Source organism: Streptomyces sp. NPDC012825 (genome assembly GCF_042900925.1).
Taxonomy (GTDB): domain Bacteria; phylum Actinomycetota; class Actinomycetes; order Streptomycetales; family Streptomycetaceae; genus Streptomyces.
This window is the reverse complement of sequence record NZ_JBIBBZ010000002.1, coordinates 1-53937: the sequence shown is the minus strand read 5'-3', so window position 1 is coordinate 53937 and position 53937 is coordinate 1. Positions and strand designations below refer to the sequence as shown.

55 protein-coding genes, 1 other RNA gene and 2 pseudogenes are annotated in these 53937 nt (G+C 74.3%); 31 read left to right on the top strand and 27 right to left on the bottom strand.

Going from position 1 to position 53937, the window contains the following annotated elements; genetic code table 11:
• The first annotated feature begins 87 nt into the window (after positions 1–87).
• The 4 genes from ACFY7E_RS05790 (at position 88) to ACFY7E_RS05775 (ending at position 3980) form a co-directional block, all read left to right on the top strand.
• Positions 88–1413 (top strand): glycosyltransferase family 4 protein, encoded by a 1326-nt coding sequence (locus ACFY7E_RS05790; protein WP_389481204.1) that lies wholly within the window; start codon positions 88–90, stop codon positions 1411–1413.
• Positions 1414–1498: 85 nt separating this feature from the next.
• Positions 1499–2233: a class I SAM-dependent methyltransferase gene (locus ACFY7E_RS05785; RefSeq protein WP_389481202.1), complete on the top strand. Its 735-nt coding sequence runs from the start codon at positions 1499–1501 to the stop codon at positions 2231–2233.
• On the top strand, positions 2230–3330 hold the full coding sequence (locus ACFY7E_RS05780; protein WP_389481200.1) for a prenyltransferase: 1101 nt from the start codon (positions 2230–2232) through the stop codon (positions 3328–3330). Before ACFY7E_RS05785 ends, ACFY7E_RS05780 begins: the two co-directional genes overlap by 4 nt.
• Before the next feature lie 89 nt (positions 3331–3419).
• On the top strand, positions 3420–3980 hold the full coding sequence (locus ACFY7E_RS05775; RefSeq protein WP_389481198.1) for a hypothetical protein: 561 nt from the start codon (positions 3420–3422) through the stop codon (positions 3978–3980).
• Positions 3981–4036: 56 nt separating this feature from the next.
• Here the strand turns inward: ACFY7E_RS05775 and ACFY7E_RS05770 are convergent, their stop codons facing one another.
• Together ACFY7E_RS05770 and ACFY7E_RS05765 are read right to left on the bottom strand one after the other, a co-directional pair.
• Entirely contained in the window at positions 4037–4891 is an 855-nt protein-coding gene (locus ACFY7E_RS05770) for a hypothetical protein (RefSeq protein WP_389481196.1), read from the bottom strand.
• A 115-nt stretch (positions 4892–5006) separates the two neighbouring features.
• Positions 5007–5885, bottom strand: a complete 879-nt coding sequence (locus ACFY7E_RS05765) for an N-acetylmuramoyl-L-alanine amidase (RefSeq protein WP_389481193.1) — start codon at positions 5883–5885, stop codon at positions 5007–5009.
• 617 nt (positions 5886–6502) lie between these two features.
• Here ACFY7E_RS05765 and ACFY7E_RS05760 point away from each other — a divergent pair.
• On the top strand, positions 6503–8182 hold the full coding sequence (locus ACFY7E_RS05760; protein WP_389481191.1) for a hypothetical protein: 1680 nt from the start codon (positions 6503–6505) through the stop codon (positions 8180–8182).
• A gap of 66 nt (positions 8183–8248) precedes the next feature.
• Here ACFY7E_RS05760 and ACFY7E_RS05755 read toward each other — a convergent pair whose 3' ends face one another.
• Positions 8249–8878, bottom strand: a complete 630-nt coding sequence (locus tag ACFY7E_RS05755; RefSeq protein WP_389481189.1) for a class I SAM-dependent methyltransferase — start codon at positions 8876–8878, stop codon at positions 8249–8251.
• Positions 8879–8924: 46 nt separating this feature from the next.
• The gene (locus ACFY7E_RS05750; protein WP_389481187.1) at positions 8925–9332 is read right to left on the bottom strand and encodes an ATP-binding protein; all 408 of its coding nucleotides are present in this window, start codon (positions 9330–9332) and stop codon (positions 8925–8927) included.
• A gap of 85 nt (positions 9333–9417) precedes the next feature.
• On the opposite strand from ACFY7E_RS05750, the gene ACFY7E_RS05745 reads away from it, so the two are divergent.
• Genes ACFY7E_RS05745 through ACFY7E_RS05735 form a run of 3 tightly spaced genes read left to right on the top strand, consistent with a single transcriptional unit; the run spans position 9418 to position 10875 of the window.
• On the top strand, positions 9418–10269 hold the full coding sequence (locus tag ACFY7E_RS05745; protein WP_389481185.1) for a Scr1 family TA system antitoxin-like transcriptional regulator: 852 nt from the start codon (positions 9418–9420) through the stop codon (positions 10267–10269).
• Positions 10229–10438: a DUF397 domain-containing protein gene (locus tag ACFY7E_RS05740; protein WP_389481184.1), complete on the top strand. Its 210-nt coding sequence runs from the start codon at positions 10229–10231 to the stop codon at positions 10436–10438. Before ACFY7E_RS05745 ends, ACFY7E_RS05740 begins: the two co-directional genes overlap by 41 nt.
• A gap of 14 nt (positions 10439–10452) precedes the next feature.
• Positions 10453–10875, top strand: a complete 423-nt coding sequence (locus tag ACFY7E_RS05735) for a hypothetical protein (protein WP_389481182.1) — start codon at positions 10453–10455, stop codon at positions 10873–10875.
• A 13-nt stretch (positions 10876–10888) separates the two neighbouring features.
• Here ACFY7E_RS05735 and ACFY7E_RS05730 read toward each other — a convergent pair whose 3' ends face one another.
• Positions 10889–11284, bottom strand: coding sequence for a cupin domain-containing protein (locus tag ACFY7E_RS05730; protein WP_389481180.1), 396 nt, complete (start codon positions 11282–11284; stop codon positions 10889–10891).
• A 52-nt stretch (positions 11285–11336) separates the two neighbouring features.
• Here ACFY7E_RS05730 and ACFY7E_RS05725 point away from each other — a divergent pair, with 52 nt between their 5' ends.
• The gene (locus ACFY7E_RS05725; protein WP_389481177.1) at positions 11337–12377 is read left to right on the top strand and encodes a GlxA family transcriptional regulator; all 1041 of its coding nucleotides are present in this window, start codon (positions 11337–11339) and stop codon (positions 12375–12377) included.
• Here ACFY7E_RS05725 and ACFY7E_RS05720 read toward each other — a convergent pair.
• Together ACFY7E_RS05720 and ACFY7E_RS05715 are read right to left on the bottom strand one after the other, a co-directional pair.
• Positions 12292–12687, bottom strand: a complete 396-nt coding sequence (locus ACFY7E_RS05720) for a DUF4259 domain-containing protein (RefSeq protein ID WP_389481175.1) — start codon at positions 12685–12687, stop codon at positions 12292–12294. The genes ACFY7E_RS05725 and ACFY7E_RS05720 overlap by 86 nt on opposite strands.
• Before the next feature lie 80 nt (positions 12688–12767).
• A complete protein-coding gene (locus tag ACFY7E_RS05715; protein ID WP_389481173.1) occupies positions 12768–13349 on the bottom strand; it encodes a hypothetical protein in 582 nt (193 codons plus the stop codon).
• Between the two features lie 141 nt (positions 13350–13490).
• Between ACFY7E_RS05715 and ACFY7E_RS05710 the strand changes: the two genes are divergently transcribed.
• Together ACFY7E_RS05710 and ACFY7E_RS05705 are read left to right on the top strand one after the other, a co-directional pair.
• The gene (locus ACFY7E_RS05710; RefSeq protein ID WP_389481171.1) at positions 13491–14948 is read left to right on the top strand and encodes an MFS transporter; all 1458 of its coding nucleotides are present in this window, start codon (positions 13491–13493) and stop codon (positions 14946–14948) included.
• A gap of 37 nt (positions 14949–14985) precedes the next feature.
• The gene (locus ACFY7E_RS05705) at positions 14986–15903 is read left to right on the top strand and encodes a DUF6891 domain-containing protein (RefSeq protein ID WP_389481168.1); all 918 of its coding nucleotides are present in this window, start codon (positions 14986–14988) and stop codon (positions 15901–15903) included.
• Positions 15904–15942: 39 nt separating this feature from the next.
• Here ACFY7E_RS05705 and ACFY7E_RS05700 read toward each other — a convergent pair.
• Positions 15943–16525: pseudogene (locus tag ACFY7E_RS05700) on the bottom strand (response regulator); the annotation flags it as partial.
• A gap of 105 nt (positions 16526–16630) precedes the next feature.
• Here ACFY7E_RS05700 and ACFY7E_RS05695 point away from each other — a divergent pair.
• Together ACFY7E_RS05695 and ACFY7E_RS05690 are read left to right on the top strand one after the other, a co-directional pair.
• A complete protein-coding gene (locus ACFY7E_RS05695; protein ID WP_389481166.1) occupies positions 16631–17461 on the top strand; it encodes a glycoside hydrolase domain-containing protein in 831 nt (276 codons plus the stop codon).
• Positions 17462–17650: 189 nt separating this feature from the next.
• Positions 17651–18505 carry a MaoC/PaaZ C-terminal domain-containing protein gene (locus ACFY7E_RS05690; RefSeq protein ID WP_389481164.1) on the top strand — a complete coding sequence of 285 codons (855 nt, stop codon included), beginning with the start codon at positions 17651–17653 and terminating at the stop codon, positions 18503–18505.
• 310 nt (positions 18506–18815) lie between these two features.
• On the opposite strand, the gene ACFY7E_RS05685 is transcribed toward ACFY7E_RS05690, so the two are convergent.
• Entirely contained in the window at positions 18816–19976 is a 1161-nt protein-coding gene (locus tag ACFY7E_RS05685; RefSeq protein WP_389481162.1) for a hypothetical protein, read from the bottom strand.
• A 354-nt stretch (positions 19977–20330) separates the two neighbouring features.
• On the opposite strand from ACFY7E_RS05685, the gene ACFY7E_RS05680 reads away from it, so the two are divergent.
• From ACFY7E_RS05680 to ACFY7E_RS05665, 4 genes are read left to right on the top strand one after another with little or no spacing between them, the layout of a single operon-like run.
• Positions 20331–21149 carry a Nif3-like dinuclear metal center hexameric protein gene (locus ACFY7E_RS05680; RefSeq protein WP_389481159.1) on the top strand — a complete coding sequence of 273 codons (819 nt, stop codon included), beginning with the start codon at positions 20331–20333 and terminating at the stop codon, positions 21147–21149.
• Positions 21146–21889 carry a zinc ribbon domain-containing protein gene (locus tag ACFY7E_RS05675; RefSeq protein WP_389482182.1) on the top strand — a complete coding sequence of 248 codons (744 nt, stop codon included), beginning with the start codon at positions 21146–21148 and terminating at the stop codon, positions 21887–21889. The genes ACFY7E_RS05680 and ACFY7E_RS05675 overlap by 4 nt, the downstream gene beginning before the upstream one ends.
• On the top strand, positions 21889–23490 hold the full coding sequence (locus ACFY7E_RS05670) for a bifunctional RNase H/acid phosphatase (RefSeq protein WP_389481157.1): 1602 nt from the start codon (positions 21889–21891) through the stop codon (positions 23488–23490). Before ACFY7E_RS05675 ends, ACFY7E_RS05670 begins: the two co-directional genes overlap by 1 nt.
• Positions 23491–23544: 54 nt before the next feature.
• Complete coding sequence (locus ACFY7E_RS05665; protein ID WP_389481155.1) at positions 23545–24357, top strand: GNAT family N-acetyltransferase; 813 nt, start codon at positions 23545–23547, stop codon at positions 24355–24357.
• On the opposite strand, the gene eda is transcribed toward ACFY7E_RS05665, so the two are convergent.
• Positions 24344–24985, bottom strand: coding sequence for a bifunctional 4-hydroxy-2-oxoglutarate aldolase/2-dehydro-3-deoxy-phosphogluconate aldolase (gene eda, locus ACFY7E_RS05660; RefSeq protein WP_389481152.1), 642 nt, complete (start codon positions 24983–24985; stop codon positions 24344–24346). The genes ACFY7E_RS05665 and eda overlap by 14 nt on opposite strands.
• A 63-nt stretch (positions 24986–25048) precedes the next feature.
• On the bottom strand, positions 25049–25816 hold the full coding sequence (yaaA, locus tag ACFY7E_RS05655) for a peroxide stress protein YaaA (protein ID WP_389481149.1): 768 nt from the start codon (positions 25814–25816) through the stop codon (positions 25049–25051).
• 153 nt (positions 25817–25969) lie between these two features.
• Between yaaA and ACFY7E_RS05650 the strand changes: the two genes are divergently transcribed.
• On the top strand, positions 25970–27412 hold the full coding sequence (locus tag ACFY7E_RS05650) for an RNB domain-containing ribonuclease (protein ID WP_389481147.1): 1443 nt from the start codon (positions 25970–25972) through the stop codon (positions 27410–27412).
• Here ACFY7E_RS05650 and ACFY7E_RS05645 read toward each other — a convergent pair.
• Together ACFY7E_RS05645 and ACFY7E_RS05640 are read right to left on the bottom strand one after the other, a co-directional pair.
• Positions 27357–28178 carry a hypothetical protein gene (locus ACFY7E_RS05645; protein ID WP_389481145.1) on the bottom strand — a complete coding sequence of 274 codons (822 nt, stop codon included), beginning with the start codon at positions 28176–28178 and terminating at the stop codon, positions 27357–27359. The genes ACFY7E_RS05650 and ACFY7E_RS05645 overlap by 56 nt on opposite strands.
• Positions 28175–28943: pseudogene (locus ACFY7E_RS05640) on the bottom strand (MerR family transcriptional regulator). Before ACFY7E_RS05640 ends, ACFY7E_RS05645 begins: the two are co-directional and overlap by 4 nt.
• A gap of 79 nt (positions 28944–29022) precedes the next feature.
• On the opposite strand from ACFY7E_RS05640, the gene rnpB reads away from it, so the two are divergent.
• Positions 29023–29421: RNase P RNA component class A (gene rnpB, locus ACFY7E_RS05635), an RNA gene on the top strand.
• A 61-nt stretch (positions 29422–29482) separates the two neighbouring features.
• Here rnpB and ACFY7E_RS05630 read toward each other — a convergent pair.
• A complete protein-coding gene (locus ACFY7E_RS05630) occupies positions 29483–29779 on the bottom strand; it encodes a DUF6087 family protein (RefSeq protein WP_389481143.1) in 297 nt (98 codons plus the stop codon).
• Between the two features lie 209 nt (positions 29780–29988).
• Between ACFY7E_RS05630 and ACFY7E_RS05625 the strand changes: the two genes are divergently transcribed.
• On the top strand, positions 29989–30312 hold the full coding sequence (locus ACFY7E_RS05625; RefSeq protein WP_389481140.1) for a nuclear transport factor 2 family protein: 324 nt from the start codon (positions 29989–29991) through the stop codon (positions 30310–30312).
• A 70-nt stretch (positions 30313–30382) separates the two neighbouring features.
• Here ACFY7E_RS05625 and ACFY7E_RS05620 read toward each other — a convergent pair whose 3' ends face one another.
• Complete coding sequence (locus ACFY7E_RS05620; protein WP_389481137.1) at positions 30383–31126, bottom strand: SDR family oxidoreductase; 744 nt, start codon at positions 31124–31126, stop codon at positions 30383–30385.
• A gap of 99 nt (positions 31127–31225) precedes the next feature.
• Between ACFY7E_RS05620 and ACFY7E_RS05615 the strand changes: the two genes are divergently transcribed.
• The gene (locus ACFY7E_RS05615) at positions 31226–32893 is read left to right on the top strand and encodes an alkaline phosphatase D family protein (RefSeq protein ID WP_389481134.1); all 1668 of its coding nucleotides are present in this window, start codon (positions 31226–31228) and stop codon (positions 32891–32893) included.
• Positions 32894–32908: 15 nt separating this feature from the next.
• Here the strand turns inward: ACFY7E_RS05615 and ACFY7E_RS05610 are convergent, their stop codons facing one another.
• Positions 32909–33895, bottom strand: coding sequence for a Gfo/Idh/MocA family protein (locus ACFY7E_RS05610; RefSeq protein ID WP_389481131.1), 987 nt, complete (start codon positions 33893–33895; stop codon positions 32909–32911).
• A 70-nt stretch (positions 33896–33965) separates the two neighbouring features.
• Here ACFY7E_RS05610 and ACFY7E_RS05605 point away from each other — a divergent pair, with 70 nt between their 5' ends.
• Positions 33966–35342: a Bcr/CflA family multidrug efflux MFS transporter gene (locus ACFY7E_RS05605; RefSeq protein ID WP_389481128.1), complete on the top strand. Its 1377-nt coding sequence runs from the start codon at positions 33966–33968 to the stop codon at positions 35340–35342.
• Entirely contained in the window at positions 35339–36325 is a 987-nt protein-coding gene (locus ACFY7E_RS05600) for a small ribosomal subunit Rsm22 family protein (RefSeq protein ID WP_389481125.1), read from the top strand. The genes ACFY7E_RS05605 and ACFY7E_RS05600 overlap by 4 nt, the downstream gene beginning before the upstream one ends.
• 16 nt (positions 36326–36341) lie before the next feature.
• On the opposite strand, the gene ACFY7E_RS05595 is transcribed toward ACFY7E_RS05600, so the two are convergent.
• Positions 36342–37763 (bottom strand): MFS transporter, encoded by a 1422-nt coding sequence (locus tag ACFY7E_RS05595; protein ID WP_389481123.1) that lies wholly within the window; start codon positions 37761–37763, stop codon positions 36342–36344.
• Positions 37764–37832: 69 nt separating this feature from the next.
• Here ACFY7E_RS05595 and ACFY7E_RS05590 point away from each other — a divergent pair, with 69 nt between their 5' ends.
• Positions 37833–38555 (top strand): TetR/AcrR family transcriptional regulator, encoded by a 723-nt coding sequence (locus tag ACFY7E_RS05590; RefSeq protein ID WP_389481120.1) that lies wholly within the window; start codon positions 37833–37835, stop codon positions 38553–38555.
• 71 nt (positions 38556–38626) lie between these two features.
• Here the strand turns inward: ACFY7E_RS05590 and ddaH are convergent, their stop codons facing one another.
• Positions 38627–39457, bottom strand: a complete 831-nt coding sequence (gene ddaH, locus ACFY7E_RS05585) for a dimethylargininase (protein ID WP_383437509.1) — start codon at positions 39455–39457, stop codon at positions 38627–38629.
• A gap of 151 nt (positions 39458–39608) precedes the next feature.
• Here ddaH and ACFY7E_RS05580 point away from each other — a divergent pair, with 151 nt between their 5' ends.
• Entirely contained in the window at positions 39609–40250 is a 642-nt protein-coding gene (locus tag ACFY7E_RS05580; protein WP_389481116.1) for a TetR/AcrR family transcriptional regulator, read from the top strand.
• Between the two features lie 104 nt (positions 40251–40354).
• The gene (locus tag ACFY7E_RS05575) at positions 40355–41134 is read left to right on the top strand and encodes a bifunctional DNA primase/polymerase (RefSeq protein ID WP_389481114.1); all 780 of its coding nucleotides are present in this window, start codon (positions 40355–40357) and stop codon (positions 41132–41134) included.
• 44 nt (positions 41135–41178) lie between these two features.
• Here ACFY7E_RS05575 and ACFY7E_RS05570 read toward each other — a convergent pair whose 3' ends face one another.
• Genes ACFY7E_RS05570 through efeO form a run of 4 tightly spaced genes read right to left on the bottom strand, consistent with a single transcriptional unit; the run spans position 41179 to position 45530 of the window.
• Positions 41179–42204, bottom strand: coding sequence for a hypothetical protein (locus ACFY7E_RS05570; protein ID WP_389481111.1), 1026 nt, complete (start codon positions 42202–42204; stop codon positions 41179–41181).
• Positions 42161–43057, bottom strand: coding sequence for an iron uptake transporter permease EfeU (efeU, locus tag ACFY7E_RS05565; protein ID WP_389481108.1), 897 nt, complete (start codon positions 43055–43057; stop codon positions 42161–42163). Before efeU ends, ACFY7E_RS05570 begins: the two co-directional genes overlap by 44 nt.
• 18 nt (positions 43058–43075) lie before the next feature.
• On the bottom strand, positions 43076–44356 hold the full coding sequence (gene efeB / locus ACFY7E_RS05560; protein ID WP_389481105.1) for an iron uptake transporter deferrochelatase/peroxidase subunit: 1281 nt from the start codon (positions 44354–44356) through the stop codon (positions 43076–43078).
• 16 nt (positions 44357–44372) lie between these two features.
• A complete protein-coding gene (efeO, locus tag ACFY7E_RS05555) occupies positions 44373–45530 on the bottom strand; it encodes an iron uptake system protein EfeO (RefSeq protein ID WP_389481102.1) in 1158 nt (385 codons plus the stop codon).
• 318 nt (positions 45531–45848) lie between these two features.
• Here efeO and ACFY7E_RS05550 point away from each other — a divergent pair, with 318 nt between their 5' ends.
• Positions 45849–46517, top strand: coding sequence for a PhzF family phenazine biosynthesis protein (locus tag ACFY7E_RS05550; protein ID WP_389481099.1), 669 nt, complete (start codon positions 45849–45851; stop codon positions 46515–46517).
• 21 nt (positions 46518–46538) lie between these two features.
• Here ACFY7E_RS05550 and ACFY7E_RS05545 read toward each other — a convergent pair whose 3' ends face one another.
• The gene (locus tag ACFY7E_RS05545; protein ID WP_389481097.1) at positions 46539–47189 is read right to left on the bottom strand and encodes a heme oxygenase (biliverdin-producing); all 651 of its coding nucleotides are present in this window, start codon (positions 47187–47189) and stop codon (positions 46539–46541) included.
• Between the two features lie 126 nt (positions 47190–47315).
• Positions 47316–48173, bottom strand: a complete 858-nt coding sequence (gene map / locus ACFY7E_RS05540; RefSeq protein WP_389481094.1) for a type I methionyl aminopeptidase — start codon at positions 48171–48173, stop codon at positions 47316–47318.
• 59 nt (positions 48174–48232) lie between these two features.
• Here map and ACFY7E_RS05535 point away from each other — a divergent pair, with 59 nt between their 5' ends.
• Positions 48233–48466, top strand: coding sequence for a hypothetical protein (locus tag ACFY7E_RS05535; protein ID WP_389481091.1), 234 nt, complete (start codon positions 48233–48235; stop codon positions 48464–48466).
• 99 nt (positions 48467–48565) lie between these two features.
• Here the strand turns inward: ACFY7E_RS05535 and ACFY7E_RS05530 are convergent, their stop codons facing one another.
• Both ACFY7E_RS05530 and ACFY7E_RS05525 read right to left on the bottom strand, forming a co-directional pair.
• On the bottom strand, positions 48566–49885 hold the full coding sequence (locus tag ACFY7E_RS05530) for an MFS transporter (protein WP_389481089.1): 1320 nt from the start codon (positions 49883–49885) through the stop codon (positions 48566–48568).
• A gap of 181 nt (positions 49886–50066) precedes the next feature.
• A complete protein-coding gene (locus tag ACFY7E_RS05525) occupies positions 50067–50669 on the bottom strand; it encodes a hypothetical protein (protein ID WP_389481086.1) in 603 nt (200 codons plus the stop codon).
• A gap of 105 nt (positions 50670–50774) precedes the next feature.
• On the opposite strand from ACFY7E_RS05525, the gene npdG reads away from it, so the two are divergent.
• A complete protein-coding gene (gene npdG / locus ACFY7E_RS05520; RefSeq protein ID WP_389481084.1) occupies positions 50775–51497 on the top strand; it encodes an NADPH-dependent F420 reductase in 723 nt (240 codons plus the stop codon).
• 41 nt (positions 51498–51538) lie between these two features.
• Positions 51539–51784: a hypothetical protein gene (locus ACFY7E_RS05515; RefSeq protein WP_389481082.1), complete on the top strand. Its 246-nt coding sequence runs from the start codon at positions 51539–51541 to the stop codon at positions 51782–51784.
• A gap of 7 nt (positions 51785–51791) precedes the next feature.
• Here ACFY7E_RS05515 and ACFY7E_RS05510 read toward each other — a convergent pair whose 3' ends face one another.
• Positions 51792–52586, bottom strand: coding sequence for a site-2 protease family protein (locus ACFY7E_RS05510; protein WP_389481080.1), 795 nt, complete (start codon positions 52584–52586; stop codon positions 51792–51794).
• Between the two features lie 182 nt (positions 52587–52768).
• On the opposite strand from ACFY7E_RS05510, the gene ACFY7E_RS05505 reads away from it, so the two are divergent.
• A partial coding sequence (locus tag ACFY7E_RS05505) for a BTAD domain-containing putative transcriptional regulator (RefSeq protein ID WP_389481078.1) occupies positions 52769–53937 on the top strand: 1169 nt, incomplete at its 3' end.

Below are 53937 nucleotides of genomic sequence, written 5' to 3'. Positions count from 1 at the left end.
ACCGGGCGACGGCCGAGTCTGTAACTTGTTCTAGATTAACGCCAGCGGTTACGCTCCGGCGAAACGCACGCTCGAAGGGGGCCGCGCATGACCGCCGAGGCCGTAGAGGCAGGCCCCCGGGGTGTCACCGACCCCGGCAACGGTCCGTTGCGGATCGCTCTCCTCACGTACAAGGGGAACCCCTTCTGCGGAGGCCAGGGCGTCTACGTCCGGCACCTCTCCCGCGAGCTCGCCCGCCTCGGCCACACCGTCGAGGTCATCGGCTCCCAGCCGTACCCGACGCTCGACGAGGGCGTGCCGCTCACCGAGATCGCCAGCCTCGACCTCTACCGCTCCCCGGACCCCTTCCGGACCCCGAAGCGCGACGAGTACCGCGACTGGATCGACGCCCTCGAAGTCGCCACCATGTGGACCGGCGGCTTCCCCGAGCCGCTCACCTTCTCCCTGCGGGCCCGCCGCATGCTCGCCGCCCGCCGCGGCGACTTCGACGTCGTCCACGACAACCAGACCCTCGGGTACGGACTCCTCGGCGGCCCGCGCGCGCTCGGCGCGCCCCTGGTCACCACGATCCACCACCCCATCACCGTCGACCGGCAGCTCGAACTCGACGCCGCCGACGGCTGGAAGCGCCGCTTCTCGGTCCGCCGCTGGTACGGCTTCACCGGCATGCAGAAGCGGGTCGCCCGCCGCCTGCCGTCCGTGCTCACCGTCTCCGGCACCTCCCGCCGGGAGATCGTCGAGCACCTCGGCGTACGGGAGGACCGCATCCGGGTCGTCCACATCGGCGCCGACACCGACCTCTGGTCCCCGGACCCCTCGGTCGCCGAGGTCCCCGGCCGGATCGTCACCACCTCCAGCGCCGACGTCCCCCTCAAGGGCCTGGTCCACCTGGTCGAGGCGCTCGCCAAGCTCCGCACCGAGAACCCCGACGCGCACCTCGTCGTCGTCGGCAGGCGCGCCGAGGACGGCCCGGTCGCCCGGGCCATCGAGCGGTACGGCCTCGAAGGCGCCGTCGAGTTCGTCAAGGGCATCAGCGACGCCGAGCTCGTCGACCTCGTCCGCTCCGCCCAGGTCTCCTGCGTGCCCTCGCTGTACGAGGGGTTCTCGCTGCCCGCCGCCGAGGCCATGGCCACCGGCACCCCGCTCGTCGCCACCACCGGCGGCGCGATCCCCGAGGTCGCGGGCCCCGACGGCGAGACCTGCCTCGCCGTGCCGCCCGGCGACGCGGGCGCGCTCGCCACCGCCCTCGGCCGGGTCCTCGGCGATCCGGAGCTGCGCGCCCGGCTCGGCGCCGCCGGACGGGAACGGGTCCTCGACCGCTTCACCTGGGCCCGCGCGGCCCAGGGCACCGCCGAGCTCTACCGGGAGGCGATCGCCCGCCGGGGCGCCGCCGCCCCGGACGTCCGCCGGTGACCACCCCGTACGCACACGCGCCCGTGCGCGACCCGCACCGCCCCCACCCGCACCGCCCCCGTCCCGACCGCGAAGGCAGGCCCTCGTGCTGACCGTCGACTTCACCCGCTTCCCGCTCGCCCCCGGCGACCGCGTGCTCGATCTGGGCTGCGGTGCGGGCCGGCACGCCTTCGAGTGCTACCGGCGCGGGGCCCGGGTCGTGGCCCTCGACCGGAACGCCGAGGAGATCCGCGAGGTCGCCAAGTGGTTCGCGGCCATGGAGGAGGCCGGGGAGGCCCCCGCCGGCGCCACCGCGACCGCGATGGAGGGCGACGCCCTCAACCTGCCCTTCCCCGACGAGTCCTTCGACGTCGTCATCATCTCCGAGGTCATGGAGCACATCCCGGACGACAAGGGCGTCCTCGCCGAGATGGTCCGCGTCCTCAAGCCCGGCGGCCGGATCGCGATCACCGTCCCGCGCTACGGCCCCGAGAAGGTCTGCTGGGCGCTCTCCGACGAGTACCACGAGGTCGAGGGCGGCCACATCCGCATCTACAAGGCCGACGAGCTCCTCGGCAGGATCCGGCAGGCCGGCCTCAGGCCGTACGGCACCCACCACGCGCACGCGCTGCACTCGCCGTACTGGTGGCTCAAGTGCGCTTTCGGCGTCGACAACGACAAGGCGCTCCCGGTCCGGGCGTACCACAAGCTCCTGGTCTGGGACATCATGAAGAAGCCCGCCCTGACCCGGGTCGCCGAGCAGCTCCTCAACCCGGTCGTCGGCAAGAGCTTCGTGGCGTACGCGACCAAGCCGCACCTTCCGAAGGCCGATGCCGAGTGACGAGCCCCGAGCGGATCGCCGAGCACCTCGTCCTGCCCGGCGTGCTCACCGCCGAGCAGGCCGCCGAGACCGTCGCCGGGATACTCGCCGTCCAGCGCGAGGACGGCGCGATCCCCTGGTTCCGGGGCCACCACCTCGACCCCTGGGACCACGTCGAGGCCGCGATGGCCCTGGACGCGGCCGGAGAGCACGCCGCCGCCGCCCGCGCCTACGAGTGGCTCGCCCGCCACCAGAACGCCGACGGCTCCTGGTACGCGGCCTACCACGACGGCGACCCGGAGCGGGTCACCGACCGCAGCCGGGAGTCCAACTTCACCGCGTACGTGGCGGTCGGCGTCTGGCACCACCACCTGTCCACCGGTGACGACGCCTTCCTCGACCGGATGTGGCCCGTCGTCTACGCCGCCGTGGAGTTCGTCCTCGGGCTCCAGCAGCCCGGCGGCCAGATCGGCTGGAAGCGCGAGCCGTCCGGCGAGCCCGTCGCCGACGCCCTCCTCACCGGCAGCTCCTCGATCCACCAGGCCCTGCGCTGCGCCCTCGCCGTTGCCGAGGCCCGCGAGGAGCCGCAGCCGGACTGGGAGCTGGCGGCCGGGGCCCTCGGCCACGCGATCCGCCGCCACCCCGAGCGCTTCCTCGACAAGTCCCGCTACTCGATGGACTGGTACTACCCGGTCCTCGGCGGCGCGGTCACCGGCGAGGAGGCGAGGGCCCGGATCGCCGCGTCCTGGGACGTGTTCGTCGTGCCCGGACTCGGCGTGCGCTGCGTGGTCCCCAACCCGTGGGTCACCGGCGGCGAGAGCTGCGAACTCGCCCTCGCCCTCTGGGCGGTGGGGGAGTCCGACCGGGCCCTCACGATCCTCCAGGACATCCAGCACCTGCGGGCCGCGAACGGCATGTACTGGACGGGGTACGTCTTCGAGGGCGCCACGGAGGCCGACAAGGCCATGTGGCCCGAGGAGCAGACGAGCTGGACCGCCGGGTCCCTGCTGCTCGCGGTGGCCGCGCTCGGCGGCGAGGAGGCCACGGTCGCCGTCTTCGGCGGCGAACGCCTCCCGGCCGGCCTCGAACCGGACTGCTGCGGGGACCTCACGCACTGAGGGACCGGGTACCCGTACGGGTCGCCCCGGTGGCGCCCGTACGGCCCCGGGGCGAGGCTGGCGCCACAGTCCCCAGGGAGGTCCCCGCCGTGCCCGGAACCCTTTCGCGCGGAGCCGTGGCGCTGCCGCTGTGCTGCGCCCTGCTCCTGACCACCGCCGCCTGCGGCGACGACGACGGCGCGCGGAGCGCGAGCGCCTCCGCGAACCCGTCGGCGGCACCGTCCCCGTCGGGCAGCGCCGAGCGGCAGAAACTGGCCAAGACCCGGTTCGTCGCCAACGCCGGTCTCGCCGCGGGCGCCACGTACCAGTGGATCGTGAAGCCGTACCGCGCGGGCAAGTTCAAGAAGGGCGCGGACGGACGCACCTTCGCCCTGGTGAAGGCCGGTCTCGCGGGCGCGTTCACGTACAACCGGCTCAAGGCGGCGGCGAACAACGCCAAGGGCGACCCGCTGCTCTCGAAGGCGGTCGCGCCGCTCACCGCCGGCATCGACTCGCTCAAGGACCTCGGCACCAAGTTCCGCAAGGGCGAGGTCGGCGAGGGGGACGTCGGCGCCTTCGAGAACATGATCAACAGCGTCAAGGAGGCGGGGAAGAGCGCCGGCGCGGAGGTCAGGGACCAGGTTCCCAGCACGTCCCAGCTCGGCGGCTGAACCCCGGGAACACCGAAGGCCCCCGTTCGGACGGGGGCCTTCGTCGTGTGCGGGACTCAGCCGCGCTGAATGCCGGTGGTGTCCTGGAGGACGCCGCGGCGCCCGTCCTGCGTCTGCGCCACCAGGGCCTGACCGCGCTGGTCGACCGCCAGGTACCAGGTGCCGGGCGCCAGCTCGGCGATGGGGGCCTGACCGCCGTCCTCCGCGTACAGCGGACGGGCGATCGGGACCGCGAACCAGAACGGGGCGAAGTCCGAGGCGGGCTGCGCCGGGGCCTGCTGCTGCGGCTCGGGCCGCTCGGCGGCCTGCGGCTGCGGCTGCGGGGTGGCGCCGCCCTGCGGGCCGAACGGGTGGCCGGCGCCCTGCGAGGCGTCGTGCGCGCCCCCGTACGGCTGCTGCTGCGCGCCCGGGTAGCCGTAGCCGCCGGGGACGCCCTGCGGGCCGGGCCGGCCCGGCTGCATGCCGTACGGCTGCGGGGTCTGCGGCTTGGGGGCGCCGACGAGCGGGGCCTTGAGGGCGGGGACCAGCGGACCGGCGACCGCGGCGGCGGCGAGGACGAGCGCGGCGATCAGGCCGAGGATCAGGCCGGCGCCGGCGTCGACCTCACCGAGGTCGAGGACGGTCCAGAAGAGGGACCACGCGGTGAAGAGCGTCGCCGCGACCCCGACCTGGCCGAGGTCGAGCCCGAGGACCTTGCGGGGCTGGGGCAGCGCGCGGTTCAGGACGACCAGGGCCGCGCCGATCACTCCCACCAGGTAGACGCCGATGGCGTTCCCCAGCGAGTCCCAGGCGTTCGGGGCGTCGATCGCGAGGCCCTTGTAGGAGATGTAGTCCAGGAACGAGGCGATGAACAGCACCACCGCTGCGCCGATCAGCACGCCATCGCCTCGGGTGAGGGAGCGGATATTCACGTGAGAAGTCCTTCGTCGGGTCGTCGTCGCGTCGGTGGCCGTCGCGTCGGAGTGGCGCTCGAGTTCGTGGCAGGGGGGTGGCCCCATCGTACGGAGAATCTATCGCCCGCCGGTTCTACCCCTCGAGGTAGGTGGCGATGCCCTCCGCGATCCCCTGGGCCGCCTTCTGCCGCCACGCCGCCGAGGTGAGCAGCTTCGCGTCCTTCGGATCACGCATATTGCCGCATTCGACGAAGACCTTGGGGACGGTTGAGAGATTGAGCCCGCCGAGATCGTCCCGTACGTCCAACCCCGTACCCCCGCCGAGGTAGTTGGAGGGTGCGGTGCCGGTGGCGCGGGCGAACCGGTCCGCGATCCGTTCGCCCAGCTCGCGGGAGGGGCCGACGATCTTCGCGGTGTCGGCGGCGCCCTCCCGCACGCGTGCGGGGAGGATCACGTGGAAACCGCGGTTGCCGACGGCCGAACCGTCCGCGTGGACGGAGACGACGGCGTCGGGGCGGGCCGCGTTGCCGATCCGGGCCCGCTCGTCGACGCAGGGGCCCCAGGGGCGGTCGGCATCGTGGGTGAGCACCACCTCCGCCCCCCGCGCGACGAGGAGGTCCCGCAGCCGGTGGGAGACGTCGAGGGTGAAGGAGGCCTCGGCGTAACCGGCTTCGGTCGACGTGCCCGTGGTGTCGCACTCCTTGTGGTTCGTCCCGATGTTCACCTTCTGGTTGATTTCCTTGGAATGCTGGAAATTGCCGGGGTTGTGACCGGGGTCGACGACGACGGTCCGCCCGGCGAGGGAACGGTTCTCCGGTGCGGTGGAGGCGGGAGCGGGGGTGGAGGGGGCGGTACGACTCGCGGACGGCCCCCGGGAGCCCGGGGCCTTGTCCGACGGCGGGGCGCCCGGGTCCGGGGCGGCCCCGCACCCGGCGAGCGCGGCGCAGCAGCCCGCGGCGGCGAGGAGGAGGGCGAGGGGGCGGCGGGCGGTCTTGCGGCGGTCGTTCGGCACCCCGCGACTTTAGGCCTTGCGGAAGGCGAAATCCCGCAGGGGTGCGTCGCAGGTTGGTCACCGCCCGGGAAGAGCGGTGGACGCGTGTGCGGAGACGGTGAAGGGTATCCAGCAAGAGGCGACGGTGGGGTGCCACCGCGCATGGACCCACGAGGGGGACCGTGGTGGGGGAAGAACCGAACGACGCACGTCCCGAGCCGGTGGACAGAATCCCGGGCGAGGACGTTCCGAACCAGAATCAGGGTGGGCGGGGGCCGTCGGCTCCCGACCCGCGCGTGGGTCCGGCACCGGAGGCACCGCCCTGGGCGCCGGTACGTCCGGCGGCGGCCCCGACGGCACCGGCGGCCCCGGCCCGGCCGCCCGCCACACCCACGCTCGCCTTCGGGCCGCCACCGGAAGTGCCCGGACAGGCGGCTGGGCAGGCCCACGGGCAAGGCGCCGGACAGCCGTACGGGCAGGCTTCCGGGCAGCCGTCCGGACAGGTTCCCGGCCAAAGTCACGGGCAGCCGTACGGACAGGCTCACGGCCAAGACCAGGGTCCCGGGCAGGCTCCCGGCCAAGGCCAGGGTCCCGGCCAAGCCTCCGGAGAGCCCTCCGGCCCGGCGCCCTCCGGTCCCGTGCCCCCGGGCGCCGGCGCCGGCGCGCCCGGATACGGCTTCCCGCAGCCCGGCCCCCCGACCGCGCCCGGCTACGGACCCCCGCCGGGGTACGGACCCCCGGGGTACGGACCCCCCGGGTACGGACCTCCCGGCTACGGCCCCCCGCCCGGCCCCGGCACCCCGCCGCCCGCGCGGCCGTCCGGCCCCGCGAACCCGGTGCAGGCCGCCGCGATCGGCCTGCTCAACCTCTCCGGCCTCGGCCTGGGGTACGTGCTCCTGCGTCACTGGGTCGGCGCCGCGCTCTGCTGGCTCGCCACGATCGCCCTGCTCGTGGTCGCGCTCCCCGCCGACGTCGACGGCGTCCCCGTGGGCGTCCTCGTCGGGTACGGGGTCGTCCTGCTCGCCGCCGCGGCCGACGGCTTCCGGCGCGGGCTGCGCGCCACCCTCCGGATCGGCGCCGGTCTCCGGCGCCTGGCGCTGCCGCTCGCCCTGGTGCTGCTCGCCGTGCCCGCCGGGGGCTCCCTCGCGTACGGGGCGGCCCGCGACGAGGCGAAGGAGGAGGCCCTGCTCGCACGCCTCGCCGAAGCCGACGAACTCGTCGAGTCCGGCGAGGGCCTCCTCTTCGACCGCGCCGAGCCGACCTACCGCAGGGCGCTCGACACCTACCAGGACCTCGGCACGGAACACGCCGGGTCGCGGGCCGGGAAGCTGGTCCCCGCGCGCCTCGACGCGTACTACGCGCAGCTCTCCACCCCGTACGCGAAGAAGGACTACTGCAAGGCGGTCGCGCCGCTCACGCACCTGCGGGACCTGTCCGGCACGTTCGACAAGGAACTCCTCGGCTCCCGGCCGGCGAAGACGGACGAGCCGCTGGCCGAGTCGCTCTACGCGTGCGGGACGGCCGCGCTCGGTGTGCAGGCGGCCGACCCGCCCGCCGAGACGAGCCTGAACGCGCTCCTCGACACCTTCCCGAAGTCGGCCCAGGCGACCCGCGTCGAACCGGCCGTCCGGGAGGCGATCAAAAAGCGGTCCGCCGCCCTCGACGGAGGTGCCACCCCTTGTGACACCGTCCTGGAGGTGCGGGCGATCCGCACCTCCCTGGACTCCCTGACGGACGCCGTCTTCCTGGGCGCCGCGCGGGAGGCCGTGGCGACCGTCGAGAAGGGCGAATTCGCCTGCGGAACCTCGCAGTTCAGGAACAAGGACTTCGGCGACGCGGTCACGACCATGACGCGGTTCGCCAAGGACCACCCGACCAGCTCGAAGGCCGCGCACGCGCGCTCGATCGCCATCGCCGCCGAGATAGCGGACGAGGAGCCCGAGGCCGGCAAGAGCCTGCCCCCGGCGAAGGCCCCCGGCGGGGCCCGGATGGTCATGGTGGTGAGCAACGACGGCCCCGGCGCGGTCGACCTGCTCTACACGGGCCCGACGACCGGGAAGATCACGCTGAACGCGTGCGCGACCTGCACCAAGTACCCGAGCTCGGTCTTCCTGGACCCGAAGAAGATCAAGGCGTGCACCGGCCCGGCCTCCAAGTACCCGAAGGCGACCCTGCAACTGCCCGCCGGCAACTACCACTTCCTCCAGAAGCGGGCCGGCACCGGCACGTCGGCGGCCGGGGACACCAAGACGAGCAAGGCGAAGATCGAATCGGGCTACAGCTACACGAACTGCCTGTACGTGACGTCGGGGTTCTGAGACGCGGAGCCCCGCCCGGTGGCCGCCCTTCTCTCACGAGGGGGCGGCCGTCGGCCCGTTCCCGCCTCAGCGGCGGCGCAGCACCCGCAGCGAGTCGGTGGCCGAGACCTCCTCGAAGTCGCCCGACTCCAGGGCGCGGAGGTAGATCCGGTACGGGGCCTGGCCGCCGTCCGCCGGGTCCGGGAAGACGTCGTGGATGACCAGCAGACCGCCGGGGGCGACCTTGGGGGCCCAGCCCTCGTAGTCGTTCACGGCGTGCTCGTCGGTGTGCCCGCCGTCGACGAACACGAGGCCGAGCTGCCCGGCCCACACCTTCGCCACCTGCGGCGACCGCCCGACGACCGCGATCACGTACTCCTCCAGACCCGCCTTGCGCAGGGTCCGCCGGAAGGTCGGCAGGGTGTCCATGACCCCCACCTCGGGGTCGACCACGGTCGGGTCGTGGTACTCCCACCCCGGCTGCTGTTCCTCGCTGCCCCGGTGGTGGTCCACGGTGACCGCGACCGTCCCCGCCCGCCGGGCCGCGTCCGCGAGCAGGATCGTGGACCGCCCGCAGTACGTCCCGACCTCCAGGAGCGGCAGCCCCAGCTTCGCGGCCTCGGCGGCCGCCCCGTACAGCGCGAGCCCCTCCCCGGCGGGCATGAAGCCCTTCGCGGCCTCGAAGGCGGCAAGGATCTCGGGGCTGGGCTCGGACATGGTGGCTCCTACTGACGGGTACGGCGGTACGGGCGCCCATCGTGCCCTACGCGTCGCACTCGAACCACACCGTCTTCCCGCCGGCCCGCTCCTCGACCCCCCACCGGTCCGTCACGGCCTCCACCAGGACGAGCCCCCGCCCGCCCTCGTCCAGCTCCCCGCCCGCCTTCGCGACCACGGTCCCGGGCACCCCGTCCGCCACCTCCACCCGCAGCCCGTGCGGCTCCCGCAGGATCAGCACGGAACACCTGCGGCCCGGCACGTGCCGGACGACGTTCGCGACCAGCTCGGTGAGCGCGAGGGCCGCGGAGTCGGACAATCGGACGAGTTCCCACCGCGTGAGGAACATGTGCAGGATGCGGCGCATGTGGCCGGCCGAGTGCTCACCCACGGTGAAGCCCATCCGGTAACTCGTCGCAAGTTCCGCAGGGTAGAGGTCTGTTGCCTGATTCATGCCCCCAGGATGGTCCCGTTTCGTTACGCTCGGCTACGGCCCGAACACAACGCCTTGATGCGTCGATCTGGGGGGTGACCTCGCCGTGGTCAACATCCGCAACCTCGATCCCAGCGCCTCGCCGCTGGACTATTACGGGGCGGAATTACGCCGTCTGAGGGAGGCGGCCGGACTGAACCAGTCGCAGCTCGGTGACGTCGTCTACTGCACGGGCTCGCTGATCGGCCAGATAGAGACGGCGAAGAAGGTCCCGACGCGGCGGTTCTCGGAACAACTCGACGCCGCGTTGATCACGGGCGGGACGTTCACGAGGCTGGTGGGGCTGGTGCTGAGGAGCCAGTTGCCGACGTGGTTCCAGCCGTACGCGGACCTGGAGGCGCGGGCGACGTACATCTACTCCTTCCAGGCGGGCGTGGTGGACGGCCTGCTCCAGACGCCGGAGTACGCGCGGGAGGTACTGAGGGCCTTGTCGGAGGGGGAGGACCTGGACGCCAAGGTCGCCGCTCGCATCGAGCGACAGCGAGTGCTGGAACGTGAAACGCCGCCGTTGTGTTGGGTGGTGATGACCGAGGCGGTCCTCCGGCAGAAGGTTGGCGGAAAGGAGGTCATGCGAGCCCAACTCGCCCACCTCTTGCGTATGCAGGAACGGGAGTGGGTGAAGATTCAGATCCTTCCGTTCAAGGCCGGCGCGCATGCGGGCGCGCATGGCTCCTTCAACCTTCTACGCTTCGACGACGACCCGGACATCGTCTACACCGAGGACTTCGTTCAGGGGCACATGACCGCCAATCCGTCCGCCGTCAGGGAGGGGTTCCTCCGTTACGATCACCTGCGAGCGGCTGCCCTCTCCGTAGAGGAATCGGCTCAACTGATCGCCCGCGTCATGGAGGAGCACTATGGCAACCAACCAGAACCTGACGGGCGCCCACTGGCGTAAGTCCTCGTACAGTGCGGACAACGGCGGGCAGTGCATCGAGGTCGCCGACCTCACCGCCCACGTAGCCGTCCGGGACTCCAAGAACCCCGAAGGCCCCGCCTTCCTCGCCGCCCCGGCCGCCTTCGCGGTTTTCGTGAGCGCCGCCGCCGAGGGGCGTCTCGGCCGCTGACCGTGGCGACCCTCATGGGAATGGTGATCCTCGCCCTGGCGCTACCCACCTGGGCGGGGATCACGTACGCGGGCCTCGTCCGGGCCCGCAGGGGCGACGAACTGCCCCGGCCCGAGTTGCCCCGCCCTCCTCGTACCGCCGCCAGGAAGGCCGCCTGGATCGCCGCGTTCGCGTACCTCGCGGGCGGCGCGCTGCACCTCTACGGCCTCTCGTACCTGCCGTTCCTCTTCCCCGAGGACGCCTGCTACTTCAAGGCGGGGACGAAGGTCTACCCGGACCACAGCAGCGCGCTCCCGGTGAGCCTGGTGTGCCGGGGAATGGAGATCGTCCCGTGGTGGGTGAACCCGGGGCTCCTGGTCCTCGGCGGGACCGCCGTCGCCGCGACCGTCACGAGCGTCGTGCTCGCGGTCGGGCGCCGGCGGCGCGCGTCCCACTGAAAGGCGCCCGGCCTCAGAGGTCCAGCACGTGGCCCGTCGTCGCGTCGACGTGGGACGGGACCTCGTCGTGGCGGTCACCGACCGTGGACGTGCCCGTGGGCTCGAACAGGAGGATCGAGGCGCCGTCGGGGGAGGACGGGCGGTGCTCGGTGCCGCGCGGGACGGTGAAGACGGAGCCGCGGGGGAGGCGGACCGTACGCTCGCCGGCGGGCTCGCGCAGGGCGATGTACAGCTCGCCGTCGAGGACGAGGAAGAACTCGTCGGTGTCGTCGTGGACGTGCCAGACGTGCTCGCCCCGGACCTTCGTGACGCGGACGTCGTAGTCGTTGACGCGGGCCGCGATGCGGGGGCTCCAGAGGTCGTCGAAGGAGGCGAGGGCGGTGGCGAGGGAGAGGGGTTCGTTGCGCATGGACCGATCCTCGGCCGTGGTGCCGATCCGGCGCGAGTGCTAGGAATCGCACATGCCGCAAGGATCCTCGCAACCGCGTCCGGCCACACCGCTCCACCGGGTCGTCGTGATCGTCGACGCGCACTCCAACCCCTTCGAGCTCGGCTGCGCCACGGAGGTCTTCGGGCTGCGCAGGCCGGAGCTGGGGGAGGGCCGGGAGCTGCTGTACGACTTCCGGCTCTGCTCGCCGGATCCGGACACCCTCATGCGGGACGGCTTCTTCACCCTCACCGGCGTCGCCGGTCTGGAGGCGGCGGACGGCGCGGACACGGTGATCGTGCCGAACCGGCCCGACGTGGAGATGCCGCGCCGCCCGGACGTGCTCGACGCGGTACGGCGGGCGCACGCGCGCGGGGCCCGGCTGGTCGGGTTCTGCAGCGGGGCCTTCACGCTCGCGGAGGCGGGGGTGCTGGACGGGCGGCGGGCCACGGCGCACTGGCAGTGGGCGGACTCCTTCCGGCGGCGGTTCCCGGCGGTGCGGTTCGAGGAGGACGTGCTGTTCGTGGACGACGGCGACATCCTGACGGCGGCGGGGAGTTCGGCGGCGCTCGACCTCGGGCTGCACGTCGTGCGGCGCGACCACGGGGCGGAGACCGCGAACGCGGTCAGCCGGCGCCTGGTCTTCGCGGCCCACCGGGACGGCGGGCAGAAGCAGTTCGTGGAGCGCCCCGTACCGGACGTCCCGGACGCGTCGCTCGCGCCGGTCCTCGCGTGGGCGCAGGAGCGGCTCGACCGGCCGCTGACCGTCGCGGACCTGGCGGACCGGGCCGCCGTCAGCCCGGCGACCCTGCACCGCCGCTTCCGCGCGGAACTGGGCACGACCCCGCTGGCGTGGCTGACGGGCGAACGGGTCGCCCTGGCCTGCCGGTTGATCGAACGGGGCGAGGTCCGCCTCGACGCGGTCGCCCGGGGCAGCGGCCTGGGCACGGCGGCCCACCTCCGCACCCTGATGCGCCGCGAGACGGGCCTCACGCCGACGGAGTACCGGCACCGCTACGGGCCCTGCCCGAAGGAGCCGGGGACGGCGGCTCCGCGCGATCGCGCTCGGCTGTGACGGAGCATTCCGCACTCCGTGGACCTGTCCCCTTCCTCTCCTTCAGAGGATGCTTCAGGGCGATCCATGGCCGGTAGTCGTACGAAGCGGTGACCGGCTTCCCGCCGGGGCGCTGCGCCGCGAGCAGGGCCGCCGAGGCGATCGCCTCCACCGTCACGCCCGCGCCCTGGTACCCGCAGCCGGTGTCGGTCACCTCGCGGAAGGCGCCGCGTGGCACCTCCGCCCTCTTCTCCACCGGGGCGCCGTCCACCCGGTAGGAGAAGTCGCCGGCGGTGTCGGTGCCTAAGGGGCCGGTGTCCCAGGTGCCCATGGCGTGCTCGCGCTCTCCGTCGTCCGGATCTCCAGGTTCTGGCGATCGTGGCCAGGCGGCACTGACAACGGGCGGTGTGCTCAGTCCTCGACGCCCAGGTCGGCGCGCATCGCCTTCTTCGTCGCCCCCACGTAGGGCCAGACGTCCTGGTGGAGTTCGTCCTCCATCGTCCGCAGTTCGGCCGCGTGCGCGGTGGGGTCCGCCGCGCACTTCCGGAGCTTTCCGTAGGCCGCGTTCAAACGCCTCTTGGCCGCGCTGGAGGACCGCGACACCACGTCCGGGACGATCATCTGGGATTCCGCGTAGCTCTCCCGGTAGGCCAGTCTGGCCGCCTCCAGGTTCTCCAGGGACGCGGCGACGTCCTCGCCGCGCGCCAGTGCGTGGAGGTGGTTGGTCATCTCCGTCAGATACTGGCGCGCGGCGGTGTTCAGCCTGATGTAGCAGGCGCGTCGGCGCTCCAGGCTCTCGCGCTGTCTCTGGAGGGCCCGCTCCGCGCGGAGCAGCTCCTCGGCGTGGTCACGGTCCTCGCGCCGCTGGTCGGCGGCGGCCTGGAGCTCCATGCGCTTGGTGCGGTCCGCGCGGACCTGTGTCAGGAGCGCGGCTCCCAGCGTTCCCGCCACGCCGACCATCGCGATCAGCAGTGACGTCCAGTTCGCGCCCATGTTCCCTCCCGCGTGCGGCCCGGTCCCCGCGACGATGCTGTCACAAGGGGGACCGGGTGTCCGGGGGCGACGGGGTCCGGAGGCCGGGGCCCGAGGCGTACGACCGTAGCCGTATGTACGGGGCTGAAGGCGTCTGCGACCATGACCGTCATGCCGCAGACCGACTCCGTCACCAGCACGTCCCCCGCCCCTCCCGTGCCCGTGCCCCGTGCCTGGGCGGTCGTCCTGGTCGCCTGCGCGGGGCAGTTCCTCGTCGTGCTCGACGTCTCCGTCGTGAACGTGGCGCTGCCGTCGCTGCGGGCCGACCTCGGGCTCTCGGCGCTCGGTCTGCAGTGGGTGCTCAACGCGTACTCGATCGCCTTCGCGGGGTTCATGCTGCTCGGCGGGCGGGCCGCCGACCTCTACGGGCGCAAGGCGATGTTCCTGCTCGGGCTCGCGGTGTTCACGATCGGGTCCGTCGCGGGCGGGCTCGCGCAGGAGGGCTGGCAGCTCGTCGCCGGGCGGGCCGTGCAGGGGCTCGGCGTCGCCGTCCTGTCGCCCGCCACCCTGACCCTGGTCACCGGCGCGGTCGCCCCCGGGCCCGCCAGGACCCGGGCCATCGGCACCTGGACGGCGGTCGGCGCGGCCGGCGGCGCGGCGGGCGGCTTCGTCGGCGGACTCCTCGTGGACCTGCTGTCCTGGCGCTGGGTGCTCCTGATCAACGTCCCCATCGGCGCCCTCGTCCTCGCCGGCGCGCTCCTCTGGCTCCGCGAGAGCCGCCCCGGCACCGGCCGCCGCCTCGACCTGCCGGGCGCGGTCCTGGTCACCGGCGGTCTCGCCACCCTCGCGTACGGCATCGTCCAGACCGAGGAGGCGGGCTGGGGCGACCCGAAGACCCTGCTCACGCTCCTCGGCGCGCTCGTCCTGCTCGGCTCGTTCGTCCTGGTCGAGGCCCGCGCGGCGGCCCCGCTGATGCCGCTGAAGATCTTCCGCACCCGCACGGTGTCGGCGGCCAACACCGCGATCCTGCTGTTCGGTTCGAGCTCCTTCGGCATGTGGTTCTTCATGACGGTGTACGCGCAGAACGTCCTCGGCTACACCCCGCTCCAGGCCGGCCTCGCGCTCGTCCCCAGCTCCCTCGCGGTCGTCCTGGGCTCCAAGCTCGCGCCCCGCCTGATGCCGGCCCTCGGCGCCCGTACCCTCGCCGTCACCGGCGCCCTCGTCGCCGCCTCCGGCTTCGCCTGGCAGTCCACGATGGACGTCGACGGCACCTTCCTGACGACGATCCTGGGCCCCGGCATCCTCATGATGGGCGGCATCGGCCTGGCCACCACCCCGCTGGCCACCCTCGCCACCTCCAGCGCCGCCCCCGGCGACGCCGGCCTCGTCTCCGGCCTCGTCAACACCTCCCGCACCATGGGCGGCGCCCTCGGCCTCGCGACCCTCTCCACCGTCGCCGCCGCCGTCACCGGCCCGGTCCACGGCACCCCGGACCCGGCCGCCCTGACCTCCGGCTACGCGGCCGCCTTCCGCGTCTCCGCGTCGATCCTCCTCGGCGCGACCGTCCTGATGCTGCTGTGGCTGCCGAGGTCCGGCCGCCGGGCCGCCGAGCACCCCTAGAGGGTCCACTGTCAGAGGTGTGTGTCAGAGTCCGCGCATGCTCGACATCGTGGTGAAGACGGAGAACGGGGAGCGGCACGTCCGCGTGTCCGCCGAGGGGCTGGCCGGGCTGGTCCGGCGCGTCGGCGGCGACGAGGACCGGTTCCTGGTGGTCCAGCGGATACCCGACCTGCCCGACGTCTTCGCCCAGGTCTGGCACGAGACCGGCGGCGACTACACGCTGGAGTACCGCGACGGCGCCGCCGACCGGCACTTCCAGGTCATGCTCGACGGCCCCGGGGGCGTGGCCGCCGCGCTGACCGGCTGGGCCCGCGAGGAGGCCGGCTGGGGCGACGGCCTGTCCTGGTCGCCCCTGGACATGGGCCCCGCCCCCGAGGTGCCGCCGCTCGATCTCGGCGAGGACGAGCGCGAGGAGCTGGAGAGGCGCGTCCGCGAAGTGCTGGCCGGCGGCTACGCCTCCCGCGACCGGTTGGCCGAGCTCGCGGAGGGGTACCTGGTCACCGAGGACCGCAGGCCCGTCTCGCGGGCACAGGCGCAGGCGCTGGTCGACCGGCTGTGGCTGGAGCGGGTCGAGGAGCAGGCCGCCTGGCGGGGCGAGACCGACCCCGAGCGGCTCACCCGCGCGTTCACCGCCCTGGAGGAGTCCGGCATCACCGCCCGCGAGAACTTCACCTGCTGCCGCACCTGCGGCCAGTCCGAGATCGGCGGCGAAGGAGGGCCCGACGCCCGCGGCTTCGTCTACTTCCACACCCAGTGCACGGACTCCGCCGCGGCCGGCCACGGACTGATGCTCCTCTACGGAGGCTTCGACGGCTCCTCCGAGACCACCGCGGCCGTCGGCCGCGAGGTCGTGGCCGCCCTCGCCGCGGCCGGCCTCCCCACCGAGTGGGACGGCGACCCCGGCCGGGCCGTCACCGTCACGCCCCTGGACTGGCGCCGCCGCCTGGTCGGTTAGGGACGGGCGGCGGAGATCGCCCCTCCCGCGCCTTCCGCAGCGGGTGCTCGTGCCGGTCGTGGAGGATGGATGGTCGCGGACCGCGGGCTCCGCGAGGTGCGGGACGGCCGCGACGTCCGCGGTCGTCGCACCGTCCACCGAGGCCGCCGGGGCGACCCGCTCACGGGCCGTCAGGGGGTTCGGGGTCCGTGTCGAGGGCCGCCGCCGCGAGCGCCGGGTCGACGACCGTCTCGCCCCGCAGGGCCTTCCGGACCGCCTCGGCCGGCTCCTCCACGGGCCCGTCCTTCACCAGGAACCCGGCCGCCCCCGCCTCCATCGCCCGCCGCAGGCGGCCCGGCCGGCCGGCCGTCGTCAGGACGAGGACCCGGCAGTCCGGCACCTCGTCCCGCAGGTCCGCCGCCGCGTCGAGCCCCGAGCGCCCCGGCAGTTCGACGTCGAGCAGCGCCACGTCCGGCCGTGCCGCCAGGGCCGCGTCCACGACCTCGTCCCCGCGCCCGACCTGCGCGACCACCTGGATGTCGGGCTCCATCCCGAGCAGCAGCGCCAGCGCCCCGCGCGTGGCCCCCCGGTCCTCGGCGAGCAGGACTCTCACGGACTTTCCCGGGCGGTGGTCCCGCGGCATCTCGGTCACGGAGAACAGGTGAGGGCGGACGGACCGGGATAGGGTGGTCGCGCCTCGGGGGGACGGGGCCGGAATCCGTGGAACTTCGTATGTATGGGTGGGGAAATGCCGAAGCACCGGTTGTCCAGAAAAGGCCGCTACATCGCCCTGGCGGCGACCGGCGTCACCGTCGTCGCCGGTGCCGGGATCGCGGCGCAGACCTCGATGGCCGCCCCCGCGTGGCCCGCGCAGAAGACCTACACCGGCCGGGCGTTCGACGCCTGCACGGCCCCCTCGCTCACCGCGATGAGGGCCTGGAAGAAGGACGCCTACTACGGCGGCGTCGCCGTCTACATCGGCGGCAAGAACCGCGGCTGCGCCCAGCCCAACCTGACCAGGTCCTGGACGAAGTCGGTCGACACGCTCGGCTGGCGGGTCATCCCCCTGTACGTCGGCGCCCAGCCGCCCTGCCAGAAGAGCCGCAACAAGGAGCGGTTCACCGCGGCCACCGCCGCCTCGGTCGGAGCCGCCAACGCCAACGACGCGGTCGCCAAGGCCGCCGCCCTCGGCATGAGGCCCGGCAGCCCGATCTACCTCAACATGGAGTCGTACGACATCGCCGACAAGGCCTGCAACGACGCCACCCTCGCCTACGTGCGCTCCTTCACCAGGACCCTGCGCGCCAAGACCTACCGCGCCGGCCTCTACGGCTTCAGCAGCTCCAGCGCCAAGGCGATCGCCACCGCCAAGGACCGCACGGACCTGCCGGGCAACCTCTGGTACGCCCTGTGGAACGGCCAGGAGACCACCACCAGGGACTGGCCCTGGGACCCGAAGCTGTACACGAACCACAGCCGCGGCCACCAGTACAAGGCCAACAGCAAGGAGACCCGCGGCGGTCACACCATCAACGTCGACCGCAACGCCTGGGACGCCCCGGTCGCCATCATCGGCTGACCGGCCCGCCCGGGACCGGATCCGGGGCCGCTCCCGGATCCGGTCCCGGCCCCGGGGTCCCGTCGGCGAGGGTTCCCAAGTCCCGGTGCCTCGGCTATACATGGGGCCACCGAACTGGAACGCGTTCTAGAGCGATCGTGGTCTGGAGCCGTCGCGTTCCGGGGCGATCCCGTGAGGAGCAGCAGCCCGATGCCCATCGACGCAGCCAAGGCCGTCGCCGCCGAACCCCGCAGTACCGAGATCGCCTGGGACCACAAGGACGTCCAGCTCTACCACCTCGGCCTCGGCGCGGGCACCCCCGCCACCGACCCCGCCGAACTCCGCTACACCCTGGAGTCCCGGCTCCACGTCCTGCCCAGCTTCGCCACCGTCGCGGGCGGCGGCATGGGGATCGTCGACGGGCTCTCCGCCCCCGGCGTCGACGTCGACCTCATGAGCGTCCTGCACGGCGCCCAGTCGATCACCCTCCACCGGCCCCTCCCCGCCGGCGGGCGTGCCGTCTCCACCTCCCGCGTCGCCGCCGTCCACGACAAGGGCAAGGCCGCCGTCCTCGTCCTGCGCTCCGAGACCGCCGACGCCGACGGGCCGCTGTGGACGAGCGACGCCCAGATCTTCGTACGCGGCGAGGGCGGCTGGGGCGGCGACCGCGGCCCCTCCGACCGGCTCCCTCTGCCCGACCGCGCGCCCGACCGGACCGTGGAGCGGCACGTGCGCGAGGAACAGGCCCTGCTCTACCGCCTCTCCGGCGACTGGAACCCCCTGCACGCCGACCCGGAGTTCGCGGCCCTCGCCGGCTTCGACCGGCCCATCCTGCACGGGCTCTGCACCTACGGGATGACCCTCAAGGCCGTCGTGGACACCCTGCTCGGCGGGGACGTCGCCCGCGTCCGGGCCTACCGCACCCGCTTCGCCGGGATCGTCTTCCCCGGCGAGACCCTGCGCGTCCGGATGTGGGCCGTGGAGGGCGGCGTCCAGGCGACGGTCACGGCGGCGGAGCGCGACGACGCCCCCGTACTCGCCGACACCTTCGTGGAACACGCGTAGGGCGGCCTCGTGGAGCACGAGCGGGGCGGCTCCGTGGCGCACGCGTAGGACTCGTGAGGACGCCGGAGGGCCCCGGGGTCTTCCCCGGGGCCCTCCGGCTCACTCCGCGCGCCCGTTCGACCGGACGCGCCGGTCACTGCGCGTCGGGTTCGCGGCGGTGGCGGCCGTGCGGGGAGGACGAGGAGTCCTCCGCCGGCGAGGCCTCACCGCGATGACGACCGGAGCCGTGCGACTCCGTACCCTCCGTGCTTGCTTCCGACATGCTGCAACTCACCCCGTAGAAATCGTTCTTGCCGTGCGGCCCGAGATTCTAGCCAGCGGGCCGCCGGTCCGTGAGGGGAGCCTGCTGGAGCGGGACGGGACGGCACACCCGGGGCTCCTCGGGGACCGCCACCGGCTCCGGCTCCGGCACGGGTTCCGGCTCGGGCGGCGGCTCCAGGGCCGCCAGCCCGCACGGCGTCCCCGGCGTCGCGTACGGCAGCCGCAGCACGCCCCCGGCCGTCCACAGGCCCGCGCCCGCCAGCCAGCCCCGGGGGGCCGCGAGCTGCCGCATCCGGCGGGACGAGGGCCGCCAGGTCCCCACCCAGCTCCCGGCCGCCGCGTCGATCCGCAGCGCCACCGCGCAGCCCTCCGGCACGAGCACCTGCCCCGGCTGCACGGCGAACGGCGTGACCGCCGCGTCGTCGAGCCGCAGGCAGTCGGGGAAGCGCACCGGGAGCAGACTGCCGAGGACGCCCCAGCCGAGCCGGTGGTGGCCCGGCGACGGCGCGTCGGAGCGGATCAGGAGCAGCCCGCTGTCCGGGTCCGCGAGCAGCAGCCGGTCGTCGCTCTCCTCGGTGATCTGGAGCAGCGGCGTCACCTCGCCGCCCCGCTCCAGGTCGACGGCGACCGCCTTCACGGGCCCGTCGCCGAGCCGCCGGTCCAGGGCGAGCATCCGGCCCGTGCGGTCCAGCCACACCCCGCCCGAGCAGCGGCCCCGGACCTCCGCCACCTGCTCGGGGCCGAACGCCCCGCCCGCCACCAGCCACAGCGTCGTGGTGTCGGGGCCGACGCACATCGCGTACGCGCAGATGCCGTCCGGCGAGGGCGGGAGCAGGACGAGCCCCTCGGAGCCGGGCGCGTCCACCGAGCCGAGCCGGAGCTCCCCGGTGGCCGGGCCGGTCGGGTAGAGCAGGGAAAAAGCGTTCCTCCGCCCGTCCACGCGGCGGCAGACGAGGACCCGGCCGTCCGCGAGGGGCAGGAGCTGGGAGCCCGGGTCCTCCGGCTGGTCGAGCGGGAGCGGCACGGCGTACGGCTCCGGACCGTCGAGGGTCCACCTCTCCACGTACAGGGCGTCCCCGTCGCCCGCGAGCCTGGCCGCGTACGCGCCGTTCGCCGTGGTCGTGAACCCCGTCGGCCGGCCGGTGCTCCCGCCGTACTTCCCTTCGCGGTCGTCGTCCTCGGCCGTCGTCTCGATGGCACACGCTGTCATCGACTCGTCACCTCCGGCGACGAAGCTAGTTTTCGCACTTCCAGCCGAACAACACGAGCCCGCTCACTTCACACATAAGGGTGGCCGTCCGGCGGTTCTGCTGAGCGGAGGAGGGCGGGTGTGCTGGAGTGACCGGCGGTGACCCTGGGTAAGGGGAACCTAAGTGGAGTCGGCGGCTCCGGTGTCGGGGTGCGAACACGGGGCGCGATCGGGGGCGGAGGGGCAGGGAGTAGGGGGCAGGGACGGGATCGAGGGCGGGATCAGGGGCGGGATCGTCCACGGGGGGTCGGGGCCCGGACGGGGTTGTCCACAGGCCAGGGCGGTGGAGCGCGCGGGACAGGTAGCCTTTCCCCCGTGCCCCGTCTGTCTGAAGTCATCGCCGAGCTCGACGCCCTCTGGCCGCCCGACCGGGCCGAGCAGTGGGACGCCGTCGGCACGGTCTGCGGCGATCCCGACGCCCGGGTCGGCCGTGTGCTCTTCGCCGTCGACCCCGTGCGGGAGATCGCCGACGAGGCCGTCTCCCTCGGCGCCGACCTGATCGTCACCCACCACCCGCTCTACCTGCGCGGTACGACGACGGTCGCGGCCGGCCACTTCAAGGGCCGCGTCGTGCACGACCTCATCAAGAACGACATCGCCCTCCACGTCGCGCACACCAACGCCGACACCGCGGACCCCGGCGTCTCCGACGCCCTCGCGGGCGCCCTCGACCTGCGCGTCACCGGCCCGCTCGTCCCCGAGAACGGCCTCGGCCGCGTCTGCGAGCTCGACCGTCCCGAGACCCTCGCCGAGTTCGCCGCCCGCGCCGCCGCGCGGCTGCCCGCCACCGCGCAGGGCATCCGCGTCGCAGGCGACCCCGGCATGACCGTGCGCCGCGTCGCCGTCAGCGGCGGCTCCGGCGACAGCCTCTTCGACGCCGTGCGGGCCGCGGGCGTGGACGCCTTCCTCACCTCCGACCTGCGCCACCACCCGGTCTCCGAGGCCACCCAGCGGACTCCGCTGGGTCTGGTGGACGCCGCCCACTGGGCCACCGAGTGGCCCTGGTGCGAGCAGGCCGCCGCGCAGCTCGACGCGATCTCCGACCGTCACGGCTGGGACCTCCGCGTCCACGTCTCGAAGACGGTCACCGACCCCTGGTCCTCCCACCACACCTCTCCTGGAGCCCCCAACTGAACGCCGCGCCCGCCGACCAGATCCGCCTCCTCGACGTCCAGGCCCTGGACGTACGCCTCCAGCAGCTCGCCCACAAGCGCCGCTCGCTGCCCGAGCACGCCGAGATCGAGGCGCTCACCAAGGACCTCACCCAGCTGCGCGACCTGCTCGTCGCCGCGCAGACCGAGGAGAGCGACTGCGGCCGCGAGCAGACCAAGGCCGAGCAGGACGTCGACCAGGTCCGCCAGCGCGCCGCGCGCGACCAGCAGCGCCTCGACTCCGGCGCCGTCTCCTCCCCGAAGGACCTGGAGAACCTCCAGCGCGAGATCGTCTCCCTCGCCAAGCGCCAGGGCGACCTGGAGGAGATCGTCCTGGAGGTCATGGAGCGCCGCGAGTCGGTCCAGGAGCGCCTCGCCGAGCTGACCGAGCGCGTCTCCGCCGTCCAGGCCAAGGCCGACGACGCCACCGCCCGCCGCGACGCCGCCCAGGCCGAGCTGGACGCCGAGGCCGCCTCCGCCGGCAAGGAGCGCGAGCTCGTCGCGGGCTCCGTCCCGGCCGACCTCCTCAAGCTGTACGAGAAGCTGCGCGAGCAGCAGGGCGGCGTGGGCGCGGCCCGGCTGTACCAGCGCAAGTGCGAGGGCTGCCACATCGAGCTCAACATCACCGAGCTCAACGAGGTCCGCGCCGCCGCCAAGGACGCGGTCGTCCGGTGCGAGAACTGCCGCCGGATCCTCGTCCGCACCTCGGAGTCCGGCCTGTAATGACCTCCGCGCGCGAGCTCGTCGTCGAGGCGGACGGGGGCTCCCGGGGCAACCCGGGACCCGCCGGGTACGGGGCGGTGGTCCTGGACGCGGCGACGGGCGAGACGCTCGCCGAGGCCGCCGAGTACATCGGTGTGGCGACGAACAACGTCGCCGAGTACAAGGGCCTGGTCGCGGGCCTCAAGGTGGCCCGGGAACTCTTCCCGGACGCCGTCGTCCACGTCCGCATGGACTCCAAGCTGGTCGTCGAGCAGATGTCCGGCCGCTGGAAGATCAAGCACCCGGACATGAAGCCGCTCGCGGCCGAGGCCGGCCGGGTCTTCCCGGCGGACCGGGTCCGCTACGAGTGGATCCCGCGCGAGCGGAACAAGCACGCGGACCGGCTGGCGAACGAGGCGATGGACGCGGGGCGGCTCGGCCGCCAGTGGGAGCCGTCCGGCTCCACGGCGTCCCTCGACGCCTCCGCCGCCCGCAACGCCGCCGCCCCGCCGCCGTCGGGCCCGCCGGGCGACGCGAGGGCGGGGGCGGCGCGGGCGAGGGCGGCACTGTCGACGACCGCTGCCGGTACGGGTACGGGTGCGGGGACGCGTACGAGTACGCCGACGGGCGCGGGCGCCTGGCCGGTCACGGACGACGGTCTGTTCGCCGTCGAAGAGGCCACGGCGACCTCGCCCGGTAGCGAAGAGGCCACGGCTACCTCGTCCGTCACCGAACAGGTCACGAAGGCCCCGTCCACCACCGTAGAAGCCACGGCGGCCCCGTCCGGCACCGAAGAGGTCACGGTGACCTCTTCCACCCCTGTCGCCTCGGGCGACTTCGAGGCCGAGGCCGGGGCCTTGGCGCCGACGGGCCGCGCGGTCGCCACGACTGCCGTGGCCGGTGCCGCCGGCACCGGAACCGCACGGGCCGGCGCCCCCGCCCCCGCGCAGGCGCAGGCGCAAGGCGCCTCCCCGCAGGGCTGGGCCGCCCCCGACATGGGCGCGCCCGCGACCTTCGTGCTGCTGCGGCACGGGGAGACCGCGCTCACGCCCGAGAAGCGGTTCTCCGGGAGCGGCGGGAGCGACCCCGAGCTGTCGGCGGCCGGGCTGCGGCAGGCCGAGGCCGTGGCCGCCGCGCTGGCCGCCCGGGGCACGATCCAGGAGATCGTCAGCTCGCCCCTGACCCGCTGCCGCCAGACCGCCGCCGCCGTCGCCGCCCGCCTCGGGCTCGACGTGCGGATCGAACAGGGCCTGCGGGAGACCGACTTCGGCGCCTGGGAGGGGTTGACCTTCGGCGAGGTCCGCGAGCGGTACCCCGAGGACCTCGACGCCTGGCTCGCCTCCCCGAAGGCCGCGCCGACCGGCGGGGGCGAGAGCTTCGCGACCGTCGCCCGGCGCGTCGCCAAGGCCCGGGACCGGCTGACCGCCGCCCACGCGGGCCGCACCGTCCTGCTCGTCACCCACGTCACGCCGATCAAGACCCTGGTCCGGCTCGCGCTCGGCGCCCCGCCGGAGTCCCTGTTCCGCATGGAGCTGTCGGCCGCCTCGATCTCGGCCGTCGCCTACTACGCCGACGGCAACGCCTCCGTACGCCTCCTCAACGACACCTCGCACCTCAGGTAGGACGGTGGAAAACGGGTGGCGGGGAGACCCGCCCCCGTACCACCATCACCGTCCATGACCTGGCACTTCACCGAGGACCCCGCCGCCTTCCGCGCGGCCGCCGGCGCCCTGCTGTCCACCGCGCCCGCCCGCAACACCGGCGTGCTCACGCTCGTGGACGCGGCCGGGCGGCTCGGCTGGTGGACCGAGCCCGGCGGACGGGTCACCGGGGTGCTCGTGGTGGCCGCGCCGGGGGAGCCGACCTTCGGGACGGTGGCGCCGGAGGCGGCCCGCGCGCTCGCCTCCCTGCCGGACTTCTCCGGAAACGGTGGACCGACGGTCGTACGGGGCGAGACGGCGGCCGTCGAGGCGTTCGCGGAGGCCACCGGACGCCCCTGGACCGCCGCTTTCCGGATGCGGCTCTTCCGGCTCGGCACGCTCACCCCGCCGGACCCGGCCCCCGCCGGGCGCGCCCGCGTCGCCACCGCGGCCGACACACCCCTCGCCGCCGCCTGGGCGCGGGAGTTCGTCCGCGACATCGGCGAGGAGCCGGGGGAGGACTACACCGGGCCCGTCACGGAGCGGATCTCCGACGGCCGGATGCTGCTCTGGACCGGGGACGACGGGCGGCCCGTCTCGATGGCCTGCTTCTCGCCCGTGGCCGAGGGCCAGTCCCGCGTCCACTTCGTCTACACCCCGCCCGCCGCCCGCGGACGCGGATACGCCGCCGGGGTCACCACCGCCGCCACCCTCGCCGCCCGGGACGCCGGGGCCGCGCAGGTCCTGCTCTTCACGGACCTGGCCAACCCCACCAGCAACGCCCTGTACGAGCGGCTCGGCTACCGCCCGGTGACCGACCACCTGACCGCCGCGTTCACCGGCCGCTGACGGGCGTCCGCAGCGCCGCCGCCCCGCGCGCGAGGGACTCGACCCGGGCCCAGTCGCGGGCCGCGAGGGCGTCGGGCGGCAGCATCCACGTACCGCCGACGCAGCCGACGTTCGGCAGGGCGAGGTAGGCGGGCGCGGAGGCGGCGGAGACGCCGCCGGTCGGGCAGAAACGGGCCTGCGGGAGGGGGCCCGCGAGGGACTTCAGGTACGGGACGCCGCCCGCCGCCTCCGCCGGGAAGAACTTCATGGCGTCCACGCCCCGTTCGAGCAGCGCCACGACCTCCGAGGCCGTCGAGACCCCCGGCAGGAAGGGCACGCCCGACTCCCGCATCGCGCCGAGCAGCCGTCCCGTCCAGCCGGGACTGACCAGGAACCGGGCCCCGGCGCCGACCGCGTCCGCGACCCCGGCCGCCGAGACGACGGTCCCGGCGCCGACGACCGCCTCCGGCACCCCGTCCGCGACGGCCCGCAGGGCGTCGAGCGCGGCCGGGGTGCGCAGGGTGACCTCGATCAGCGGCAGCCCGCCGGCCACCAGGGCGCGGGCCAGGGGGACCGCGTCGGCGGCGTCCTCGATCACCACCACGGGGACGACGGGGGCTTCCGGGGCAAGGTCGAACACGCTCGTCATGGCCTCATCCTGACGAGGACGAGCGCCATCCGCAACGAGCGTTGCGCAGAGCGCAACGGCAGGTCAGTGGATCTCGTCCACCAACACGTCGAGCGCCCCCGCCTTCCCGCCCTCCTCCACCACGTACCGCAGGTCCCGCAGCGCCTCCACCAGCTCCGCCGGGGTCGCCGGCTCCGCACCCGCCTCCAGGAGGCTCCGTACGATCCGGCCCTTCGTCGCCTTGTTGAAGTGGCTGACCACCTTCCGGGTCGGCGCGTGCAGCACCCGCACCGTCGCCGTCCGCGCCGCCACCTCCCCCTTCGGCCGCCACGCCGTCGCGTACGCCGACGAGCGCAGGTCCAGGACGAGGCCGCCCCCGGCCGCCCCGGGAAGCACGGAGGCCATCGGGCCCCGCCAGTACGCGCCGAGCGCGCCGAGGCCCGGCAGCCTGATCCCCATCGAGCAGCGGTACGACGGGATGCGGTCGGTCACCTTCACGGCGCCCCACAGCCCGGAGAAGACCAGGAGCGTTTCCCCGGCCCGCTCCCGGGCCGCCGCGTCCAGGGTCGCCAGGCCGAGCGCGTCGTACAGGACGCCGGTGTAGACCTCCCCGGCCGGACGCGCGCCGGCCGTCCGCAGCTCGGCGTTCTTCGCGACCTCGCCGCGCAGCCCCTCGCTCAGGCCGAGCACCTCGCGGGCCTTCTCCTCGTCGGCGACGCACAGCTCGACCAGCTCGTCCAGAACCGCCGCCCGCGCCTCCGCGAGCCCCGGCAGGGACAGCGACTCCGGCTTGAGGGGCGCCCCGCCCCCCGACGGAGCCTTGCCTTCGGAGGGCGGCAGCAGCACGAGCACGGTGGTTCTCCTTCGTACGGACGGGGGTGGGGGTGCGGCCCCGGCGGACCAGCCTACAAAGCACGGCCACGCCGCGAAATCGCCCGGGAACACGGCCACGCCGCGAAGTCGCGTCGAAATGACGTGCCCGCCCCCGCCCCCTACGCTCGGTCCATGCCCCGCCGCCCCATACACGTGACCGGCGCAGCCGAGGCTCCCCTGCGGGCCGCCCTGCGCGCACTCCGGACCGAACTCGCCGTCCCCGAGGACTTCCCGCCCGCCGTCCTCGCCGAGGCCGAGGCCGCCGCGAAGGCGCCCCGGCTTCCGGCGCACGACGCCACCGACCTGCCGTTCTTCACCGTCGACCCGCCCACCTCCACCGACCTCGACCAGGCCGTGCACCTGGCCCGCAGGGCCGACGGCGGCTACCGCGTCCACTACGCCATCGCCGACGTCGCCGCCTTCGTCGCGCCCGGCTCCGCGCTCGACGCCGAGGCCCACCGCCGGGTCCTCACCCTCTACTTCCCCGACGGCAAGGTCCCCCTCCACCCCGCCGTCCTCTCCGAGGGCGCCGCCAGCCTCCTCCCCGGCGAGGTCCGGCCCGCCGTGCTGTGGCGGATCGACCTCGACGCCGAGGGGCGCAGGGTCGCCACCGACGTGCGCCGCGCCCTCGTCCGCAGCCGCGCCAAACTCGACTACGCGGGCGTGCAGCGGCGGATCGACTCCGGTACCGCCGAGGAGCCCGTCGCCCTGCTCCGCGAGATCGGACGCCTGCGCGAGGCCATCGAGATCGAGCGCGGCGGGATCTCCCTCGACGTGCCCGAGCAGGAGATCGTCGAGCGGGACCACGGCTACGACCTCGTCTACCGGGCCCCGCTCCCCTCCGAGAGCTGGAACGCGCAGATCTCCCTGCTCACGGGCATGGCCGCCGCCGATCTGATGACCGCCGCCGGCACCGGCGTCCTGCGCACCCTCCCCACCGCGCCCGACGGCGCCGTCGCCCGGCTGCGCCGTTCCGCGCAGGCCCTCGGCGTCGACTGGCCGCACCACGTCCCGTACGCCGGGGTCGTCCGCTCGGCCGACCCCTCGAACCCGCGCCACGCCGCCTTCCTCCAGGAGTGCACCACCCTCCTGCGCGGCGCCGGGTACACCGTCTTCACCGACGGGCACGTCCCCGTCCCGGCCGTGCACGCCGCCGTGGCCGACGAGTACACCCACTGCACCGCCCCGCTGCGGCGGCTCGTCGACCGGTACGCGAGCGAGCTGTGCGTGGCGGCGGTGGCGGGGGACGAGCCGCCCGAGTGGGTGCGGGCCGCCCTGCCCTCGCTCCCCGACGAGATGGCCACGGGCTCGCGCCGCGCCGGCGCCGTCGAGCGAGAGAGCGTCGACATCGTGGAGGCGGCGCTCCTGAAGGACCGGGTCGGGGAGCTCTTCGACGCGTACGTGATCGACGTCAAGGAGCGCGAGCCGTCCACCGGCACCGTCCACCTGGAGGACCCGGCGGTGGTCGCCCGGATCGCGGGCGGCGAGTCCGCGCTGCCGCTGGGGGAGTGGCTGCGGGTCAGACTCGCGGAGGCGGACCCTGGGCGGGCGAAGGTGCTGTTCGCGCCCGCGTGAGCGCTCCGTACAGGGCTTGCGGGTCGTCGGCGTGGACCCTGACGACCCGTACGGGCCGGGGCGCGCCGAACAGCCGGGGCGCGTCCGTCGGCTCGGTCAGCTCGACGGTGACGGAGGTCTGCGAGCCGACGGCGAGGTTCAGCTCGCCGTCGGCCTTCCCGTGGGAGAACAGCGCCTCCCGCCGGACGGACGCGATCCGGTCGAGCGGGATCCGCAGGTCGACGTGGGCGGCCTGCCGCAGCCGCAGGACGCCCCCGGCGAGGACGTGCGGGCGGGTCGCGGAGGCGGCGTGCAGTCCGAGGACGAAGAGCACGGTGTAGACGTCCAGGACGAGGACGATCCCGTGGACGAGGGGCCAGGGGGCGAGCAGGTACGACAGGCCGACCGTCTCGACCACGCAGACGAAGGCGAAACCGTACATCAGCGCCGCCTGGTCGCGGGCGTGCGGGAACACCCCGTCCGCGCCGGCGGTCCCGTGCGGCCGGCGCGCGACCCACCGCCCCAGGCTCGCGAGGAGCCGCAGCTCGTGCCCGAGGAGCCGCAGCACGGGCTCGGGCACCGGTTCCGCCACGGCGTCCCGCCGCGAGAGCCCGCGCCGCCGCAGCCGCAGGTAGGCGAGGCCCTCGGCGAGGAGGAGCACGCAGACGAGGCCCTCGGCGACGGCGAGAACGGCACCGGGCACCCGTACACCCCCGACGAGACAGAGGACGAGGACGACTTCGAGGGGAAGGAGAACCCAGGAGAGACGCCGGAGGAAAGCCGTCACGCGGCCCCCTCCTGCCGCTCCCGCACGAGCCGTACCGCGAGGCGTACGGCCGCCTCCTGGGCGGGGGAGAGGTCCGCGAAGACGGCGTCGGCGAGGAGGGCCCCGGGGAGGGTCCCGTCCACGGCCCGCTCCGGCAGCCCGGCCCCGGCCGCGTCCGGCAGGCAGCCGGCGAGCGCCCGGGCGGCCTCCTCCACGCGGGGATCGTCCGGCGCGGCGTCCTCCAGGGCGTCGAAGAGCGCGTACACCCCGTGCGCGGACGGGGCCGCCTCGCGCAGGGTCTCCATCAGGCGCGGCCCGGTCCTCCTCCGGCACGACGGCGTCGAGCAGGGCGAGGACCTCGCGGTCCTTCACGGCCATGGGGGAGGCGGGCAGCTCGTCCAGGCCCGCCAGGAGCGCGGCGAACTCGGGCGAGACGGGCCCGTCGGCGGGCAGCCGCCCGGCCCGCCCCTCGGCGAGCAGGAGGGCGAGCCGCTCCCGCCGCTCCCGGAGGACGGCCTCCTGGCGCGCGAGGTCCCGGTCCAGCTCTCCGAGGACCTCCGCGAGCCCGCGCCCCTCGTCGCCCGCGAGCACGTCCCGCACCTCGTCGAGACCGAGCCCCAGCTCGGTGAGGCGCCGGATCCGGGCGAGCAGGACGGCGTCCCGGACGCCGTACTCCCGGTACCCGTTGGCCCGCCGCGCGGGCTCGGGCAGCAGCCCGGACTGGTGGTAGTGCCGCACGGCCCGGGGGGTGACCCCGACCAGGGCGGCGATCTCGCCGATGCGCATGGGGCCCAGTAGAAACCCTGACGCCGCGGCAGGGTCAAGCGCGGGCCGGTGCGGCGGGTAGCATGGTCGGCACGGCAGACGAGCCGGGCGGGCGGCCGCGTGGGGATCCCAGGATCCTCCCGAGGAACGTCCGGGCTCCACAGAGCAGGGTGGTGGCCAACGGCCACCCGGGGTGACCCGCGGGACAGTGCCACAGAAAACAGACCGCCGGGGACCTCGGTCCTCGGTAAGGGTGAAACGGTGGTGTAAGAGACCACCAGCGCCTGAGGTGACTCAGGCGGCTAGGTAAACCCCACTCGGAGCAAGGTCAAGAGGGGACACCCCGGTGTCCCTGCGCGGACGTTCGAGGGCTGCTCGCCCGAGTCCGCGGGTAGACCGCAGGAGGCCGGCGGCAACGCCGGTCCTAGATGGATGGCCGTCACCCCGACGACCGCGAGGTCCCGGGGCACAGAACCCGGCGTACAGCCCGACTCGTCTGCCCCTCAGGGCCCCCGACCGGCGAAAGCCCAGGCAGAGGCCCTTTTTCGGGGAAGTCCGGCCTAGCGCGGCGCCTGAGGCTTCCGATGCCTGCCGGTCCCCGGTCCGAGTCCCGGTGCCACCTCCGGCGCGGGAGCGGCGTCGGTCCGGGGAAACAGGACGCGCCGTGCCTCCGCGAGGTCCACCGCGAAGCCGTACGGCTCCCACAGATGGCCGTTCCACCGCTGGACCGCACGGGGCGCGTCGGGGTTCAGATGCGATGCCCTCGGACCGTCACCGGTCACCAGGGACACGGCGCGAAGCTGCCCGATCCTCGCGTCCCGGCGCTCGGCCCGCTCGGCGAGGGGTTCGTCGTCCATGGCCGGAGCGTAGTGGGTCGGGTGATCCGGCAGTGGGTAAACCTTCGTCCGTCACCCGCCCTTGCCGTCGGCGTACGCCGTGCGCGCCGAGAGGCCGCCGAGGAGACCCGCCCCCTGCTCGCCCAGGTGGCCCAGCCCCGTCGCTGACACGCCGGTGTGCGCGGCCCGGTTCCGGGGGGAGGGCGGGGCGGGCGGTGTACGGGTAGGGCATGACCCTTCCCGTGGAGCAGCTCTCCGACCCGGCCGTGCGCGCCTTCGTCGCGGCCCTCAACGCCCATGACCAGGAGGCCTTCCGGGCGGCACTCGCGCCCGGTGCCACCATGTCCGACGACGGTACCGACCGGGATCTCGACGAGTGGACCGAGAAGGAGGTCTTCTCCTCGCGCGGCCACATGGAGGTCGAGTCCCAGAAGGCCGACGGGCGCGATCTCGTCGCCCGCTACCGCAACGACGCCTGGGGCGAGATGCGGACCCGCTGGCGGTTCACCGTCGAGGACGGGAAGGTCGCCCGGTTCGAGACCGGGCAGGCGTAGGGCCCGTCCGGCGGGTCGGGGTCGGACAGGCCCCATGGGCGGGCGGGTGGTGCCGTACATCGGCCGGGGGTCAGCCCCGGCCGATGTACGGCATCGCCGTCGCCATCACCGTCGCGAACTGCACGTTCGCCTCCAGCGGCAGCCCCGCCATGTGCACCACCGTCGCCGCCACGTCCGCCGCGTCCATCACCGGCTCCGGGGCCAGCCGGCCGTCCGCCTGGAGGATGCCGGACTGCATGCGGGCCGTCATGTCGGTGGCCGCGTTGCCGATGTCGAGCTGGCCGCAGGCGATCCGGTACGGGCGCCCGTCCAGGGACAGGGACTTCGTCAGGCCCGTCATCGCGTGCTTCGTCGCCGTGTACGCGATCGAGTGCGGGCGCGGCACGTGGGCCGAGACCGAGCCGTTGTTGATGATCCGGCCGCCCTGCGGCTCCTGCTCCTTCATGGCCCGGAAGGCCGCCTGCGCGCACAGGAACGCGCCCGTCAGGTTGACGTCGACGACCGCCCGCCAGGTCGCCGGGTCCAGGTCCTCGACCGGGGTCCCGCCGCCCGCGAACGTACCGGCGTTGTTGAAGAGCAGGTCCACGCGCCCGTAGCGGTCCCGTACCGAGGAGAAGAGGGCCGCGACCTCGGTCTCCGACGTCACGTCCGTCGGGACGCGGAGGAAGTCCCCGTCCGGGAGGGCCGCCGCCGTCTCCGCCAGGGGCTCCGCCCGGCGGCCCGCGAGCGCCACCGACCAGCCCGCCGCCGCGAGCGCGAGGGCCACGCTCCGGCCGATTCCCGACCCCGCTCCCGTCACCACTGCGATGCTCATGGGCGCGCAGCGTACGCGAGACGCGTGCACCGTGAACTCATCCGTCCGACACGTGGATGTTCTGTACCCGACAACGCGCGGTCGTCCCGGCCCCCTCGAATGACGGACGCACAGCATTCGTCAGGGGAGGGGCACATGAGTCGGACGCATGAGCATCACCAGGAACTCCGGTACGCCGCACGGCACTTCGGCCGGAGACGGTTCCTCACCGTCACCGGCGCCGCCGCCGCGCTCGCCTTCGCCACCCAGCTGCCCGCCGCCGGCTCCGCGGCCGCCGCCGAGCTCGACGCCCGGCGCGTCACCGAGGACCCTTTCACCCTGGGCGTCGCCTCCGGCGACCCCCTGCCCGGCTCCGTCCTGCTCTGGACCCGGCTCGCGCCCCGCCCCTTCGAGCCCGACGGCGGCCTGCCCGACCGGCGCGTCACCGTCCACTGGGAGATCGCCCGCGACGAGCGCTTCCGGCGGACCGTCCGGCGCGGGGCCGCCACCGCCCACGCCGAGTTCCGGCACACCGTCCACGTCGAGGTCGAGCACCTCGAACCCGGCCGGGAGTACTTCTACCGCTTCCGCGTCGGCGCCTGGACCAGCCCGGTCGGGCGCACCCGTACGGCCCCCGCCCCCGGCGCCCCCACCACGGCGCTCTCGCTCGCCGCCGTCTCCTGCCAGGCGTACCACGACGGCCACTTCACCGCCCACCGCCACCTCGCCGAGGAGGACGTGGACGTCGTCCTCCACCTCGGCGACTACCTGTACGAGTACGCGGTCGATTCCGCCGGCGGCGCCCGTGGCTACACCGACCGCGTCCTCCCGGCCGTCTTCAACCGCGAGACGCTCACCCTGGAGGACTACCGGCTGCGCTACGCCCTCTACAAGACCGACCCCGACCTGCGGGCCGCGCACGCCGCCCACCCCTTCGTCGTCACCTGGGACGACCACGAGACCGAGAACAACTACGCGGGCGACACCCCCGAGAACACCGTCCCGCCCGAGGAGTTCCTGCTCCGCCGCGCCGCCGCCTACCGCGCCTACTGGGAGCACCAGCCGCTGCGCCGCCCCCAGCTCCCCGACGGCCCCGACATGAGGCTGTACCGGCGGCTGAGCTTCGGGAACCTCGCGCAGTTCGACATCCTCGACACCCGCCAGTACCGCTCCGACCAGGCGTACGGCGACGGCTGGCAGGTCCCGGGGCCCGAGTCCGAGGACCCGTCGCGCACCCTGACCGGCGCCACCCAGGAGCGCTGGCTGCTCGACGGCTGGCGCCGCTCCCGGGCCCGCTGGAACGTCCTGCCGCAGCAGGTCGTGTTCGCCGAGCGCCGCGACCGCCCCACCGCCGACTTCAAGCTCTCCATGGACTCCTGGGACGGCTACCCGGCCTCCCGGCAGCGGATCCTGGCGGGCGCGGAGGCCGCCGGCGTCGACAACCTCATGGTGCTCACCGGGGACGTCCACGTCTCCTACGGCCTCGACCTCAAGGCCGACTTCCGCGACCCGTCCTCCCGGACCGTCGGCACCGAGATCGTCACCACCTCGATCACCAGCGGCAAGGACGGCGCCGACCGCCCCTCGAACTACGACCGGCTCACGCAGGCCAATCCGCACCTGCGGTTCTTCAACGGGCGGCGGGGCTACGTGAAGGTCTCCCTCGACCGCGAGAGCGCCCGCGCCGACTTCCGCACGGTCCCGTACGTGACGACCCCGGGCGCTCCCGTCACCACCGCCGCCTCCTACGTCACCGAGGCGGGGAACCCGGGGCTCACTCCCGCGTAGCACCCCGTACGGGGGTCACTCCCCGGGATAGCGGACGCCGATGCGGTCCCGTACCGCGTCGAGCGTCCGCATCACCGCGAGCGAGCCGTCCAGCGGCACCAGCGGGGACTCCTTCTCGCCCGCCCGCAGGCAGCGCATCACCTCGGCGGCCTCGTGCCGGAAGCCGTGCGGATCGGCCTCCGCCGTGAACTCCTCCGGCTCGGCGCCGTCGCGGTGCAGGGTGAACCGCTCCGGGAAGAAGAAGCCGCGCGGCACGTCGATCCGGCCGAGCGAGCCCGTCACCGAGGCCGTCAGCGGGGTGTCCGCGGCGATCGAGCAGGAGAGCAGGGCCGACGCCCCCGTGCCGGACCAGCCCAGCAGCATCCCCGTGTTCAGGTCGACGCCCTCCGGCGAGAGCAGCGCGTGCGCCCGGACCGAGTCCGGCTCGCCGAGCAGGAGCTGCGCGAACGCCACCGGATACACTCCGAGGTCGAGCAGCGCCCCGCCGCCCGTCTTCGGGTCCCGCAGCCGGTGGTCGTCCCCGAACGGGCCCGCGATCCCGAAGTCCGCCTGGACCGTGCGGACCTCGCCGACCGCCCCGTCGCGCACCAGCTCCGCGATCCGCCGGATCAGCGGGTTGCAGTACATCCACATGGCCTCCATCAGGAAGAGGCCCCGGTCCCGGGCGAGGGCGACCAGCTCCGCCGCCTCCCGGGCGTTGAGCGTGAGGGCCTTCTCGCAGAGCACCGCCTTGCCCGCCTCCAGGGCGAGGCCGGCCGCCGTCCGGTGCGCGTGGTGCGGGGTCGCCACGTACACCACGTCGACGTCCGCGTCGGCGAAGAGCCCGGCCCACTCGCCGTACGCCCTCGGTATCCCGAACCGCTCCGCGAAGGCCTTCGCGGGCGCCTCGCTGCGGGAGGCCACCGCCACCACCTCGGCGTCGTCGAGCGTCAGCAGGTCGGTGGTGAACCGCTCCGCGATGCCGCCCGTCGCCAGGATCCCCCAGCGCACCTTCTCACCCATGTCCCCACCCGTCTCGCAGAGGTCTCGACCATGCCGGTCGAGCTGAGAGCATAGGCAAGGATTCAACGAAATGGAGCTGTCGATGCCGGAGAGCGGCCACACGACGACACGAGGGAACACGAGCGAAGCCGTCTCCGGTGCGACGGGCACACCCGGCACACCCGGCGGGCCCGTGGAGCCCGTCGGCCCCGGCGTCGCCGCCGCCCGGCGGACCGGTCTGCTCGTCACCCTCGTCCTGGGCGGCCTCACCGCCCTTCCCCCGCTCTCCATGGACATGTACCTCCCGGCCCTGCCGGAGGTCACCGGCGCGCTCCACGCGCCCGCCGCCACCGTCCAGCTCACCCTCACCGCCTGCCTCGCCGGCATGGCCCTCGGCCAGCTCGTCGTCGGCCCCATGAGCGACAGGTGGGGGCGCCGCCGCCCGCTGCTCGCCGGCATGGTCGTGTACGTCCTCGCCACCGCCGTCTGCGCCCTCGCGCCCACCGCCGAGACCCTCATCGGCTTCCGGCTGCTCCAGGGCCTCGCGGGCGCCGCCGGCATCGTCATCGCCCGCGCCGTCGTCCGCGACCTCTACGACGGCGTCGAGATGGCCCGCTTCTTCTCCACCCTGATGCTGATCTCCGGCGTCGCCCCGATCGTCGCCCCCCTCATCGGCGGGCAGATCCTGCGGATCACCGACTGGCGGGGCGTCTTCCACGTCCTCACCGGCGTCGGCGTCCTGCTCACCCTCGTCGTGTGGCGCTTCCTCGCCGAGACGCTGCCGCCCGGACGGCGCCACGAGGGCGGGGTCGGGCAGGCCCTGCGCACCATGCGGGCGCTCCTCGCGGACCGGGTCTTCACCGGCTACACGCTGACCGGCGGCCTCGCCTTCGCCGTCCTCTTCGCGTACATATCCGCCTCGCCGTTCGTGGTGCAGGAGATCTACGGCGCCTCCCCGCAGACCTTCGGCCTGCTCTTCGGCCTCAACTCCGTCGGCCTGGTCGCCGTCGGCCAGGTCAACGGCAAGCTCCTCGTCGGCCGCGTCAGCCTCGACAAGGTGCTCGGCTGGGGCCTCGGCGTCATCCTGCTCGCCGCGTCCGCGCTGCTGCTCATGACCAGCGGTGTCTTCGGCGAGGTCGGGCTCGCGCCCGTGGCCGCCGGGCTCTTCGTCCTGATGTCCGCGATGGGCCTCGCGATGCCGAACACCAACGCCCAGGCCCTGATGCGCACCCCGCACGCCGCCGGGTCCGCCTCCGCGCTCCTCGGCACCACCTCCTTCCTCGTCGGCGCCGTCGCCTCCCCGCTCGTCGGCGTCGCGGGCGAGCACACGGCCGTCCCGATGGCCGTCGTCCAGCTCACCTGCGCCGTCCTCGCCCTGGCCTGCTTCCTGGGCCTGTGCCGCCCGTGGCGGAAGGCCCCGGGCACGGTTCGGGCCGGGAAGGCACAGGACCCTAGACTGCCCCGGTGAACGCCTCCGCCCCCTCCGCCGACTCCCTGCGCGCCGCCCTCGCCGGGCTCCTCGGCGGCCTGCCGCCCAACAGGGCCGCCCAGGCCGTCGACCGGCTGATCGCCAACTACCGGGGCACCACCCCGACGGACGCCCCCGTGCTCCGCGACCGCTCCGACGTCGCCGCGTACGCCGCGTACCGGATGCCGGCGACCTTCGAGGCGGTACGGGGCGCCCTGGACGCCCTGCGGGACGCCGCGCCCGACTGGGAGCCGCGCACCCACACCGACGTCGGCGGCGGCACGGGCGCGGCGACCTGGGCCGTCGCGGAGGCCTGGGGCGGGCGGCCGCCCCGCACCACCGTCCTCGACTGGGCCGAGCCCGCCCTCGCGCTCGGCCGCGAGCTGGCCGGCGGCGTCCTCGACGCCGAGTGGCGGCGCGAGCGGATCGGCGGCGCGCTGCGCCTCGCCGACACGGACCTGGTCACCGTCTCGTACGTCCTCAAGGAGCTGACCGAGGCCGACCGCGCCTCGCTCGTCACCGAGGCGGCCCGCGCCGCGCAGACCGTCGTCGTGGTCGAGCCGGGCACCCCGGACGGCTACGAGCGGATCATCGCGGCCCGCACCCTGCTGATCGGGGCCGGATTCACCGTCGCCGCGCCCTGCCCGCACAGCGGGGCCTGCCCGATCGCGCCCGGCACGGACTGGTGCCACTTCTCGGCCCGGGTCAGCCGCTCCTCGCTGCACCGGCAGGTGAAGGGCGGTTCGCTGGCGTACGAGGACGAGAAGTACGCGTACGTGGCCGCCACCCGGTTCCCGGTGGACCCCGCCGCCGCCCGGATCGTCCGCAGGCCGCAGATCCGCAAGGGCCTGGTCCTGCTGGAGCTCTGCGACCCCGGGGGCCTCTCCCGCGACACGGTCACCAAGCGCCACGGGCTCCTCTACAAGCAGGCCCGCGACGCGGAGTGGGGCGACCCGTGGCCGCCGGAGGCGGACGGGTCCTGAGCGACCCGCCGCGCGGCTAACGGCGGCTCCCGCGCAGCAGGAACAGCGGGGCGAGGACGGCGGCGAGGACGACGACCGCGTTGACGAGGACCGCGCGGGCGATGCCGTCGGGGAGCGTGGCGGCGGTGACGACCACGGCGCTCATGACCGGGGTGCCCAGGGTGATGCCGACCTGCTGGGTCATGGTGGCGATGCCGGTGGCCATGCCCTGCTCGGCGTCGGGCAGGCCGGAGGTGGCCGTCACCATGAAGCCGACGATGGCGAGCATGTTGCCGACGCCGCCCGCGAAGGTGGCCGCGAGCAGCAGCCCGTACGTGCTCCGCCCGTCGCCGAGCCCGACGAGGGAGAGGGTCGCGACGGCCTGGAGGATCCCGCCGGCGATCAGGGCGGTACGGGGCGAGAAGCGGCCGATGAAGCGGGGGGCGAGCAGTCCGCCGAGGACCGTGCCCGCGCCCAGGACGCCGAAGGAGAGGCCGGCGGCGAGCGGGGAGAAGCCCAGGACGTCCTGGAGGTGCAGGGTCATCAGGAAGACCAGCGAGGTCTCGGTGGCGAAGGCGACGAGCCCGGCGAGGTTGCCCCAGACGACCGTGCGGCGCTTCAGGACCCGGATCGGGACGAGGGGTGCGGCGGAGCGCCGCTCGACGAACGGGAACGCGGCGAGCAGGGTGACGGCCGCGACCAGGGCGACGAGGACGCCGGGGTCGGTCCAGCCGTGCTCGCCGGCGGCGGTGAGTCCGTAGACGAGGGCGAGGAGCCCGCCGGTGACGGTGATCGCGCCGGGGACGTCGAGCCGGGGCCGCTCGGCCGGACGGCTCTCCTTGATGACGGCGGGGGCGACGAGCAGGACGGCGAGGGCGACCGGCACGTTGACGAAGAACGCCCACCGCCAGGAGAGCAGGTCGGTGAGGACCCCGCCGAGGACGGCTCCGGTGGTGAACCCGGCCGACATCAGGGCGCCGTTGAGGCCGAGGGCCTTGTCGCGCAGCGGCCCCTCGGGGAAGGCGGAGGTCAGCAGCGAGAGCCCGGCGGGGGTGACGGCGGCGGTCGCGAGGCCCTGGGCGACGCGGGCGGCCATGAGCAGCTCGGGGGTGGTGGCGAGGCCTCCGGCGAGGGAGGCGGCGCCGAGGACGGCCATGCCGCCGAGGAAGACCCGTCGGCGGCCGAGGAGGTCGGCGACGCGCCCGAAGAGGAGGGTGAACCCGGCGGCGGCGAGGGCGAAGGCGGTGGCGATCCACTGGAGGCCGCCGAGGGAGAAGCCGAGTCCCTCGCCGATGACGGGCAGGGCGACGTTCAGGATCGAGAAGTCGACGGCCAGCATGAACTGGGCGACGAGGAGGACGACGAGGACGAGCCGCATCCGCCCGTCCATGCGGGGGGCGGTGGCGGCCTTCGGCGCGGCCGGTGCGGCCGGGACGGGCGGAGTGTCGAGCGCGGTCATGACGGGACCCCTTAAAGGGACGTTGGTTCCGTTAAGATGACGCAGACGGTAGCAGAGTGAGGAGCATTAATGGAACAGGATTCCCGTTTGGGTAAGGGTCTGTCGGACGGGGACGGGGACGGGGACGGGGGCGGGGGCCCGTCGGCCTCCGGCGAAGGGGTGGCCGCCTCGGGCGGGGGTCCGTCCGCCGTGCCCGGCACCCGGCGTCCCGGCGGTCGTACCGCCAAGGTCCGCCGTGCCGTCCTCGACGCCACCCAGGAGACCCTGGCGGCCTCCGGCTTCCACACGCTGAACATGGATCAGGTCGCCGCGAGCGCGGGCGTCGGCAAGACCACCGTCTACCGCCGTTGGGGCTCCCCGGTCGGCCTGGTCGCCGACCTCCTGAACGACATGGCCGAGCAGTCCCTGCCCGCCGCCGACACCGGCGGCCTCGCGGGCGACCTGCGGGCCAACGCCGCGCTCGTCCTGGACACCCTCACCGACCCCCGGATGGGCGCCGTCTTCCGGGCCGTCATCGCCGCGGCCGCCTGCGACGAGGAGTGCGCGCGCGCCCTGGGCGGCTTCTACCGCACCCGCCTCGCCGAGTGGGCCCCGGTGGCGGAGCGGGCCGTGGCCCGGGGCGAACTCCCGGCCGGCACCGACCCGCTCGAACTGCTCCGCGCGGTCTCGGCCCCGCTCTACTACCGGTTCGCCGTCACCCACGAGGAGCCGACCCCCGCCGACGCCGAACGGGCCGTCACGGCGGCCCTCGCCGCCGCGGCGGCCGGCGCCTTCGTGACGGGCGCCCTCTAGGGGGCCCGTCACGCCGCCGCCCCCGCGCCACGAGGCGGGCGCGGGGGCGGCGGTCCGTACCGTACGGGTTCCTAGGGCCGCAGCTCCTGCGTGCAGCACTTCACGCTGCCGCCGCCCTTGAGGAGTTCGCTCAGGTCCATGCCCACCGGTTCGAAGCCCCGGTCGCGGAGCGGGGCGAAGAGGCCCACCGCCGCCTGCGGCAGCAGGACGTTCAGTCCGTCGCCGACCGCGTTGAGCCCGAAGGCCGCCGCGTCCTCCTCCGTCGCGATCAGGGCGTCCGGGAAGAGCCGGGCCAGCACCGCCCGGCTGCCGGGGGAGAAGGCCGCCGGGTAGTACATGATCTCGTCGCGGGCGTCGTCCAGGACGCACAGCGCCGTGTCCAGGTGGTAGTAGCGCGGGTCCACCAGGTCCAGGCCGATCACCGGCCGCCCGAAGAACTCCTGCGCCTCGCCGTGCGAGAGCGGACTGGCGCGGAAGCCGCGTCCGGCGAGGATCCAGGAGGCGGTGACGGCGAAGTCCCCCTCGCCCTCGTTCACGTGCTCCGGGATCCGCAGGTCCTCCTCCGCCCAGCCGTGGTCGCGGAACCAGGCCAGGTGCGCGTCGGCCTCGGCCGCGCGCTCCGGATACGCGAACCTCGCGCCGAGGACCCGGCCCCCGACGACGGTCGCGCCGTTCGCCGCGAAGACCATGTCCGGCAGCGCCGGGTCCGGCTCCAGGACCTCCACGGTGTGGCCGAGCGCGCGGTAGCGGTCCCGCAGGTCCTCCCACTGGGCGAGGGCGAGCGGCGGGTCGACCGGTTTCGCGGGGTCCATCCAGGGGTTGATGGAGTACGTCACCGTGAAGTGCGCGGGTGGGCACATCAGATAACGGCGGGGCGAGGGCGAGCGCGGAGTGGTGCGCAAGAAGGGCTCCTCACGGACGGGCGGAAGGACCGGGATTCGGTGGACCCCATGGTCCGCCCTCGCCGCCCTCCGCGCAGTGGACCGTTCGGGTGGTTCGCCGACCACCCACCGAGGCGAGACGGAGCGTCTCGCCCGCTGCTAGATTGGCCCCATGACCGAGCCCGCCTCCACGCCCGCGCCCAAGGCCGCCCCCGACGCCTCCCGCCGCAGCGAGCGCTCCCGCCGCGCCATCTTCGACGCCGCCCTCGCCCTCGTCGCCGAGAACGGCTACGCGAAGACCACCGTCGAGGGCATCGCCGCCCGCGCCGGCGTCGGCAAGCAGACCATCTACCGCTGGTGGCCCTCCAGGGCCGCCGTCCTCCTCGACGCCTTCCTCGACCTCCAGGTCCGGGCCCAGGAGGCCATGGGCGCCGACGCCGGGAGTGAGATCCCCGACACCGGCGACCTCGCCGCCGACCTGAAGCGGGTCCTGCGCGCCACCGTCGACGAGATGAACGACCCCGCCTTCGAGGCCCCCACCCGCGCCCTCGCCGCCGAGGGGATCGTCGACCCCGACCTCGGCGCCCGCTTCACCGAGGCGCTGCTCGAACCCCAGCTCCAGTACTACGTACGCCGCATCGAGGCCGCCCGGGAGGCCGGTGACGTCGACCCCGGCACCGACCCGCGCCTCGCCGTCGAACTCCTGGTCGGACCGCTCCACCACCGGTGGATCCACCGCACCCTGCCGCTCACCCACGCCTACGCGGACGCCCTGGTCGACCACGTCCTGCGCGGCCTCGCCCCGAGGGCCTGAGGGGTCCGGAGCCACCCCGGTTCCGCACTCCGGTCACCCGGGGCGCAGGATGGTGGGACCATGGGCAGAGCCGAACGGGCGAGCGCGAGGTTGTGAGGGGATAGATGGGCGACGGCATCGGCCGCTACCGCGGCACGGAGGGCAGACTCGCACAGTGGCTGCGCAGGCGGCCCAAACGCGTCGCGGACGACGACGGGAACGACCGCGAGAAGCTGCTCCTGGACGTCGCCGCCGCCGGGCTGCCCCTGGCCCCCGCCGCGTACCCCGTCGGCTACAGCTGTTCCTGCGAGCGGATCGGCTGTCCCACCCCCGCCCGGCACCCCGTCTCCTTCGCCTGGCAGACCCAGTCGACCACCGACCGCGGCCAGATCGAGCGCTGGGCGCGCGATGAGCCCGGGGCGAACTTCGTCACCGCCACCGGCATGGTCCACGACGTCCTCGACGTGCCGCTGGCCGCCGGCCGCGCCGCCCTGGAGCGCCTCCTCGCCGAGGGCGTCGAGGTGGGCCCGGTCGCCGAGTCCTCCGCCACCGCGCCGGACGGCGGCCGGATGCTCTTCTTCACCGCGACCCGGGGCACGCCCGAGGACGAGGACGAGTGGTGGCCCTGCGAGCTCGACTGCCACCCGGAGACCATGGACGAGCACCCGGGGCTCCGCTGGCACTGCCGCGGCAGCTACGTCCTCGTCCCCCCGGCCCGGCTCCCCGGCGACGAGGACGCCCACCCGGTCGTCGCCTGGCTGCGCGGCCCCGAGCACCCGCTGCCCGACCCGCTGAACCTCCTGGAGACCCTCCAGGACGCCTGCGCCCGCCACGCGGCCGAGCGCGGGGCGGACGGCGACGGCGAGCACGCGGCCCACGAGATCGCCTGGCCGCTGACCCGCTGACCCGCTGACCCGCTGAGCCCGGTAGGGAACAGGGGGACGGGGCGTTACGAGCCCACCGCGCCCACCACGCCCTGGAGCCGGTCCGTGACCGCGACCGCGTCCCGGCCGGTGCCCGCCGGCTTCACCAGGGCCGTCTGGCTGGACACCCACTCCCGGGTGACCGTGTTCCTCACCTCGCCGGTCATCAGCGCCTTCACGTCCCGGGGGACCTTGGGCCGGTAGCCCGGCGCCGCCGTCTGCCGCTCGTAGTACCGGGTCGCGAAGAAGACGAGCGCGCCCCCGTCCCGGGTCCGCAGCCCCAGCGGCGCGAAGTCCCCCAGGTCGGTGACCCCGTCCACGTACTGGGTGGCGAGCCCCGGCCGCTCGGCGGCCTTCTCCCGCTGCGCCCGCCACCCGCTGGTGTGCGGGCCGTCCGCGAACGGCCCCGGCTTCCCGTCCTTCAGATACGCGACGTACTCCGCGCCGAGCCTCCCTGGCGCGACCGCCGGCGCGTCGCTGTCCGCGGCGACCGGCACCGCGTACCCCTCCTCCTCGGCGAACGCGGGCACCTCGTCCGCGTCCAGGATGCCCAGGTAGGCGGCGGCCCAACGCTCCTGGGGGCCGTTGCGCACGAAGACCAGGAGCCAGCGCTGGTCGTCCGGGCCCCGGTTGGAGTCGGCGTCCGCGACGAACCAGCGCGGCCAGCCCGCCTTGCGGGGCAGCAGGAAGCGCGCGTCGGTCAGCTCCAGCGGCCTGTGCTTCGCGTTGCCGTCCGGACTGGTGACCGCACGCGCGCGCAGCCCCGCCTGGTTGATCTCCCCGAGCGGCCCGGTGACCAGGTCCGCGGCCAGGGCCGGGTCGTAGGCCTTGTCGGCGCGGTTGAAGGCGGTCGTGAAGTCCGTCAGGGCCTTCGCCGCCTCGGCCTCCGTCGCCGGGGCCACGAGCGCCAGCTCGCCGTGGACCGTCACGCAGCCGCTCGCCGTCAGCGCCAGCGCGGTCGCGGCCGCCGTCGCCGCGAACAGCCCCACCGGCCGTGCCGGCCACCGCTCACGCGGCCGTCCCGGCGCTCGCCCCACCCTCAGCCTGCTCATCGGTCGCCTTCTGCTTCTTCTCCCGCGCGGACGGACCCGACCCTATCGGGGACAGGAACAGCGCGAGCGTGGGGACCAGGTACAGCGCCCACACCGTGACCTGAAGGACCGTCGGGTCCGGCTGGAAGTTGAAGACGCCCTTGAGGAGCGTGCCGTACCAGCTGTCCGGCGGGATCGTCGCCGAGACGTCGAAGGCCTTGTCCGCGAGGCCGTCGAGGAAGCGCGCCTCCTGGAGGTCGTGCACGCCGTACGCGAGGACGCCCGCCGCCACCACGACCAGCATCCCGCCGGTCCAGGTGAAGAACTTCGCCAGGTTGATCCGCAGCGCGCCCCGGTAGAACAGCCAGCCGAGCAGGACCGCGGTGAGCAGCCCGAGGAGGACCCCGGCGAGCGGCTCGAACGAGCCGCCTCCGGCGCCGCCCGACGAGGCCGCCCGCACCGACGCCCACACGAAGAGCGCCGTCTCCAGGCCCTCCCGGCCCACCGCGAGGAAGGCGGTGACGACCAGCGCGCCCGTGCCCATGACGAGCGCCGCGTCCAGCTTCCCGTGCAGCTCCGCCCTCAGGTGCCGGGCCGTGCGCCGCATCCAGAAGACCATCCAGGTCACCAGGACCACCGCGACGATCGACAGCGAGCCGCCGAGCAGCTCCTGCGCCTCGAAGGTCAGCTCCCGGGAGCCGAACTCCAGGGTGGCGCCGAAGGCCAGGGAGACGCCGACGGCCACGCCGATGCCGGCCCAGACCGGCCGCAGCGCGTCCCGGCGCCCGGTCTTCACCAGGTACGCGACGATGATGCAGACGACCAGACTGGCTTCGAGGCCCTCGCGCAGGCCGATCAGATAGTTGCCGAACACGGCTTGTCCCTCCGGGTGTCACGTGAAAAGGGCACGGCCCCACCAGTCGTCGGTGTCGCGGACGCCCGGAGGAATCGCGAAGACCGCCGAACCCACGTGCTGGACGTACTCGTTGAGCGCGTCGGCGCGGGCCAGCGACGTCTGCACGGGGACGAAGCCGGTGCGGACGTCCTTCTGGTACGCGAGGAAGAAGAGCCCCGCCTCCAGCCGCCCGAGGCCGTCCGTGCCGTCGGTGAACGAGTACCCCCGGCGCAGCATCGTCGCGCCCCGGTTGGTGTCCGGGTGGGCGAGCCGGACGTGGGAGTCCGGCTTCATCGCCTTCAGGAACGGCTCGTCGTGCTCCTTCGCCTTCCCGACGGGCGCGCCCTCGCGCTTGTCGCGGCCGAAGACGTCCTCCTGCTCGGCGAGGGAGGTGCGGTCCCAGGTCTCGACGTTCATGCGGATGCGGCGGGCGACCAGGTAGGAGCCGCCGTCCATCCAGGCCGCCGGGCCCTCCGCGTCCTTGCCGGAGACCCACACGTGCGCGTCCAGGCGCGCGGTGTCGGTGCCCGCGACGTTGCGGGTGCCGTCCTTGAAGCCGAAGAGGTTGCGCGGGGTCTGCGCGTCCGGGGTCGTCGAGGACGTCTTGCCGAAGCCGAGCTGGGACCAGCGCACCGCGGCCCTGCCGAAGCCGATCCTGGCCAGGTTGCGGATCGCGTGCACGGCGACCTGCGGGTCGTCCGCGCAGGCCTGGACGCACAGGTCGCCGCCGCTGCGGGCCGGGTCCAGGTTGTCGCCGGGGAAGCGGGGCAGGTCGATCAGGGCCCCGGGCCGCCGGTCCTTCAGGCCGAAGCGCCCGTCGAAGAGCGAGGGCCCGAAGCCGATGGTGAGGGTGAGCCGGGAGGGCTTGAGGCCGAGGGCCTCGCCGGTGTCGTCCGGCGGGGCCTCGGGCAGACCGCCGTACGCACCCTCGCCGACCTCGGCGCCGGCCGTCAGCCGCTCGGCGGCCCGCGTCCAGTCCTTCAGCAACCGGACCAGTTCGGCGCGGTCCTTCGTCGTCACGTCGAAGGCGGCGAAGTGGAGGCGGTCCTGCACGGCGGTGGCGATGCCGGCCTGGTGCGGGCCGTGGAAGGGCACGGCCCCGCCCGTGTCGGCGGCCGGCACCGCGTCGTCCCCGCCCCGGGCCAGGGCGACGGCGCCGCCGGCCGCGACGGCGCCGAGCGCGAGCCCGGCACCGCCCCAGCCGATCACGGCCCGGCGCGAGGGCGCCGGGCTCCCGGACGCGGCGGTCCCGGAGGTCTCCTCGACCGGTTCGCTCATGTCGGGGACTCCTCGCTTACTTGACGACGGCGGCGGCGAGCTTGGAGAGCGGCTCGGCCAGCGCGTTGACGCCGTCCGACAGCTCCTTGCGCTGCTCCTTGCCGACCTTGTCGTACGAGGTGAAGTCGTAACCGGTCTTGTCCCGGCGGTACTGGTCGAGCAGCGCGTTCAGGGCGGCGAACCGCGCGTCGAGGTCGGCGACCAGCTTCGGGTCGTTCTTCGACGCGACCGGCTTCAGCAGGTCGAAGGACATCTGCGCGCCCTCGACGTTGGCCTTGAAGTCGACGAGGTCGGTGTGGGAGTAGCGCTCCTCCTCGCCGGTGACCTTGCCGGTGGCGACCTCGTCCAGGAGCTCCTTGGCGCCGTTGGCCATGGAGGTCGGGGTGATCTCGGCCTTGCCGACGCGCTTCACCCAGTCCGCGAGGTCCTCGTCCAGGAGGTCCGCGAGCTGCTTCTCCCGGGGGCCGACCTTCTCGTCCTGCCAGAGCGCCTTCTCCAGGCGGTGCCAGCCGGTCCAGTCCTTCGCCGGGTCCTGGCCCTCCTCCAGGCCGTCCTCGCGGACGTCCACCTTCGGGTCGATGTCGCCGAAGGACTCCGCGACGGGCTCGGTGCGCTCCCAGCCGATGCGGGAGGAGGCGTACGCCTTCTTGGCGGCCTCGACGTCCCCGGCGCGGACCGCGTCGGTGAAGACCTTCACCTTGGGGAGGGTCTGGTCGGCCTGCGCCTGGACGTACTGGCGGTAGGCGGCGACGGCCGCGTCCATCTCGGGGGAGCGCTTCGTGCCGGTGGCGCCGTCGCCGGTGACCTTGACCGCCTGGCGGATGCCGGCGCCCGTCATGCCGGGCTTGCAGGCGATCGCGTAGTCGCCGGCCTTGATCTCGGCGGTGAGCGTGGCCCGGGTGCCGGGGCCGATGTTCTCGCGCTCGGTGACGATCCGGTCGTCCGGGTGGAGGACGTAGACCTCGGTGACCTTGGAGCCGCGGTTCTCGACGGCGAGCTCGACGTGCCCGGCCGGGAACTCCTTCTTCGAGACCTCGCAGGAGTCGTCCTTGGCTATGACCGTGATCGCGCCGTCCTTGGCGTCGCCGCCGCCCTTCTCGGCGCATCCCGTGACGGCGGTCAGGGCCGCGGCGGTCGCTGCGGCGGTGACGACGGAGAGGCGGACGGCTCGCATGGGGGCTCCAGGGACGGCGGGGACGGGACGGGCGGAGCTAACTTAGCCCAGGCTTACCTGAGTCAGAACGGCCCGTCCAGTGATCCGGCTCTCATCTCCGGCGCACCGGACACGGCCCGGTCACAGGGGTTCCAGGGACCGTTCACGGACCGGTCAAGAACGGGTCAAGGAGGCCGGATCGTCCGGTTACGGGTGGCGCACGGGCGCGACGGGCGGCCGGCCGCCGGCGGAACCCTCCGCTCCGACGCGCGGGCACGACGGGCCGGCCGTCGGCGGAACCTCCGGGTCCGACGCGCGGGTGGGTGGTTGAATTCCGCCATGAACACGACCGCCACTGACATCGACGTCCTGCGCGTCTTCTGTGCGGGCGACGGCCGGTACGGCAACCGCCTCGGGGTCGTACGGGACGCCCGCACCCACCCCGACGAGGCCTCGAGGCAGGCGCTCGCCAAGGAGCTCGGCTTCAGCGAGACGGTGTTCGTGGACGACCCGGAGCGCGGGCTCGTCGACATCTACACGCCCGGTCTGCGCCTGCCGTTCGCCGGGCACCCGCTCGTCGGCGCGGCCTGGCTGCTCGACCTGGAGGTCGTCCGTCCGCCCGCGGGCGAGGTGTGGGTGCGCGGCGACGGGGAGTTCACCTGGATCGAGGCGCGCGCCGAGTGGGCCCCGCCCCGCACCCTGCGCCGGTACGCCTCCGCCGCCGAGGTGGAGGCCCTGGAGGTGCCCGAGTCGGGGGACTGGATCTACGCCTGGGCCTGGGAGGAGGAGGCCGCGGGCCGGATCAGGGCGCGGGCCTTCCCGGGGCGCGGCGACGGCATCGACGAGGACGAGGCGACCGGCGCGGCGGCGCTGCTGCTCACGGCGGAGCTGGGGCGGGCCCTGAACATCAGGCAGGGCCGGGGGTCGCAGCTCCTCACCGCCCCCGGCCCCGACGGCATCGTGGAACTCGGCGGACGCGTCCGCCTGGAGGGCACGCTCACGCGCTGACCCCCGTACGGCCCGGAGGCCTCACGCGCTCAGCGGGAACTCGCTCCCGAGCTGCTGGAAGACCGCGCTGTTGAAGGCGAAGGCGCGCTTGCACTCGTCGACGATCCGCTGCTTCTCCAGGTCGTCGGCGTTCACCCCGTCGAGCAGCTCCCGGTACGCCCGCTTGAACGCGGCCGGGTTGGAGATCTCCTCGAAGACGTAGAAGCGGACGCCGTCGCCCTTGCGCGCGAAGCCCCAGGCGCGCTCCGCCCTGTCGCGGATGATCTGACCGCCCGACAGGTCGCCCAGGTAGCGCGTGTAGTGGTGCGCCACGTACCCGGCGGGCCAGTCGCGGGCGCACTCGGCGACCCGCCCGGCGTACGCCGCGGTGGCCGGCAGCGGCGAGGCGCCGGCCTGCCAGCCGGGGCCCCGCAGATGGGCGAGGTCCTGCTCCAGGGCGGCCGTGCGGAACAGCTCGGGCCGCACGAACGGCCCGGCGACCGGGTCCTCGCGCAGCGCCTCCGCGCCCTCCTCCAGGGCCCGGTAGACGAACCAGAGCTGCTCGGTGTAGCGCGCGTAGGCGTCGACGCCGAGGCGCCCGCCGAGGAGGTCCCCCATGAAGGACGACGTCTCCGCTTCGGTGTGCTGCTCGTGCGAGGCCGTGCGGATGAGCGTCGAGAAGGGCGTGTCCAAGGCGTGCCTCCGGGACCGAGGGGACGGGAACCAGGGACGATCCTGCCGACTTAGGCTTGCCTAAGTCAACTGGTTCCCGACGGCCTGTCGGTAAGAAAGCTACCCGCTTCCCGGGGCGCGGCAACGTCAGGGCAGCGTCAGGATCTCCGCCCCGGTCTCGGTCACGACGAGGGTGTGCTCGAACTGGGCCGTCCGCTTGCGGTCCTTGGTCACCACGGTCCAGCCGTCGTCCCACATGTCGTAGTCGTGGGTGCCGAGCGTCAGCATCGGCTCGATGGTGAAGGTCATGCCGGTCTTGATCTCGGTGGTGTGGTGCGGGGAGTCGTAGTGCGGCACGATCAGGCCGGAGTGGAAGGACGAGTTGATGCCGTGCCCGGTGAAGTCGCGCACGACCCCGTAGCCGAAGCGCTTGGCGTACGACTCGATGACCCGCCCGACGATGTTGATCCGGCGTCCCGGCCGCACGGCCTTGATCGCCCGGTTCAGGGCCTCCCGGGTCCGCTCCACGAGCAGCCGCGACTCCTCGTCGACGTCGCCGCAGAGGTAGGTGGCGTTGTTGTCGCCGTGGACGCCGTCGATGTACGCGGTGACGTCCAGGTTCACGATGTCGCCGTCCCGCAGCACCGTGGAGTCCGGGATGCCGTGGCAGATCACCTCGTTGACCGAGGCGCACAGCGACTTGGGGAAGCCCCGGTAGCCGAGGGTGGACGGGTAGGCGCCGTGGTCGCACATGAACTCGTGCGCGACCCGGTCGAGCTCGTCGGTGGTGACGCCGGGGGCGATGTGCTTGGCGGCCTCCTCCATCGCCCGCGCGGCGATGCGGCCGGCGATCCGCATCCGCTCGATCGTGTCGGAATCCTGCACCTCGGACCCGGTGTACGGGGTCGGTGCGGGCTTCCCGACGTACTCGGGGCGGCGGATGGAACCCGGAACGGAGCGGTGGGGGGAGAGTTCCCCCGGTACGAGAAGCGACTGGCCAGACATGCCAGCGAGTGTAACGACCGGGTCTGGGGCACCATGATCTTCGGAGGAAGGAGCCGACGATGGCCCTGTTCAAGAAGCGCACGGCGGGCAAACCGGGCGAGTGGTACTACTGCCTGGAGCACAAGAAGGTCGAGGAGGGCCCCGAATGCCCCTCGAAGAACCGTTTCGGCCCGTACACCACCCGTGAGGAGGCCTCCCACGCCATGGAGACCGCCCGCGAGCGGAACCTGGAGTGGGAGACCGACCCGCGCTGGCACGACGCCGGGGGGAAGAAGGACGGGAACCCCGGGTAACCCGAGGAGGCGGTACGGAGGCCCCGGAACCCCTGCGACCTCCGGGACCGCTCCGGTGGTCCCGGGGCCTCCGTCCCCGTGGGCCCCGGGCCCGGCCGCTCAGGCGCCCCCGGCGGCCTCCGCGCGGGCCTCCCCGGTCGCCGCCTCCCGCTGCTGCGCCCTGCGCCGCAGCGAGTCCGCGTCGGTCTCGGAGTCGTACCGCAGGAGCTTCGGCAGCGTCAGGCAGAGCAGGCCCACCGAGGCCACACAGGCCACGCCGCCCGTCCAGATCGCCGTCCGGGTGCCGGTCCAGCCCGCCGTCACGCCCGCCCGCACCTGGCCCAGCTGCGGGCCGACGCTGTACGAGAGCACCTCGATGCCGGCGAGCCGGCCGCGCAGCTCCTCCGGGATCGTCTGGTTCCAGATGGTGGAGCGGCCCAGGCCGCTCAGCATGTCGCCGGCGCCCGCGAAGGCCAGGCAGAGCAGCACCAGCCAGATGTTCCCGAACCAGCCGGCCGCCGCGATCGCCAGGCCCCAGGCCGTCGCGCCCCCGGCCACGAGCAGCCCGTGCCGCCGCACCTTCGAGGTCCAGCCGCTGGTCAGACCGAGCACCAGCGAGCCCACCGAGCCCGCCGCGTACATCAGGCCGAGCGACCAGTCCGCGTCCAGCTCGTCCGCGAGGAACGGGAAGATCGTGTTCGGGAAGGCGAAGAACATCGCCGCCAGGTCGATCGCGTACGTGCCGAGCAGCACCGGCCGCGACCAGGCGTACCGGGCCCCCTCCGCGATGCCCCGCAGCGACGGCTTCTCCGCGTCGTGCGCGGGCGGCGCGGGGGAGAGGCGCCGGCACATCAGGACCGAGACCGCGAAGCCGCAGACCGTCACCGCGTACGCGGACGCGTGCCCCGCGAACGCCACGACCAGACCCGCGACCGAGGGGCCCGCGACGGCGCCGATCTGCCAGCGCAGCGAGTTCAGCGCGGCCGCCGCCGTCTGGTGCTCGTGCGGCACGATCCGGGCGAACAGCGAGTCGAGCGCGGGTCGCTGGAGCCCCGCCAGCGCCGAGACGCCGGCCGCGACCACGTACAGCGGCCAGAGCATCGGTTCCGGAAGGAGCGCGTTGACCAGCAGGATCGCGGCGAGCGCGCCGAGCCCCGCCTCGGTCCACAGGATCACCCGCCGCCGGTCGACCGCGTCCGCGAGCGCCCCGCCGTACAGGCCGAACACCACCAGCGGCACCAGCTCGACCGCGCCCATCGCCCCGACCGCGAGCGGCGAGTTCGTCAGCTCCTTGATCTGGAGCGGCAGGGCGATCATCGCCATCGAGCTGCTGAAGAACGTCACGAGCCCCTGCACCCACAGGAGCCGGAAGTCGCGGGAGGCGCGCCAGGGCGCCGGATCGGGCAGAAGGGCGGAGAGCTTCGAGAGCGCGGGGGACACGAGGGGCCATGTTCCGTCCGGAAGGTGCTGAGGGCAACCTGATTACCGGTGAGCGCCGCCCGGTAGCCCGGGAGCGGTCCCGCTTGGCGGTGAGTGCCGGCGGCCGGGAGGGGCTCCCGTTACCGGTGAGCACCGGCAGTGGCCAGGAGGGGCCCCGCCGCCGGCCCCCCGGCGGGGCCCGCTACCAGCGCTTCGGCGGTGGGGCCGTCAGGCGGTCCGCGAGGTCCGAGAGCCGGTCCCGGAAGCGCCGGCGCCCGCGCGGCGACGGCAGGCTGTTCTCCCCGGCCGCCGCGCTCACCAGGTGCTGCACCGTGTCCAGGTCCACCCCCGTCCCCTCCGCCACCACGAGCCCCTCGTGCGCGAGCCCCCGCACCTCCGGATCGCCCCCGTCGAGCGCGAGCACCGTCGCCCCCGCCCGCCGGGCGTCGTGCACCCGCTGGAGCAGCCCCGGCCCCGGCCGCTCCGGCGCCACCACCAGGAGGGTCGCCCCCCGCCCCGCCGCCTCCAGACGGCCCAGACCCACCGCCAGGTGCGCCGGATCCCCCGGCCGCACCCGGTGCCGCACCAGCGTCGGCGCCAGCTCCGGCAGCCCCGACCAGGCGGACTCGTCGACCAGGTGCGCCGCCAGGTGCCAGGGCTCGTACTCCTCCGTGCCGACCAGGAGCAGCCCGCCCCCGTGCGGGACGACCGAGCCCCGCAGCGCCCCCGCGAACCGGCGGGCCGCCCCCGGCCACTCCGTTCCGGCGAGCACTTCCCGCAGCAACGCGACCCGTACGGCATCCATGCGGACGCATCATGGACGACGCCGGGCCCGCGCGCGGCCGAACGCGTGCGGATCACCCGTACGGGGAGCGTCCCGGCGCTCCGACCGGTCGGTAATGTCGGGGTCATGACTTCCTCCAGCGCACCCCAGGACCCCGCGGCCCCGGCCCCCGAGGCACCCAAGGACCCGTGGGACCTCCCGGACGTCTCCGGGCTCGTCGTCGGCGTCCTCGGCGGCACCGGCGAGCAGGGCCGGGGCCTCGCCCACCGGTTCGCCCTGGCCGGGCAGAAGGTGATCGTCGGCTCCCGCTCCGCCGACCGCGCCCGGGACGCGGCCGCGGAGCTCGGCCACGGCGTCGAGGGCGCCGACAACGCCGAGACCGCCCGCCGCAGCGACGTCGTGATCGTCGCCGTGCCGTGGGACGGCCACGCCGAGACGCTGAGGTCACTGCGCGAGGAGCTGGCCGGCAAGCTCGTCGTGGACTGCGTCAACCCGCTCGGCTTCGACAAGAAGGGCGCCTACGCCCTCAAGCCCGAGGAGGGCTCCGCCGCCGAGCAGGCCGCCGCGCTCCTCCCGGACTCCCGGGTCACCGCCGCCTTCCACCACCTCTCCGCCGTCCTCCTCCAGGACACCTCCCTGGACGCGATCGACACCGACGTGATGGTCCTCGGCGAGGAGCGCGCCGACGTGGAGGTCGTCCAGGCCCTCGCCGGCCGCATCGCCGGCATGCGCGGCGTCTTCGCCGGGCGCCTGCGCAACGCCCACCAGGTCGAGTCGCTGGTCGCCAACCTGATCTCGGTCAACCGCCGCTACAAGGCCCACGCGGGCCTCCGGGTCACCGACATCTGAGCCGGGGCCCTCCGAGGGCCGGAGAACGGACGCTTCCGGGCATGGGGGACACTGGACGGGCACCGCAGCACGCCGTACCCGGACAGGAGCCGACCCCCATGCCCCGCCTCGCCCTCTACGCCCTCGTGGTCTGCGCCCTGGCCGTCGCCGCGGCCGTCGTCTCCTTCGCCCGGGGCAGCTTCCTCGGCATCGTCTGGGTCCTCCTGGCCGGCCTCTCCTCCAACATGGCCTGGTACTACCTCCGCCGCGCCAGGGTCGAGAGGGCCGCCGCCTCCGCCCAGGGCTGAGCCGGGGCTAGACCGCGCAGAACTCCGGCGTCCCCTGCCAGAACCGGAACAGCCGCGAGCCGCAGTACCGGGCCGCCTCCGGCACCCCGAGGGCCCGCACGATCGCGTCGATCGCGTCGAAGAAGGCGCCGTTGACCACCGGGACGAACAGCAGCACGATCACGACGAAGAAGCCGTACGGCGCGTACGGCTCGATCCGCCGCTTCACCCCGTACGACAGCCAGGGCTCCACCACCCCGTACCCGTCGAGCCCCGGCACCGGCAGCATGTTCAGGAGCGCCGCCGTCACCTGGAGGAACGCCAGGAACGCGAGCGCGTACCGGAAGGCCGGCGGCACGCCGTCCAGCGCGCCCAGCCAGAACGGGGCCGTGCACACGAGCGCGAAGAGCACGTTCGTCAGCGGGCCCGCCGCCGAGACCAGGCTGTGCTTCCAGCGGCCCTCGATCCGCCCCCGCTCGATGAAGACCGCGCCGCCCGGCAGGCCGATCCCGCCCATGATCACGAAGAGCACCGGGAGCACGATGCTCAGCGCCGCGTGCGTGTACTTCAGCGGGTTCAGGGTCAGATAGCCCTTCGCGCCCACCGTGACGTCCCCGCCGTGCAGGGCCGTCCGGGCGTGCGCGTACTCGTGCAGGCAGAGCGACACCACCCACGCCGAGGTCACGAAGAGGAAGACCGCGAGACCGGGCAGGGCGGCGAAGTCCGTCCACACCGCCCAGCCGGTGACGGCCGTGACGGCGAGGATCGCCAGGAAGACGGGGCTGATCCGCCGTCCGTGGCTCCGGGTGGTGGCCGTGGTCATCGCGGGGGCTCCCAGGGGGCGGGGAAGGCTGGTGTGCGGGGAACGTACCGGGACCGGGTCCGGTTCCGGGGCCGGTCTCCGGACCGTACGGCAGGCCGCCCCCGGGCCGGGTTCCGCGCCGACCCCGGCCCGGCCGGCTCCCCGCCGGGAGCGGAGGCCGGGCGCTCACGGAGAATGGGCCCGTGCGCTACTCCGTCCTCGGCCCCACCCTCGCCCACGCGTCCGACGGCACCGACGTGGCCGTCGGCGGCCCCCGGGTCCGTGCGCTGCTCACCGTCCTCGCCCTGCGGGCCGGCCGCCCCGTGCCCGTACGGGAGCTCGTGGACGAGGTCTGGTACGGCGACGAGCCGCCCGCCGACGCGGTCGCCGCGCTCCAGGCCCTGGTCGGACGGCTGCGCAGGGCCCTCGGCCGGGACCGGGTGGCCTCCACCGAGGGCGGCTACCGGCTCGACGCCCGGCCCGAGGACGTGGACGCCCGCCGCTTCGAACGGCTCGCCGCGGAGGGGGCCGCCGCCCTGGCCGCCGGGGACGCCGGGCGGGCGGCCGTCCTGCTCGACGAGGCCCTCGGGCTCTGGCGCGGCCCCGCCCTCGCCGACCTCCCTGACCGGGCCGCCGAGGCCGCCCGCTGGGAGGCCCGCCGCCTCGACGCCCGCCGCGCCCGACTCGACGCCGCCCTGGCCCTCGGCGACGCGCCCGCCGCCCTCCCCGAGCTGACCGCCCTCTGCGAGGTCCACCCGCTGGACGAACCCCTCCAGGCCCTGCGGATCCGCGCCCTGCGCGACACGGGCCGCGCGGCCGAGGCGCTCGCCGCGTACGAGTCGGTCCGCCGCGCCCTCGCCGACCGCCTCGGCACGGACCCGTCCCCGGCCCTGCGCGCCCTCCACGCGGAACTCCTCGCCGGGCGGACGGCGCCGGCGGAGCCGGAGACCGCCCCCGTCCGGGGGAACCTGCGCGCGCGGCTCACCAGCTTCGTCGGCCGCGACGAGGAGATCGCCGCGCTCCGGGAGGACCTGCGGGCGGCCCGGCTCGTCACCCTGCTCGGCCCCGGCGGCGCCGGGAAGACCCGTCTCTCGCAGGAGGCCGCCGAGCGCGGCGCCGGAGCCTGGCCGGACGGCGTCTGGATCGCCGAACTCGCCCCCGTCACCGCCCCCGAGGCCGTGCCCGAGGCCGTCCTCGCGGCCGTCGGCGCCCGCGAGACCGTCCTGCGCGGCGCGGGGGCCGAGGAGCTGCGGACCGGGAACGACCCCCTCGCCCGGCTCGTCGAGCACTGCGCCGGGCGCCGGATGCTGCTGCTCCTGGACAACTGCGAGCACGTGGTCGGCGCCGCCGCCGAGCTGGCCGAGACGCTCCT

What these genes read in the sequence shown, in the direction of transcription:
- ACFY7E_RS05790 (WP_389481204.1), top strand. Translation starts at nt 88, where the DNA reads ATGACCGCCGAGGCCGTAGAGGCAGGCCCCCGGGGTGTCACCGACCCC.
- ACFY7E_RS05755 (WP_389481189.1), bottom strand. Translation starts at nt 8,878, where the DNA reads ATGTCCGAGCCCAGCCCCGAGATCCTTGCCGCCTTCGAGGCCGCGAAG.
- ACFY7E_RS05750 (WP_389481187.1), bottom strand. Translation starts at nt 9,332, where the DNA reads ATGAATCAGGCAACAGACCTCTACCCTGCGGAACTTGCGACGAGTTAC.
- ACFY7E_RS05740 (WP_389481184.1), top strand. Translation starts at nt 10,229, where the DNA reads ATGGCAACCAACCAGAACCTGACGGGCGCCCACTGGCGTAAGTCCTCG.
- ACFY7E_RS05735 (WP_389481182.1), top strand. Translation starts at nt 10,453, where the DNA reads ATGGGAATGGTGATCCTCGCCCTGGCGCTACCCACCTGGGCGGGGATC.
- ACFY7E_RS05730 (WP_389481180.1), bottom strand. Translation starts at nt 11,284, where the DNA reads ATGCGCAACGAACCCCTCTCCCTCGCCACCGCCCTCGCCTCCTTCGAC.
- ACFY7E_RS05725 (WP_389481177.1), top strand. Translation starts at nt 11,337, where the DNA reads ATGCCGCAAGGATCCTCGCAACCGCGTCCGGCCACACCGCTCCACCGG.
- ACFY7E_RS05720 (WP_389481175.1), bottom strand. Translation starts at nt 12,687, where the DNA reads ATGGGCACCTGGGACACCGGCCCCTTAGGCACCGACACCGCCGGCGAC.
- ACFY7E_RS05715 (WP_389481173.1), bottom strand. Translation starts at nt 13,349, where the DNA reads ATGGGCGCGAACTGGACGTCACTGCTGATCGCGATGGTCGGCGTGGCG.
- ACFY7E_RS05710 (WP_389481171.1), top strand. Translation starts at nt 13,491, where the DNA reads ATGACCGTCATGCCGCAGACCGACTCCGTCACCAGCACGTCCCCCGCC.
- ACFY7E_RS05705 (WP_389481168.1), top strand. Translation starts at nt 14,986, where the DNA reads ATGCTCGACATCGTGGTGAAGACGGAGAACGGGGAGCGGCACGTCCGC.
- ACFY7E_RS05695 (WP_389481166.1), top strand. Translation starts at nt 16,631, where the DNA reads ATGCCGAAGCACCGGTTGTCCAGAAAAGGCCGCTACATCGCCCTGGCG.
- ACFY7E_RS05690 (WP_389481164.1), top strand. Translation starts at nt 17,651, where the DNA reads ATGCCCATCGACGCAGCCAAGGCCGTCGCCGCCGAACCCCGCAGTACC.
- ACFY7E_RS05685 (WP_389481162.1), bottom strand. Translation starts at nt 19,976, where the DNA reads ATGACAGCGTGTGCCATCGAGACGACGGCCGAGGACGACGACCGCGAA.
- ACFY7E_RS05670 (WP_389481157.1), top strand. Translation starts at nt 21,889, where the DNA reads ATGACCTCCGCGCGCGAGCTCGTCGTCGAGGCGGACGGGGGCTCCCGG.
- ACFY7E_RS05665 (WP_389481155.1), top strand. Translation starts at nt 23,545, where the DNA reads ATGACCTGGCACTTCACCGAGGACCCCGCCGCCTTCCGCGCGGCCGCC.
- eda (WP_389481152.1), bottom strand. Translation starts at nt 24,985, where the DNA reads ATGACGAGCGTGTTCGACCTTGCCCCGGAAGCCCCCGTCGTCCCCGTG.
- ACFY7E_RS05650 (WP_389481147.1), top strand. Translation starts at nt 25,970, where the DNA reads ATGCCCCGCCGCCCCATACACGTGACCGGCGCAGCCGAGGCTCCCCTG.
- ACFY7E_RS05630 (WP_389481143.1), bottom strand. Translation starts at nt 29,779, where the DNA reads ATGGACGACGAACCCCTCGCCGAGCGGGCCGAGCGCCGGGACGCGAGG.
- ACFY7E_RS05625 (WP_389481140.1), top strand. Translation starts at nt 29,989, where the DNA reads ATGACCCTTCCCGTGGAGCAGCTCTCCGACCCGGCCGTGCGCGCCTTC.
- ACFY7E_RS05620 (WP_389481137.1), bottom strand. Translation starts at nt 31,126, where the DNA reads ATGAGCATCGCAGTGGTGACGGGAGCGGGGTCGGGAATCGGCCGGAGC.
- ACFY7E_RS05615 (WP_389481134.1), top strand. Translation starts at nt 31,226, where the DNA reads ATGACGGACGCACAGCATTCGTCAGGGGAGGGGCACATGAGTCGGACG.
- ACFY7E_RS05610 (WP_389481131.1), bottom strand. Translation starts at nt 33,895, where the DNA reads ATGGGTGAGAAGGTGCGCTGGGGGATCCTGGCGACGGGCGGCATCGCG.
- ACFY7E_RS05605 (WP_389481128.1), top strand. Translation starts at nt 33,966, where the DNA reads ATGGAGCTGTCGATGCCGGAGAGCGGCCACACGACGACACGAGGGAAC.
- ACFY7E_RS05595 (WP_389481123.1), bottom strand. Translation starts at nt 37,763, where the DNA reads ATGACCGCGCTCGACACTCCGCCCGTCCCGGCCGCACCGGCCGCGCCG.
- ACFY7E_RS05590 (WP_389481120.1), top strand. Translation starts at nt 37,833, where the DNA reads ATGGAACAGGATTCCCGTTTGGGTAAGGGTCTGTCGGACGGGGACGGG.
- ACFY7E_RS05580 (WP_389481116.1), top strand. Translation starts at nt 39,609, where the DNA reads ATGACCGAGCCCGCCTCCACGCCCGCGCCCAAGGCCGCCCCCGACGCC.
- ACFY7E_RS05575 (WP_389481114.1), top strand. Translation starts at nt 40,355, where the DNA reads ATGGGCGACGGCATCGGCCGCTACCGCGGCACGGAGGGCAGACTCGCA.
- ACFY7E_RS05570 (WP_389481111.1), bottom strand. Translation starts at nt 42,204, where the DNA reads ATGAGCAGGCTGAGGGTGGGGCGAGCGCCGGGACGGCCGCGTGAGCGG.
- efeB (WP_389481105.1), bottom strand. Translation starts at nt 44,356, where the DNA reads ATGAGCGAACCGGTCGAGGAGACCTCCGGGACCGCCGCGTCCGGGAGC.
- efeO (WP_389481102.1), bottom strand. Translation starts at nt 45,530, where the DNA reads ATGCGAGCCGTCCGCCTCTCCGTCGTCACCGCCGCAGCGACCGCCGCG.
- ACFY7E_RS05550 (WP_389481099.1), top strand. Translation starts at nt 45,849, where the DNA reads ATGAACACGACCGCCACTGACATCGACGTCCTGCGCGTCTTCTGTGCG.
- map (WP_389481094.1), bottom strand. Translation starts at nt 48,173, where the DNA reads ATGTCTGGCCAGTCGCTTCTCGTACCGGGGGAACTCTCCCCCCACCGC.
- ACFY7E_RS05535 (WP_389481091.1), top strand. Translation starts at nt 48,233, where the DNA reads ATGGCCCTGTTCAAGAAGCGCACGGCGGGCAAACCGGGCGAGTGGTAC.
- ACFY7E_RS05525 (WP_389481086.1), bottom strand. Translation starts at nt 50,669, where the DNA reads ATGGATGCCGTACGGGTCGCGTTGCTGCGGGAAGTGCTCGCCGGAACG.
- npdG (WP_389481084.1), top strand. Translation starts at nt 50,775, where the DNA reads ATGACTTCCTCCAGCGCACCCCAGGACCCCGCGGCCCCGGCCCCCGAG.
- ACFY7E_RS05515 (WP_389481082.1), top strand. Translation starts at nt 51,539, where the DNA reads ATGGGGGACACTGGACGGGCACCGCAGCACGCCGTACCCGGACAGGAG.
- ACFY7E_RS05510 (WP_389481080.1), bottom strand. Translation starts at nt 52,586, where the DNA reads ATGACCACGGCCACCACCCGGAGCCACGGACGGCGGATCAGCCCCGTC.